The sequence below is a fragment of the Streptomyces sp. PA03-5A genome, from assembly GCF_033792725.1.
Taxonomy (GTDB): Bacteria; Actinomycetota; Actinomycetes; order Streptomycetales; family Streptomycetaceae; genus Actinacidiphila.
Map to the genome: position 1 here is coordinate 1 of NZ_JARAVL010000014.1, position 56898 is coordinate 56898.

Annotated in this window: 51 protein-coding genes and 4 pseudogenes (1 of these 55 only partly in view); 19 read left to right on the forward strand and 36 right to left on the reverse strand. The window is 72.5% G+C overall.

Going from position 1 to position 56898, the window contains the following annotated elements:
* The 4 genes and pseudogenes from PV410_RS18650 to PV410_RS18665 all read right to left on the reverse strand — a co-directional run.
* Window positions 1-153: pseudogene (locus PV410_RS18650) on the reverse strand (ketol-acid reductoisomerase); the annotation flags it as partial.
* A gap of 356 nt (window positions 154-509) precedes the next feature.
* On the reverse strand, window positions 510-1199 hold the full coding sequence (locus PV410_RS18655) for a type 1 glutamine amidotransferase domain-containing protein (RefSeq protein ID WP_500325870.1): 690 nt from the start codon (window positions 1197-1199) through the stop codon (window positions 510-512).
* A gap of 153 nt (window positions 1200-1352) precedes the next feature.
* The gene (locus tag PV410_RS18660) at window positions 1353-2141 is read right to left on the reverse strand and encodes an alpha/beta fold hydrolase (RefSeq protein ID WP_500325872.1); all 789 of its coding nucleotides are present in this window, start codon (window positions 2139-2141) and stop codon (window positions 1353-1355) included.
* An 80-nt stretch (window positions 2142-2221) separates the two neighbouring features.
* The gene (locus PV410_RS18665; RefSeq protein ID WP_500325874.1) at window positions 2222-4498 is read right to left on the reverse strand and encodes an AAA family ATPase; all 2277 of its coding nucleotides are present in this window, start codon (window positions 4496-4498) and stop codon (window positions 2222-2224) included.
* Between the two features lie 135 nt (window positions 4499-4633).
* Between PV410_RS18665 and PV410_RS18670 the strand changes: the two genes are divergently transcribed.
* Entirely contained in the window at window positions 4634-4801 is a 168-nt protein-coding gene (locus PV410_RS18670; protein WP_500325876.1) for a hypothetical protein, read from the forward strand.
* A gap of 31 nt (window positions 4802-4832) precedes the next feature.
* Here the strand turns inward: PV410_RS18670 and PV410_RS18675 are convergent, their stop codons facing one another.
* The 4 genes from PV410_RS18675 to PV410_RS18690 all read right to left on the reverse strand — a co-directional run bounded on the left by PV410_RS18675 (window position 4833) and on the right by PV410_RS18690 (window position 10657).
* Window positions 4833-6734, reverse strand: a complete 1902-nt coding sequence (locus tag PV410_RS18675; protein WP_500325878.1) for an alkyl/aryl-sulfatase — start codon at window positions 6732-6734, stop codon at window positions 4833-4835.
* Between the two features lie 118 nt (window positions 6735-6852).
* Entirely contained in the window at window positions 6853-8169 is a 1317-nt protein-coding gene (gene nhaA, locus PV410_RS18680; protein WP_500325880.1) for a Na+/H+ antiporter NhaA, read from the reverse strand.
* A gap of 206 nt (window positions 8170-8375) precedes the next feature.
* On the reverse strand, window positions 8376-9140 hold the full coding sequence (locus PV410_RS18685) for an SDR family NAD(P)-dependent oxidoreductase (RefSeq protein ID WP_500325882.1): 765 nt from the start codon (window positions 9138-9140) through the stop codon (window positions 8376-8378).
* 218 nt (window positions 9141-9358) lie between these two features.
* Window positions 9359-10657 carry an epoxide hydrolase family protein gene (locus PV410_RS18690; RefSeq protein WP_500325884.1) on the reverse strand — a complete coding sequence of 433 codons (1299 nt, stop codon included), beginning with the start codon at window positions 10655-10657 and terminating at the stop codon, window positions 9359-9361.
* A gap of 588 nt (window positions 10658-11245) precedes the next feature.
* On the opposite strand from PV410_RS18690, the gene PV410_RS18695 reads away from it, so the two are divergent.
* Window positions 11246-11671, forward strand: a complete 426-nt coding sequence (locus PV410_RS18695; RefSeq protein ID WP_500325886.1) for a hypothetical protein — start codon at window positions 11246-11248, stop codon at window positions 11669-11671.
* A 167-nt stretch (window positions 11672-11838) separates the two neighbouring features.
* The gene (gene gnd / locus PV410_RS18700; protein ID WP_500325888.1) at window positions 11839-13281 is read left to right on the forward strand and encodes an NADP-dependent phosphogluconate dehydrogenase; all 1443 of its coding nucleotides are present in this window, start codon (window positions 11839-11841) and stop codon (window positions 13279-13281) included.
* Window positions 13282-13314: 33 nt separating this feature from the next.
* On the opposite strand, the gene PV410_RS18705 is transcribed toward gnd, so the two are convergent.
* Genes PV410_RS18705 through PV410_RS18720 form a run of 4 tightly spaced genes read right to left on the reverse strand, consistent with a single transcriptional unit; the run spans window position 13315 to window position 17013 of the window.
* Window positions 13315-14769, reverse strand: a complete 1455-nt coding sequence (locus tag PV410_RS18705) for a glycosyltransferase 87 family protein (protein WP_500325890.1) — start codon at window positions 14767-14769, stop codon at window positions 13315-13317.
* The gene (locus PV410_RS18710; protein WP_500325892.1) at window positions 14766-15635 is read right to left on the reverse strand and encodes a methyltransferase domain-containing protein; all 870 of its coding nucleotides are present in this window, start codon (window positions 15633-15635) and stop codon (window positions 14766-14768) included. Before PV410_RS18710 ends, PV410_RS18705 begins: the two co-directional genes overlap by 4 nt.
* Window positions 15632-16288 carry a TIGR04282 family arsenosugar biosynthesis glycosyltransferase gene (locus tag PV410_RS18715; RefSeq protein ID WP_500325894.1) on the reverse strand — a complete coding sequence of 219 codons (657 nt, stop codon included), beginning with the start codon at window positions 16286-16288 and terminating at the stop codon, window positions 15632-15634. Before PV410_RS18715 ends, PV410_RS18710 begins: the two co-directional genes overlap by 4 nt.
* Complete coding sequence (locus tag PV410_RS18720) at window positions 16285-17013, reverse strand: glycosyltransferase family 2 protein (protein WP_500325896.1); 729 nt, start codon at window positions 17011-17013, stop codon at window positions 16285-16287. The genes PV410_RS18715 and PV410_RS18720 overlap by 4 nt, the downstream gene beginning before the upstream one ends.
* Window positions 17014-17127: 114 nt before the next feature.
* Here PV410_RS18720 and PV410_RS18725 point away from each other — a divergent pair, with 114 nt between their 5' ends.
* Window positions 17128-17847, forward strand: a complete 720-nt coding sequence (locus PV410_RS18725; RefSeq protein ID WP_500325898.1) for a response regulator transcription factor — start codon at window positions 17128-17130, stop codon at window positions 17845-17847.
* A complete protein-coding gene (locus PV410_RS18730) occupies window positions 17837-18949 on the forward strand; it encodes a sensor histidine kinase (protein ID WP_500325900.1) in 1113 nt (370 codons plus the stop codon). Before PV410_RS18725 ends, PV410_RS18730 begins: the two co-directional genes overlap by 11 nt.
* A 55-nt stretch (window positions 18950-19004) precedes the next feature.
* Here the strand turns inward: PV410_RS18730 and PV410_RS18735 are convergent, their stop codons facing one another.
* Genes PV410_RS18735 through PV410_RS18745 form a run of 3 tightly spaced genes read right to left on the reverse strand, consistent with a single transcriptional unit; the run spans window position 19005 to window position 21677 of the window.
* A complete protein-coding gene (locus PV410_RS18735) occupies window positions 19005-20060 on the reverse strand; it encodes an NAD-dependent epimerase/dehydratase family protein (RefSeq protein ID WP_500325902.1) in 1056 nt (351 codons plus the stop codon).
* Between the two features lie 52 nt (window positions 20061-20112).
* On the reverse strand, window positions 20113-20544 hold the full coding sequence (locus tag PV410_RS18740; protein WP_500325904.1) for a hypothetical protein: 432 nt from the start codon (window positions 20542-20544) through the stop codon (window positions 20113-20115).
* Complete coding sequence (locus PV410_RS18745; protein WP_500325906.1) at window positions 20541-21677, reverse strand: molybdopterin-dependent oxidoreductase; 1137 nt, start codon at window positions 21675-21677, stop codon at window positions 20541-20543. The genes PV410_RS18740 and PV410_RS18745 overlap by 4 nt, the downstream gene beginning before the upstream one ends.
* A gap of 257 nt (window positions 21678-21934) precedes the next feature.
* Between PV410_RS18745 and PV410_RS18750 the strand changes: the two genes are divergently transcribed.
* The 3 genes from PV410_RS18750 to PV410_RS18760 all read left to right on the forward strand — a co-directional run bounded on the left by PV410_RS18750 (window position 21935) and on the right by PV410_RS18760 (window position 26537).
* Window positions 21935-23350, forward strand: a complete 1416-nt coding sequence (locus tag PV410_RS18750) for a molybdopterin-dependent oxidoreductase (RefSeq protein WP_500325908.1) — start codon at window positions 21935-21937, stop codon at window positions 23348-23350.
* A 2-nt stretch (window positions 23351-23352) separates the two neighbouring features.
* Window positions 23353-23853, forward strand: a complete 501-nt coding sequence (locus PV410_RS18755; protein WP_500326212.1) for a hypothetical protein — start codon at window positions 23353-23355, stop codon at window positions 23851-23853.
* A gap of 233 nt (window positions 23854-24086) precedes the next feature.
* Window positions 24087-26537 carry a SpoIIE family protein phosphatase gene (locus PV410_RS18760; protein WP_500325910.1) on the forward strand — a complete coding sequence of 817 codons (2451 nt, stop codon included), beginning with the start codon at window positions 24087-24089 and terminating at the stop codon, window positions 26535-26537.
* Here PV410_RS18760 and PV410_RS18765 read toward each other — a convergent pair.
* The 9 genes from PV410_RS18765 to PV410_RS18805 form a co-directional block, all read right to left on the reverse strand.
* Window positions 26504-27361 (reverse strand): endonuclease/exonuclease/phosphatase family protein, encoded by an 858-nt coding sequence (locus PV410_RS18765; protein ID WP_500325911.1) that lies wholly within the window; start codon window positions 27359-27361, stop codon window positions 26504-26506. The genes PV410_RS18760 and PV410_RS18765 overlap by 34 nt on opposite strands.
* Window positions 27362-27503: 142 nt before the next feature.
* Window positions 27504-28577, reverse strand: a complete 1074-nt coding sequence (locus PV410_RS18770; RefSeq protein ID WP_500325913.1) for a D-alanyl-D-alanine carboxypeptidase family protein — start codon at window positions 28575-28577, stop codon at window positions 27504-27506.
* A 152-nt stretch (window positions 28578-28729) separates the two neighbouring features.
* Window positions 28730-30001 carry an ATP-binding protein gene (locus PV410_RS18775; RefSeq protein ID WP_500325914.1) on the reverse strand — a complete coding sequence of 424 codons (1272 nt, stop codon included), beginning with the start codon at window positions 29999-30001 and terminating at the stop codon, window positions 28730-28732.
* Between the two features lies 1 nt (window position 30002).
* Window positions 30003-30662, reverse strand: coding sequence for a two-component system response regulator CseB (gene cseB / locus PV410_RS18780; RefSeq protein WP_500326214.1), 660 nt, complete (start codon window positions 30660-30662; stop codon window positions 30003-30005).
* Between the two features lie 230 nt (window positions 30663-30892).
* The gene (locus PV410_RS18785) at window positions 30893-32155 is read right to left on the reverse strand and encodes an ABC transporter permease (protein WP_500325915.1); all 1263 of its coding nucleotides are present in this window, start codon (window positions 32153-32155) and stop codon (window positions 30893-30895) included.
* A complete protein-coding gene (locus tag PV410_RS18790) occupies window positions 32152-32874 on the reverse strand; it encodes an ABC transporter ATP-binding protein (protein ID WP_500325917.1) in 723 nt (240 codons plus the stop codon). Before PV410_RS18790 ends, PV410_RS18785 begins: the two co-directional genes overlap by 4 nt.
* The gene (locus PV410_RS18795) at window positions 32871-34235 is read right to left on the reverse strand and encodes a peptidoglycan-binding protein (protein ID WP_500325919.1); all 1365 of its coding nucleotides are present in this window, start codon (window positions 34233-34235) and stop codon (window positions 32871-32873) included. The genes PV410_RS18790 and PV410_RS18795 overlap by 4 nt, the downstream gene beginning before the upstream one ends.
* A gap of 14 nt (window positions 34236-34249) precedes the next feature.
* Complete coding sequence (locus tag PV410_RS18800) at window positions 34250-35191, reverse strand: hypothetical protein (RefSeq protein WP_500325921.1); 942 nt, start codon at window positions 35189-35191, stop codon at window positions 34250-34252.
* Between the two features lie 131 nt (window positions 35192-35322).
* A complete protein-coding gene (locus tag PV410_RS18805; RefSeq protein ID WP_500325923.1) occupies window positions 35323-36168 on the reverse strand; it encodes a DUF3152 domain-containing protein in 846 nt (281 codons plus the stop codon).
* A gap of 184 nt (window positions 36169-36352) precedes the next feature.
* On the opposite strand from PV410_RS18805, the gene PV410_RS18810 reads away from it, so the two are divergent.
* The 3 genes from PV410_RS18810 to PV410_RS18820 are packed head-to-tail and all read left to right on the forward strand — an operon-like array spanning window position 36353 to window position 39230.
* Window positions 36353-37042: a response regulator gene (locus PV410_RS18810; RefSeq protein ID WP_500325925.1), complete on the forward strand. Its 690-nt coding sequence runs from the start codon at window positions 36353-36355 to the stop codon at window positions 37040-37042.
* Complete coding sequence (locus PV410_RS18815) at window positions 37039-38646, forward strand: sensor histidine kinase (RefSeq protein ID WP_500325927.1); 1608 nt, start codon at window positions 37039-37041, stop codon at window positions 38644-38646. The genes PV410_RS18810 and PV410_RS18815 overlap by 4 nt, the downstream gene beginning before the upstream one ends.
* Entirely contained in the window at window positions 38643-39230 is a 588-nt protein-coding gene (locus tag PV410_RS18820) for a hypothetical protein (protein ID WP_500325929.1), read from the forward strand. The genes PV410_RS18815 and PV410_RS18820 overlap by 4 nt, the downstream gene beginning before the upstream one ends.
* A gap of 26 nt (window positions 39231-39256) precedes the next feature.
* Here PV410_RS18820 and PV410_RS18825 read toward each other — a convergent pair whose 3' ends face one another.
* Window positions 39257-40009: an SDR family NAD(P)-dependent oxidoreductase gene (locus PV410_RS18825; RefSeq protein ID WP_500325931.1), complete on the reverse strand. Its 753-nt coding sequence runs from the start codon at window positions 40007-40009 to the stop codon at window positions 39257-39259.
* Window positions 40010-40059: 50 nt separating this feature from the next.
* Window positions 40060-40488, reverse strand: coding sequence for a TIGR03618 family F420-dependent PPOX class oxidoreductase (locus tag PV410_RS18830; RefSeq protein WP_500325933.1), 429 nt, complete (start codon window positions 40486-40488; stop codon window positions 40060-40062).
* A 306-nt stretch (window positions 40489-40794) separates the two neighbouring features.
* Between PV410_RS18830 and PV410_RS18835 the strand changes: the two genes are divergently transcribed.
* Entirely contained in the window at window positions 40795-42117 is a 1323-nt protein-coding gene (locus PV410_RS18835; protein ID WP_500325935.1) for an epoxide hydrolase family protein, read from the forward strand.
* A 294-nt stretch (window positions 42118-42411) separates the two neighbouring features.
* On the opposite strand, the gene PV410_RS18840 is transcribed toward PV410_RS18835, so the two are convergent.
* Window positions 42412-43149: a GNAT family protein gene (locus tag PV410_RS18840; protein ID WP_500325937.1), complete on the reverse strand. Its 738-nt coding sequence runs from the start codon at window positions 43147-43149 to the stop codon at window positions 42412-42414.
* A 151-nt stretch (window positions 43150-43300) separates the two neighbouring features.
* Between PV410_RS18840 and PV410_RS18845 the strand changes: the two genes are divergently transcribed.
* The 3 genes from PV410_RS18845 to PV410_RS18855 all read left to right on the forward strand — a co-directional run bounded on the left by PV410_RS18845 (window position 43301) and on the right by PV410_RS18855 (window position 45750).
* Entirely contained in the window at window positions 43301-44176 is an 876-nt protein-coding gene (locus tag PV410_RS18845; RefSeq protein ID WP_500325939.1) for a glycosyltransferase family 2 protein, read from the forward strand.
* 61 nt (window positions 44177-44237) lie between these two features.
* Window positions 44238-45059 (forward strand): MBL fold metallo-hydrolase, encoded by an 822-nt coding sequence (locus tag PV410_RS18850; protein WP_500325941.1) that lies wholly within the window; start codon window positions 44238-44240, stop codon window positions 45057-45059.
* A gap of 289 nt (window positions 45060-45348) precedes the next feature.
* Window positions 45349-45750 (forward strand): YciI family protein, encoded by a 402-nt coding sequence (locus PV410_RS18855; RefSeq protein ID WP_500325943.1) that lies wholly within the window; start codon window positions 45349-45351, stop codon window positions 45748-45750.
* Between the two features lie 42 nt (window positions 45751-45792).
* On the opposite strand, the gene PV410_RS18860 is transcribed toward PV410_RS18855, so the two are convergent.
* Window positions 45793-46137, reverse strand: a complete 345-nt coding sequence (locus tag PV410_RS18860; RefSeq protein ID WP_500325945.1) for a DUF6188 family protein — start codon at window positions 46135-46137, stop codon at window positions 45793-45795.
* Window positions 46138-46403: 266 nt separating this feature from the next.
* Window positions 46404-47186 (reverse strand): DUF899 domain-containing protein, encoded by a 783-nt coding sequence (locus tag PV410_RS18865; protein ID WP_500325947.1) that lies wholly within the window; start codon window positions 47184-47186, stop codon window positions 46404-46406.
* A 370-nt stretch (window positions 47187-47556) separates the two neighbouring features.
* On the opposite strand from PV410_RS18865, the pseudogene PV410_RS18870 reads away from it, so the two are divergent.
* Both PV410_RS18870 and PV410_RS18875 read left to right on the forward strand, forming a co-directional pair.
* Window positions 47557-49066: pseudogene (locus PV410_RS18870) on the forward strand (CoA-acylating methylmalonate-semialdehyde dehydrogenase).
* A 74-nt stretch (window positions 49067-49140) separates the two neighbouring features.
* Window positions 49141-49274: pseudogene (locus PV410_RS18875) on the forward strand (LuxR C-terminal-related transcriptional regulator); the annotation flags it as partial.
* A gap of 53 nt (window positions 49275-49327) precedes the next feature.
* Here the strand turns inward: PV410_RS18875 and PV410_RS18880 are convergent.
* Entirely contained in the window at window positions 49328-50086 is a 759-nt protein-coding gene (locus PV410_RS18880) for a PIG-L family deacetylase (RefSeq protein ID WP_500325949.1), read from the reverse strand.
* A 73-nt stretch (window positions 50087-50159) separates the two neighbouring features.
* Window positions 50160-50378, reverse strand: a complete 219-nt coding sequence (locus PV410_RS18885; RefSeq protein WP_500325950.1) for a hypothetical protein — start codon at window positions 50376-50378, stop codon at window positions 50160-50162.
* Window positions 50379-50484: 106 nt separating this feature from the next.
* Between PV410_RS18885 and PV410_RS18890 the strand changes: the two are divergent.
* Window positions 50485-50592 (forward strand): annotated as a pseudogene (locus PV410_RS18890) (IS5/IS1182 family transposase); the annotation flags it as partial.
* Window positions 50593-50648: 56 nt separating this feature from the next.
* On the opposite strand, the gene PV410_RS18895 reads toward PV410_RS18890, so the two are convergent.
* On the reverse strand, window positions 50649-50906 hold the full coding sequence (locus PV410_RS18895) for an SMI1/KNR4 family protein (protein ID WP_500325952.1): 258 nt from the start codon (window positions 50904-50906) through the stop codon (window positions 50649-50651).
* Window positions 50907-51261: 355 nt separating this feature from the next.
* Here PV410_RS18895 and PV410_RS18900 point away from each other — a divergent pair, with 355 nt between their 5' ends.
* Window positions 51262-51651: a hypothetical protein gene (locus PV410_RS18900; protein ID WP_500325954.1), complete on the forward strand. Its 390-nt coding sequence runs from the start codon at window positions 51262-51264 to the stop codon at window positions 51649-51651.
* 75 nt (window positions 51652-51726) lie between these two features.
* On the opposite strand, the gene PV410_RS18905 is transcribed toward PV410_RS18900, so the two are convergent.
* The 4 genes from PV410_RS18905 to PV410_RS18920 all read right to left on the reverse strand — a co-directional run.
* A complete protein-coding gene (locus PV410_RS18905) occupies window positions 51727-52341 on the reverse strand; it encodes a hypothetical protein (RefSeq protein ID WP_500325956.1) in 615 nt (204 codons plus the stop codon).
* A 29-nt stretch (window positions 52342-52370) separates the two neighbouring features.
* Window positions 52371-55994, reverse strand: coding sequence for a S8 family serine peptidase (locus tag PV410_RS18910; RefSeq protein WP_500325958.1), 3624 nt, complete (start codon window positions 55992-55994; stop codon window positions 52371-52373).
* A gap of 131 nt (window positions 55995-56125) precedes the next feature.
* A complete protein-coding gene (locus PV410_RS18915; protein WP_500325960.1) occupies window positions 56126-56299 on the reverse strand; it encodes a hypothetical protein in 174 nt (57 codons plus the stop codon).
* 109 nt (window positions 56300-56408) lie between these two features.
* Window positions 56409-56898 carry the end of a helix-turn-helix transcriptional regulator gene (locus tag PV410_RS18920; RefSeq protein WP_500325962.1) on the reverse strand. The gene runs 2441 nt beyond the window's last position, so the window shows 490 of its 2931 coding nt (coding positions 2442-2931); the start codon falls outside the window, past its right edge — the gene reads right to left on this strand; its stop codon occupies window positions 56409-56411.

Here is a 56898-nt window from a genome sequence, read left to right on the forward strand (position 1 = left end):
GGAGCCCTCGTGCAGACCGACCCGCACGTCCACACCCGAGTCGCGCAGCGACAGCGCGTGCGCGTGCCCCTGGCTCCCGTAGCCGATGACCGCGACCTTACGGCCCTGGATGACGGACAGGTCGGCATCGTCGTCGTAGAACAGCTCAGCCACAGGTGAAGCCTTTCCATGCCGCAAGCCTCCGTGTCGCATCGAGGAGACCCGCTCGAAGGGTGTCGATGTTCGCCCGCTCGCAGCGGACTCGCATGTCGAATCTACGGGGAGAGCCTGCCGCCTTCCGTGACGGGGCGGCGGCCACGGGATGGCGGCAGGGCGGCGAGGCGGCAAAGGCGTGTCCGCCGACCGCTCCACGGCGACCCGCCCCCGGACGACCGGTCGCCTTCAATGCTTCGAGCGAGGGACCGGCGCTCCCGGATCACGGGGCCCGGACCGGCAACGATCACCGGTCCGGGCCCCGTTGGGCTCCGCCGCAATCAGAAGGCCCCCGGCAGGGGCCGGGCACGCACCCGCTAGAGCGCCTTGAGCAGGCGTTCCGCCAGGACGGCCGCGGAGGCGGGGTTCTGGCCGGTGAACAGGTTCCGGTCCACCACCGTGTAGGGCTTCCACATCTCGCCCTTGGTGAAGTCGACACCCATGTCGATGAGTTCGGACTCCGCCAGCCACCGCGCGCGCTTGGCGAGGCCGACCGCCTCCTCCTCCTCATTGGTGAACGCCGTGACCCGGTAGCCCGCGAACGGGGACTGGCCGTGGATCCTGGTCGCCAGCATCGCCGCGGGGGCGTGGCAGACGACCGCGAGGGGCTTGCCGGAGGCGAGCGCCGCGGTCAGCAGGCGGCCGGCGTCGGGGTCGACGCACAGGTCCTCCATGGGCCCGTGGCCGCCCGGGAAGTAGACGGCGTCGTAGTCCTCCACCCGGGCGTTCGCCAGGTGGATGGGCCGCCGCATCACCTCCGCGGAGCGGATGATCTCCTCCAGGTCGAGGGCGATCTGCGCGCTGCCGGCCATGTCGGGACGCAGGCTCATCATGTCCACGGTCGGGATCACCGCGCCCGGAGTGGCGACCGTGATCTCGTGGCCGGCCTCACTGAGCGCCTTGTACGGGGCCGCGAACTCCTCGGCCCAGTAACCCGTCGCGTGCCTGGTGCCGTCCTTGAGCGTCCAGTACGACGCCCCGGTCAGAACGAAGAGCAGCTTCGCCATCGGACCATCGCCTCCCTGTCGGTATCCGACACAGTTAGGGGCCATGTGTTACTTAAAGCATGATGCGCCCCCAGCAGGTCCGCCAGGCACGGCCTTCGCGCGGCGCCGGATGCCCGGCTGACCTGCGCCTTCGGTGAGCGGCGCACACCGCCCTCACTTCAGGAGCCGGGCGACCTCCGCAGGGTGGGCGAGGTGCGGGAAATGGCCACTGCCGGGGAGGACGGTGATCATGACGCCGGGCAGGGCCTTGCGGAGCCAGGTGAGGTAGTCCGGGTCGGGTTCGGCGCCGGTGACGTAGTGGTACGGCGTGTCCTGGGACGCGATGCGCTCCAGGCGGGCGGCGTTCCGCTCCTCCAGCAGCTCGGGCGGTGTGGTCAGCAACTCGTCCCAGTAGGCCAGCAGTAGGTCACGCGCGGGCGTCGCGTCGGGCCGGGCGAGAGCGCGGGCCTCCGGCGGCAGGCCGTCGATGCCCATGCGGCCGAGCAGGCCGTTCCAGATCGTGCCGTGGTCCGGGCCGCGCAGCACGTCCGCGTTGCGCTGCAGCAGGTCGGCGAAGCCGCCGACGCGCAGCGGCTGGTCGATGTTGACCACGCCCCGCACCGGGTGGGTCGCGGCGTAGGCGGTGGCGATGGCACCACCGATGGAGTGCCCCACCACGACCGGCCGGGTCAGGCCCGCCTCGGTGACCGCCTGGTGCACGACGGCTGCGACGTCGTCCAGCCCGTGCCGGTCCAGCGGCGGCGACTGCCCGTGTCCCGGCAGGTCGACGGCGAGGACGCTCCGCCCCGGGTCGGCGGCCTCCAGCTCCCGCAGGAGCGGGCCCCACCGGTGACGGTCGTAGCTCAGGCCGTGCAGCAGGACGAGCGGCGGTCGGCCGTCCGGCTCGCCCCGGCGCTCCGCCCGCAGACCCGCGTACGTCAGAGGGGCTTCGCCGGTGCTCATGTGGTGCGTCCTTCCAGTGGTGCGTGCCGTGCACAACAGGAGGCGTAACCCCGCGGGGAACGATCCGTTCGTGACCGGCGTCACACCTGCCAGCGCCCGGGGCCGCCGGGGCCCGGCTGGTAACGCATGAGGCGGCCCGTCCGCAGGGACGCCCGCAGGTGGGCACCGGCGAGCGGCGCGGCGGCCTCGATGCGCCGGACGGTCCCCCACAGCGCCCGCGTGGCGCCGACCCGGGCCCGCTCCGCCGCGTCGCCGTGGGCACGGGGGCGGCCGCCGAGGCCGGTCGCACGCCGGAGTTCGGCGAGGAGAGCCCGGCGCTCGGCCTGCACGGCCGCGGCGGCGTCCACGTCACCGGCCCGGTCGGCGGCGTCGAGGCTGTCGTCGAGCACGGCGAGCCGTCGGCGGTAGGAGGCGCGTGCCGTGTCGTCCAGCAGCGGATCGGCCGCCGGAGCCGCGAGCCCGGCGCCGCCGGCCACGAGATCGAGCGCGGGGATCTCCTGGCCGGGCGCCGCCAGCAGTGTGCGCAGGTAACGGGGTCCGCGCCCGTCGGGCACCCGGGCCGTCTCGCCGCCGGCCTCCAGTCGCCAGTCGCGCCCGTCGAGCACCCAGCGCCACCGGCCGTCCGGCGGACCGGCTGCGCGGAGGGTGGAAAGGAGACCGTCCATGCCGAGCCGCTCCGCGATCGACCGGGCCTGCGCCACGTCCTGCGCCGCCCTTTCCCGGTCCCCCGGGCCGTCGCGCCGGGTGCGGACCTCCGCCCGTGCCGCCAGGATGTGCGCGAGCCAGGGGAGGGCGCCGGTACGGCGGGACAGCTCGGCTGCCGCGTCCAGGTGGCCGAGGGCGGCGTCCGGCCGGTCCAGGCGCGCCGCCAGGCGGCCCAGGTAGTCGTCGACGGGTCCGGTGACGGTGTTGGCGCCGCCCCACACCACCAGCCGTCCCTGGTAGGGCAGCAGGGCGTCGTAGAGTGCGGCGGCCGCCGCCGGGCTACCGGTCCGCGAGGCGACGACCGCGAGGTCGGCCAGCGCGCCGATCCACCGCGGGCCGGTGCCCTCGAGCACCGAGGGCAGCAGCCGTTCCAGTTCCAGACCGGCCTCGACCTCGCGTCCCGACCCCAGCATCGCCCGGGCCGCCGTGGCCTCGAAGAAGTGCCCGGGCAGTCGGCGCGCCATCCGCTGCCAGGGCTCGACCGGGGTCTCGGTGCCGCCCCGTACGACGGCCAGCTGGTGGCGCACCGAACCGGCCAGCCTCTCGGTGTCGCTCACCCCCGCCTTGGGCCCGGCTACGAGGATCCGGTCCGCGAGTTCCCCGGCCTCCTCGAACCGGCCCCTGACCGTGGCGAGCATCGCCCGCCGGGAGAGCGCCACCACGTGGGCGTCGGTGTGGCCGGCCTGTTCCGCGGCGCCGACGTACACGGCGAGCGCGGCCTCGGCGGCCGTCAGGTCCCCGGTCTCGGTGTACGCCACGAAGCGCCAGAACAGGCCGCGGCACTCGGCTGCCGCGTCACCCGCCTGGCGGGCCTGAGCGACGATCTCCCCGGCGGTGGCCAGGCGTTCGGCGGTGGCGGCTGGGTCCCACAGCGCGTGCAGCCGGCCGTCGAGGACCTCGGCGACCGTGCCCGGGTCGCCGGATGCGCGGGCCAGGCCGAGCGCCGTGTCCGCCAGGTCCCGGCGGCGCGCCAGGGCCGTGGTGTCGGCCAGCAGCTCGCGCGCGAGCCGGGCCAGCACCCGGGCGCGGACCGCAGGGGCGACCGGTCGCTCGGCGGCCTCCTCCAGCAACCGGACGAGTCCGAGGTCGAGTTCGAGGAACTGGGCCCGCGACGGGAAGACCAGCGCGAGGTGCACGGCCGGGTCGGCGTCCCCGGGCAGGTCCTTCAGCCGTTCGGCCTGGGAGAGTGCGGGACCGGGCAGCCCGCCGGAGACCAGCCACAGGGCGTGGACGGCGTCGGGCGGCAGCCCGGGCACGAGCGCGGCGAACCGCGCGCCCGACAGTCCGCCCAGCCTCAACTGGGTCCCGTCCCCGGAGTACTCCCGGGCGGCGGCCAGCAGTGCGCGCGGTCCCGGGGGCGCGCCGGACCCGGGCAGGTCCTCGGCCGTGCCCTCGTCGGCCAGCAGCAGAACGGGCTCCCCCGGCGACCCCGGTGGGTGCGGCGGAACGGCGGGCGCGGAAAGCGTGCGGTCCCTGGTGTGCTCGACCCGGATGCCGCGCTCGGCGGCCAGCTCCGCCGCGGCGGCCAGCAGCGCGGTCTTGCCCGCCCCCGGCGGCCCGGTGACGACCAGGCGTTCGCCGACGCCGGCACGCAGCCGGTCGAGGAGGGCCCCGATCGCGGAAAGCTCCTGGCCACGGCCGATGAGGGACACGCCCCAGCCTAACCGGCACCCGCCTGGAACCCCCGCGGTGCCCGCCCCGGCCCGGCCGGAGGCCCGGGGCCGCCGCGCGCACCCGCGATCGCCGCGGAGGCCGCGGTGTACGGTGCCTCGACAAGGGGGGCGAGGGTGGATCACGACTGGGACGACGACACCGAGTGCCGCCGTGCCGTCGGCCGCGCTTGGGTCATGGTGGCGATCGCCGGTGGCTGCTCCTTGGTGGTCGTGGGATTCGTTGCCGTCGTCGTACTCGGCCTGAACGTGTTCCTCTTCCTCGTGGACGCTCTCAGCGGGTAGGACCCGACCGGTCCCGTGCAGCCAGGGGCTGCTACGGAGTGACGATCGCGAAGTCCGGGTCGGGTTCGCCGAGGTACGCCAGGAGTTCGGCGAGCTTGCCGGGGTCGCCCGACACCTGGATGCCCGCTCGGGCCGCCAGGTCGGCCGCCGGCAGGGTTCCCAGGAGGACGGCCCGCAGATCGGCTTCGGGGAGGGTGACCGCCAGGTCGGGTTCGGTGGCGGCGGGGCCCTCGCCGGGCACGTGGGTGAGCACGCCGTTGTGCAGGCGCCAGGTGATGGGCTCCGAGCCGTGGACGTTCCAGCGGATGGTGATGTCCGCGTCCCAGCCGGCGGGGCCGTCGACGCGGATGGCGAGGGAGTCGAAGAGCTGGTCGAGGGAGAGCGCGGAGATCACGTCGGGCGACGCGGTGACGGTGGGCGTGCCGACCGGGCCGTGGCGCAGTTCGAGGGCGCCGGTGAGGAAGAAGTTGCGCCACGTCCCGTTCTCGCTGCCGTAGCCGAGCTGGGTGAGGGCGTCCGCCTGCAGCTCTCGTGCTTCGGTGTTGCCGGGGTCGGCGAACAGCACGTGGTTGACGACCTGGGCCACCCAGCGGAAGTCTCCTTCCGCGTAGGACCGGCGGGCGCGCCGCAGGACCTCGTCGGCGCCTCCCATGAAGTCCACGTAGCGGGTGGCGGCCTCGGTGGGCGGGCGTTCCCACAGGTGGGCGGGGTTGCCGTCGAACCAGCCGAGGTACCGCTGGTAGATCGCCTTGACGTTGTGGCTGACGGAGCCGTAGTAGCCGTGGGTGTGCCAGACGTGTTCCAGGGCCGGCGGCAGGTGCATCCGTTCGGCGATCTCCAGGGCCGTGAGTCCCTGGTTGATCAGGCGCAGGGTCTGGTCGTGCAGGTACGCGTACAGGTCGCGTTGGTCGGACAGGAAGGTCAGCACGCGTGCGCGGCCCCAGGTCGGCCAGTGGTGCGAGGCGAAGGCGACGTCGGAGGAGGCGCCGAAGAGCTGGATGGTCTGGGTGAGGTACTGCGCCCAGACGCGTGGGTCCCGGACCTCGGCGCCGCGCAGGGTGAGCAGGTTGTGGAGGTTGTGGGTGGCGTTCTCGGCCATGCAGAGCGCCGCGCGGCCGGGGAAGTGGATGTTCAGCTCGGCCGGCGCCTCGGTCTCGGGGGTGAGCTGGAAGACCATGCGGATGCCGTCGACGGTGTGCGTCTGGCCGGTGCGCATGATCTCGACGCTGGGCGGGATGAGGCTGACCGTGCCCGTGGAGGTCGTCTGCCCCAGACCTGCCCCGATCTGACCGTGCGTCCCCTTGGGCAGTGCGGCGCCGTACATGTAGGCGGCGCGGCGCGCCATCGCCGTGCCCGCGTACACGTTCTCGCTGACGGCGTGGGTCAGGAAACCCTGGGGGGCGATGACGGGCAGTCCGGCTCCGGCCTCTTCGGCGGTCACGACACCCTTGACGCCGCCGAAGTGGTCGACGTGGCTGTGGGTGTAGAGCACGCCGCTGACGGGGCGGTCCCCGCGGTGGTGCCGGTACAGGGCCAGGGCGGCCGCGGCGGTCTCGACGGACAGGAGGGGGTCGATGACCAGGATGCCCCGCTCGCCCTCGACGACCGTCATGTTGGACAGGTCGAAGCCGCGTACCTGGTAGATGCCCTCGGCCACCTCGAACAGCCCGTGCCGGGCGACGAGAGCGCTCTGCCGCCACAGGCTCGGGTGCACGGTGTCCGGGCAGTCGGCGTCGAGGAAGCCGTACGCGTCAAGGGACCACACCGTGCGACCGTCGCGGTCCGTGATCTCCCGCTGCTCGACGGTGCCGAGGAAACCACGGCCGGCGTCGTCCAGGTCGCGGCTGTCCTCGAACGGCAGAAGGCTTCGTGCGGCCTGGTTGGCGGCGACGATCGCCGGTTCGGGGCCCTTCAGCGCGGAATCGGCGGACATCGTGTTCTCCTTCGAGACCGGTACCGTCATCACGCCCACACGGGATGAACCCTCTGCCAGCCTCGGCAGGACGGCGTCCGCATGCCAGCGGGAGTACGCCGCCCGGACGAACCCGCGATCAGTCCGCCTGTTCGGCCGTCGCCGGGCTCGCGCCGCCGCGCTGGTAGATGTCGGGGACGCCGTCCCCGTCGGCGTCGGTGTCCTCCTCGGCGCACAGCCGCCGGTACAGCCGGTTGCGGCGGTGCAGGAGCAGCGCGGCCAGGCAGGCCGAGATCACCGATGCCACCAGGACCGCGGCCTTGACGTGCTCACCTTGCGCGGTCGCGGGGAAGGCGAGCTCGCCGATCAGCAGGGCCACGGTGAAGCCGATGCCACCCAGGGTGGCGAGGCCGAACACGTCGGCCCAGGCGAGGTCCGGATTCAACCGGGCCCGCGTGAAACGGGCGGCAAGGTAGGTTCCGCAGAAGATGCCGGCGATCTTGCCGAGCACCAAACCCACGACGACACCGAGCGGTTCGGGCCTGGTGAACACCTCCCCCAGGGCACCCGCGGAGACGCCGACCCCGGCGGCGAACAGGGCGAACAGCGGGACGACGACACCGGCGGACAAGGGGTGCAGCAGGTAGCCGGTGCGCTCGGCGGGCGAGGTCACCTCGTCCTCGTCGCGGGTGGTCCGCAGGATCAGGCCCATGGCCACCCCGGCCACGGTGGCGTGCACGCCGCCGTTGTACATCAGCGCCCAGATGACCAGGCCGAGCGGCACGTACCACCACCAGCCCGTGACCCGTAGCCGCTGCAGCGCGTAGAACACCGCGAGCCCGGCCGCAGCGCCGAGCAGCGCCCAGAGGTTGAGGTCGGAGGTGAAGAACACCGCGATGACCAGGATCGCGCCCAGGTCGTCGACCACCGCGAGGGTGAGGAGGAAGGCCCTCAGCGCCGCGGGGAGGTGGGTGGAGACGACGGCCAGGACCCCCAGCGCGAAGGCGATGTCGGTGGCCATCGGCACCGCCCAGCCGCTCGGGCTGCCGCCCCCGAACGCCGCGACCACGGCGTACAGCCCGGCGGGCACCACCATGCCGCACACCGCCGCGATGACCGGGAGCGCGGCGGTGGCCGGGGTGCGCAGTTCGCCGACGACGAGTTCGCGCTTCAGCTCGATCCCGGCGACCAGGAAGAACACCGCCAGCAATCCGTCCGCCGTCCAGTGCCCCACCGACAGGTCCAGCCCCAGCACGGGAAGGCCGAAGTGGAAGTCGCGTACCGCCTCGTACGCGCCGCTGAACGGACCGTTCGCCCACACCAGGGCCACCACCGCCGCGGCCAGCAGGACCAGGCCGCCGACCGTCTCCGTCCGCAGGGCTCGGGCGACGGCCCGCCGCTCCGGCCACGGGAGCACGCCGAGGAACGGGGGGCGGGAACGGGGGGCGGTGGCCATATGGGCGAACCTCCGGGGCGTCGGCGGCAACGGGCACGGGGCCCCTCACAACGCCGACCAGACTTCCCGGCACACCGGGCGCCTCTTCTTGACGCCTTGCTGACACCCTAACGGCGGCGCATCGGCGGCCCCAACCGTTCCCGGCACCTCCCGCACCTCCGCACCTCCCACGCCTGGCGCCCGCGTCAGCTGTGACGGCGGTGACGTCAGATGAGTTCCAGGCCGCCGTCGACGGTGATGACCTGCCCGGTGGCCTGGCGTCCAGCCGGCTCGGCCATGCGCAGGATCCAGTGGGCGATGTCCTCGACGTCCCCGATGCGGTGCGTGGGGATGCGGTCGCGCTCGTACGCGTACATGTCGTTGATCGCCTCGGGGGTCAGGCCTGCGGCGACCATGACGTCGGTCCGGGTGGGGCCGGGAGCGACGGAGTTGACGCGGATGCCCTCCGCCGCGAGCTCGAGGGCCCAGCTGCGGGTCATCTGCTCGATCGCGGCCTTGGTGGCCGCATAGTGGGATCCGCCGGACATCGGGCGGTGTCCGTAGGTGCTCGACACGTTGACGATGCTGCCGGAGGACGTGCGCAGATGGGGCAGGGCTTCGTGCGCCAGCATGCTCGGGGCCACCACGTTGAGGGCGAACAGGTCGGTGATGACCTGCTTGTCCGCCTCGGCCAGGGGCATGACGGCCGTGGCGCCTGCGTTGTTCACCAGCAGGTCGAGCCGTCCCCAACGCGCCACGGCGGTGTTGACGACCTGCGCGGGCGCGCCGTCGTCGACGAGGTTCACGGACAGGGCTTCGATGTTCGGGTGGGCCTTGGCTGTTTCCACGAGGGCATCCATCCGGCGACCGACGCCGAGCACGTTCGCCCCGGCCTGCGCCAAAGCGAGTGCCGTCGCACGGCCGATACCGGATCCCGCGCCGGTGACGATGGCGACGTGACCGGAGAAGGGCAGGTGGGATGTGGTGGTCATGGACTCTCTCTCCTTTGTTCGATGTTCGGCGAACTACGAACAAGGTACATCACGTGTGAAACGCTTTGATGGGAAAGGTGAGGCATGACACGCGCCGCAGGTCGCCCCGGCGGCTGCTGCGCGACGCCGCGCCGTGCCGTGCCGTGCCGTGCCGTGCCGGAGAAACGCAAGCGGCCCACCGCGTTCGGCGGTGGGCCGCCTGTGGGCGCAGCAGGATGTCAGCGGAAGAGCCGGCCGAATCGGCGCACCTCCTCCGCGAAGATCTTCGGCTGCTCGAACGCCGCGAAGTGCCCGCCCCTGCTGGCCCGATTCCAGTAGACGAGGTTGGGGAAGGCCTTCTCGGCCCATGCGCGCGGCGGCGTGTAGAACTCCTTGGGGAACAGTGTGACGCCCATGGGCACGTCGATCTTGACCGCGTTCATGGTGATGTCCGAGTTCTCCCAGTAGAAGCGTGCGGCGGACTCCGCCGTATTCGTCAGCCAGTACAGAGTGATGTCGTCCAGCATCTCGTCCAGGGTGAGGACCGACTCGGGGTTCTTGTCACTGTCGGTCCAGACACCGAATTTCTCGTAGATCCAGGCGGCCTGCCCGACCGGGGAGTCCGCCAGGGAGTAGGACACGGTCTGGGGCCTGGTCATCATCTGGAGCTGGTAGCCGATCTCGTTCTGCTGTTGTGCGTTCAGTTGGTTCATCGCGACCCGCTCCTCCGGAGTGAGGCGCTTCGGGTCGAGATCAGGGGGGACGATCTGAGGGAAATTCAGGTGGATGCCCAGCAATCCCTTGGGACGCAGGACCCCCAGCTGCACATTGACGGCAGCTCCCCAGTCCCCTCCCTGGGAGAGGTAGTGGTCGTACCCAAGGCGAGGCATGATCTTCGCCCAGGCCTTCGCCGTCCTCACGCGCCCCCATCCCACGGCGTCCGGCTGACCGGAGAAGCCGAATCCCGGGAGGGACGGTGTGACCACGTGGAATGCGTCACGCGCGGATCCACCGAACTCGGTCGGGTGGGTCAGGCGCCGGATCACCTTGCGGAACTCCAGGATCGAGCCCGGCCAGCCGTGGGTGAGCATGATGGGCATGGCGTCGCGGTGCGGTGACCTGGCATGCAGGAAATGGATGCTCACACCGTCGATCACGGTGCGGTACTGCCCGATTCCGTTGAGCAGCGCCTCCACCCTGCGCCAGTCGTAGTGTCGCTGCCAGTGCTCCACGAGTCGCTTGACCCGCCACAGCGGAGCCCCCTGGGACCAGTCGTCCACGAGTTCCTCGGTCGGCCACCGGGTCATGGCCAGGCGTCGCCGCAGATCGTCCAGCATGCGCTCCGGCACATGCAGCCTCATGGGCACGACCGCGCCGTTGCCCGGAGGCGGCGTGAACGAGCCCGCAGTCGTGGCGCCCGTTCCCGTGACGGCCTCGGCGACGCCGGACGCCATCGCCGCCGCGGCGGTTCCCGCGCCCAGCGCCCCCATGGCGTACAGCAACCGTCGACGGCTGAGATTGCTCGCTTGACTCGCCATGCGTTACTCACTCCAGTCGGTCATTTCGATTCAGCGGGATATGCCTGGCGTGGGCCTGAGAGGAGTTCGGCGGCCCATTTCGCGCAGGAAAACAGCGCCCCTGCGATGCGGTGGCCAATGTTGCGTTGATTTCGTGTGGGCACGGTGTCACGCCGCTCATTGGCGGGTGGGGGCCCCTTCGCGCACGACAACAGGCCGGGCGTACGCCATGTTTCGCCAGTCATCGAACGTCGCTTGCGACCGTACACCGGCCATTCGCCGACCGGGGATGTCGCGAAGGTGGCATAGCTCACGGACCTTGTTCCGACGCATGGGTGACACCGTGTGCACGTGCAATGAGAGAGCCGTCACGCCGGTCGCAACGTTCAGGGCGAACTCGGCCGTGTTAGGTTGTTCGGCATACGTCGAACGATCATTTCCCGGCGTACACGCAGGGCCAGATGCAGGTGTCGGCCAGAGTCCGAGTGAATCCTCGCCCTGCCATCCACAAAGTGTCGTTGAGGGCGCTCCTCGCGATGCCGCCGCCGGTCGGCCGTTGACCGGACTGACCGCCGGCGTACCTCAACACCCAGCAGAAGGAGAAAAGCCATGAGTGCCATCACCACTGAGATGCAGGAGTTCATCTCCCGCGTCGTGCACGACGGCAGCAACTACCGCATGGACGCCATGGAGAAGCTCTACACCGACGACATGGCGATCCTCTTCCCGACCCGGGAAGGAGCCATCGCGGCAGCTCCCCGCAAGGAGGTCTTCGCGGAGTTCGCGGCCCGGGGACAGGCGGGTGAGACGCCCCTGTCCACCGAGTACAAGGTCCTGCACGCCGAGGACCAGGGCGAGTACGCGACCGCGCTTCTCTACCGGCGCATGAGCGACACCACCGCCCCCTTCCTCTACGAGCTGCGCCTGAAGCGGGGAGGTGCCTACGGCTGGCTCGTCGCCGGGGAGACCGTCACACCGTGGCCCGACCCGGAGACCGCCGGTGCCTTCCTTCCGCCGCGACAGGCCGCCGCCTGAAAGCCGGCCGATGCACGGGACCCGTAGTGCGCGTGCACCAAGGGTCCCGGTCGTGGCCACTGCTGGCAAAGGGGCCTGAGCCAGCGGTGGCCTGCCCCCTCCCAGCGACGAGCAGCCCCAGGTTCCCGCAACCACTACGCCACCGCCAAAGACCCGAAGGAAGAACCGTGTTCCCCACCGCACAGATCGGCGTCACCGGCCTCGCCGTGATGGGCCGCAACCTCGCCCGCAACCTGGCCCGTCACGGCTACACCGTGGCCGTCCACAACCGCACCACCGCCCGCACCCAGGCCCTCGTCGACGACTTCGGCCACGAGGGCACCTTCATCGCCGCGGATTCCGCCAAGGAGATGGTCGCCGCCCTGCAACGGCCCCGGCGTCTGATCGTCATGGTGCAGGCCGGCAAGCCCACCGACGACGTGATCGACGAGTACGCGCCGCTGCTGGAACCCGGTGACGTCATCGTCGACGGCGGCAACGCCCACTTCGCCGACACCCGCCGCCGCGAAGCCACGCTGCACGAACGCGGCATCCACTTCCTGGGCACCGGCATCTCCGGCGGCGAGGACGGCGCGCTGAACGGCCCCAGCATCATGCCCGGCGGCTCCCAAGAGGCCTACCAGCTCCTGGCCCCCGTCCTGACCGACATCGCCGCCACCACCCCCGACGGCAGCCCAGCCGTCGCCCACCTCGGCCCCGACGGCGCCGGCCACTTCGTCAAAATGGTCCACAACGGCATCGAGTACGCCGACATGCAACTCATCGCCGAGGCCTACCACCTGCTGCGCCACACCACCGGTTGGAAGCCCGCGCGGATCGCCGAGGTCTTCCGCCAGTGGAACACCGGCCGCCTGAACTCCTACCTCATCGAGATCACCGCCGACGTCCTCGCCCACCGCGACGCCGACACCGGTCTCCCCTTCGTCGACGTCGTCGCCGACGCCGCCGAGCAGAAGGGCACCGGGCGCTGGACCGTGCAGACCGCCCTCGACCTGGGTGTCCCCGTCTCCGGCATCGCCGAGGCCGTCTTCGCCCGCTCCCTGTCCGGACACACCGCCCTGCGCGCCACCGGCGCCGCCCTGCCCGGCCCCTCGCGCACCGTCCTCGGTGAGCGCGACGCCGCCCGCTTCACCGACCAGGTCGAGCAGGCCCTGTACGCCTCCAAGGTCATCTCCTACACCCAGGGCCTCCACCAGATCCAGGCCGCCGGCAACACCTACGGCTGGAACACCGACCTCGCCGCCGTCGCCGCGGTGTGGCGATCCGGCTGCATCATCCGCGCCGCCTTCCTCGACCGCGTCCGCGACGCCTACACCACCGACCCCGCACTGCCCAGCCTCCTCGCCGACCCCGGCTTCGCCGGCGAAGTCGGCGAAGCCCAGCTCCCCTGGCGCCTGGTCGTGGCCCACGCCACCCGCGACGGCGTCCCCGCCCCCGCCTTCGCCGCCGCCCTCGCCCACTACGACACCCTGCGCACCCCGCGCCTGCCTGCGGCCCTCACCCAGGCCCAACGCGACTATTTCGGCGCCCACACCTACCGCCGCACCGACCGCCCCGGCAGCTACCACACCCGCTGGGACACCGACCGCACCGAGAACCCCGTCAGCTGACCGGGCGAGTCCGCGTGTCATGGGCGAGGTACGTCAGGTGCCCAACCGACGCCCGTCCAAGAGTCGCTGTGCCGGGGCGGCCCGCAGGCAGGCCCCGCACACGACGCACACGGCGGCCGTGCCGTAGGCCCACGCCTGGAGAGGGACGCCCGGCAGCAACCGGCCCCCGAGGTAGAGGACCGTGCCGGCGAGGGTGACGGCCAGCCACTCCCAGCGGCCGTCGAGCGCGACGAGGCCGACGACGAGCAGTGAGTACCAGGGGTAGTTGGGCGAGACCAGCAGCAGCGCCGTACCGGTCAGCAGCAGGGCGCCGCGCCAGGGGCGGGTGGGGTCGCCGCGCCACCATACGTACAGGGCCATGAGTGCGAGCAGCACGAGGACGACCATTCCCGCGGCGGCGTCAGGGAGCAGCAGACGCAGCAGGGCGAAGCGGTGCACGTCCCCGGGTTCGTATCCCTCCTCCTGCAGGTAGCCGGGCAGGTAGCCCAGGACGCCCGTGCCGGACGCGGCGACGTACGGCAGGTAGGCGAGGGCGACCACGGCGACCGTCGCCGACACCGTGCGCAGGATGCGGGCCGGACTGCGCTCCCCGGACAGCGCGCCGGGGAGCGTCAGAAGCGGCAGCAGTTTCACGGCGACGGCGGCGCCGAGCAGTCCTCCACGGCGGGCGCCCGCGGTGGCGGTACCGAGGGCCAGCACGGTCAGCAGGACACCGAGGGTGTCGACGTGGGCGTTGTCGACCGCCTCGAAGGGGACGGCCGGGCACCACGCCCACAGAGCGGTGCGGGCCGGGGCCCGGCGTGGGTCGCCGCGCCGGCGCAGCACCGCGAGCAGCGCGACGGTGGTGCCGAACGCCACGACGGCGCCGCCTGCTTGGAGCGGCTTGTGGCGGCTGCCCTGCGGGGAGAGGACGTGGACGGTGACGAACCAGCCTTCGGCGACGGGCGGGTAAATGGTCGGGACGGTGGGACGGTTGATGCGGGCGCACAGGCCGCTGTCCGTCCGGGCCAGTCCCCAGCCCCGGCAGGAACCCGTGGCGGGGAACAGCCAGTCGTCCCGCAGCGTGGCGAGTTCGGGTGCGGCGGGGGGATGGGCGTACGGGGAGATCCCCGCGGCCTGGACGCGGCCGTCCCAGGCGTAGCGGTACATGTCGGTGCTGGTGCGGGGTGGTGCGGCGAGCCCGGCCAGCGCCACCGCGGCCGCTCCGGTCAGGACCAGTGCGGTGGCGGCGCGTGCCGGGACCTTGCGAACGGCCCATGCCGAGGCGGCGAACAGCGTCCAGGCGACGGCGTATCCGGCCGACAGGCGGCCCGGGTCGCGCTGGCTGTCGCCCGCGCGGAGGGTGCCGATGACGACGACGGTCAGTGCGGCGAGGAGGACCGCGACGGCGATGGTGCGGACACGGGCCGGTGCGCGGTTGACGGGTGCCTCGGGCGGGCCGGTCGGCGGCTGCGGGGACTGGTGCTGTGCGGCGGTTGCGTCGCTCATGGTCGTCCGGTCCCTCCGGTGGCCGTGGGTGGCTCGTCACGGTGGCCGGACCGCGGGCGGCGCAGTTCCACGAACGAGCGGCCTTCGGCGGTCCACCGGCCTGCCGGGATCCACCCCGCGGCTTCGGCGGTGTGCAGCAGGACGGTGGTGCCGAGGCGGGCCCAGGGGAACGGGCGGCCGTGCCGGCCGTGGCCGTCCTCGACCCGGACGGTCAGGCGCTCGTCCTCGTCGTGCGGAGCGGCCTCTGCCAGGAGGCGTCCACCCGGCGAGACCAGGGTGCGCAGGCGGGTGAGGAGGGCCAACGGGTCGCCACCGATGCCGACGTTGCCGTCCATCAACAGGACGCTGCCCCAGCGCCCCTCCCCCGGCAGGCGGTCGAAGACGGACCGGCGGACGGCGGAACCGCCGTGTTGCCGGGTCCGGGCCACCGCGGCAGGGCTCACGTCCACGCCGAGTGCCCGAACCCCCCGGACGGCGAGGGCGGCGACCAGACGCCCCGGTCCGCAACCCACGTCGAGGACGGGGCCGGTGCAGCGGTTCAGGACGGCGGCGTCCGCTGCGTCGGGGGCGGCGCACCAGCGCTCGACGTCCAGCGGCAGCAGTTCCCCTTCCCCTCCGGCGCCGTCCGGTGGGGCCGGAGGCGACAGGCGGCGCAGGAAGAGCGGGCCGCGACCGGTGCGCAGGGCATGGACGTAGGGGTCGTCCGTCCACGGTTCCCCCGGCTGCGCCGGCCACTGCCGCGCGGCTGGCTGCGCCTGTGCGGGGAGACCGGCGGGGCGGGCCACCGTCCGGGTCTTCCAGCCGGCCGCGGTCCGCGGCGTCCGCTCGGCGAGGGCGGGTTCCGAACCGCCTGCGGTGCCGCTCACCGGCCGGTCTCCGCGAGCGAGTTCAGCGTGGTGGCGAAGCGCGAGCCGGGCGGGCAGCACGCGGCGACCGCGGCGGCGTCGGCGGCGGTGTCCACATCGCGCAGCACCGGCAGGTCGCCCACGCTGAGCCCTGCCTCGACGAGCCGTCGCCGCTGCGTCGCACCGGTGTGCCCGGTGGACATCGGGACGCCGTGTACGAGGGCCGCGGCGCGCCCCGGATCGGCGAGTCCCAGCGCCCAGAAGCCGCCGTCCTCGGCCGGGCCGAACCAGGCCTCGTGGCCGTCGCGTCCGGCCCCCGCGAGGTGTTCGACGGTCAGTTGCGGGGTGTCCATGCCGACCAGGAGGGCCGGTCCGCGGTCGCAGCGGGCGAAGGCGGACGCGATCCGCTCGTCCAGGCCGCCGGTTCCCTGGTGCACGACGTCGAAGCCGGGCGGGAGCCAGGGTCCGGGAGCGCCGTCGAGAACGAGGACGCGACGCCGAGCGGGGGTCTTGAGCACCGTGTGCAGCGTGTCGGCGAGGGCGGCCTCCGCGAGGGTGGCCGCCTCCAGGGGCGTGTAGGGCGGGGTGAGCCGTGTCTTGACCCGCCCCGGGACGGGCTCCTTGGCGATGACCAGCAGCGTGGCCGGGCTCCCGGCCGGGTGGCGGGGGCTCACCGTCCGGTTCCCCGGGCCGTTGCCGCGGGCGCCAGGTCGGCGGAGGGAGGTTCGGCGAGGACGGAACGCATGTCCCGTACCGCGTGCCAGGTACCGCGCCAGGTGCCGGTGACCTTGGAGCGGCCCCTGCGCGGGCGGTACGGCACGTCCGTCTCCTCCACCCGCCAGCCCGCGTCGGCGGCGCGGACCACCATCTGCAGCGGGTAGCCGGAGCGACGGTCGGTCAGGTCCAGGGCGAGCAGGGAATCGCGGCGGGCGGCGCGCATCGGTCCGAGGTCGTGAAGGCGCAGGCCGGTGCGCCGGCGGACCAGTCGCGCCAGCTCCAGGTTGGCCAGCCGTGCGTGCAGGGGCCAGGCGCCGCGCGTGACGGGCCTGCGCCGGCCGAGGACGAGGTCGGCCACGCCGTCGAGGACGGGCGCGGCGACGGCGGGCAGCAGCGCGGGGTCGAGGGAGGCGTCGCAGTCGCAGAAGCAGACGACGTCGGCCGTCGCGGCGGTGAGCCCCGCGTGGCAGGCGGCACCGAAACCGCGGCGCGGTTCGTGGACCACGTGCGCCCCGAGGGCGTGCGCGATGTCCGCCGAGCCGTCGGTGGACCCGTTGTCGACGACGATCGCGCGCCAGCGGGAGGGGATGCGGTCCAGCACCCACGGCAGGGCCTCGGCCTCGTCGAGGCAGGGCAGCACCACGTCCACCGGGGCGGAAGGAGGAGGGGATGTCTCGATCACCCCACTCACCCTACGGAGACAAAAAGCTCAAAAGGGATATGGGCACCTTACGGATCGCTGACGTCCGCCTCCGCTCCCACCGTCGGCCGAAGGCCGGGTGCCACACTCGGTGGCGTGAAACACGTACTCGTCGTGGACGACGACGCCACCGTCTCCGAGGTCGTCGTCGGCTACCTGAACCGGGCCGGCTTCGACGTCGACGTGGCCGCCGACGGCCCCACCGCCGTGGCCCTGGCCGCCGTCCGGGCCCCCGACCTGGTCGTCCTGGACCTGATGCTTCCCGGCATGGACGGCCTCGAGGTCTGTCGCCGCATCCGCGACGACGGCCCGATCCCCGTGATCATGCTGACGGCGCGCGGTGACGAGGAGGACCGCGTCCTCGGCCTGGAGGTCGGGGCCGACGACTACGTCACCAAGCCCTTCAGCCCCCGCGAGCTCGTGCTCAGGGTGGAGTCGGTGCTGCGCCGTACGGGAGACCAGGCCGCCCGTGCGACCCCGGCCGGATCGGAGCTGCGGGCCGGCCCCCTCGCCCTGGACCCCGGCGCACGCCGCGTCACTCGCCACGGCGTCGAACTCGCCCTGACGATCCGCGAGTTCGACCTGCTGGAGTTCTTCCTGCGGAATCCCGGGCGAGCTGCCGGCCGGGAGGAGCTGATGCGCCGCGTGTGGGGCTGGGAGTTCGGCGACCTGTCGACCGTCACCGTCCACGTCCGTCGCTTGCGCGAGAAGGTCGAGGAGGACCCGGCGCACCCCTGCCTGATCAGCACCGTGTGGGGCGTGGGCTACCGGTTCGACCCTCCGACCGCGGACGAGGGAGCCCCCGATGGTGCATGACACCCTCCTCATCGTGGCCTACGCGGCCATCGGTGCGGCCTGTGCCGGCCTGCTCGGCACGGGCGTTCTGCGGCTGCTGCGCAATCGCTCGGTCGCAGTGTCCCTGGCGGTGGTCGCCGCCGTCGCGGTCGCGGCGATGCTCGGCGGAACCATGCTGGTGTCCTGGGCCATGTTCCTGTCCGACCACGACCTGTGGGTCGTGACCATGGTCTGCTCCATCGCCGCGGTCGTCTCGCTCGGGGTGGCGCTCGCGCTCGGCCGCGGCGTGGTCCGCGGCAGCCGGGCCCTCGCCGAGGCCACCCGCGCCCTCGGCGACGGCGGCACTTTCACCCCGCCCGCCGCCGCACCCACCGCCGAACTCGCCGAACTCGGCCGTGAACTGGCCGCCACCAGCGCCAAGCTCGCCGCGTCCAGGGAGCGTGAGCGGGCCCTGGAGGAATCCCGCCGCGAGCTGGTCGCATGGATCTCCCACGACCTGCGCACCCCGCTCGCCGGACTGCAGGCCATGACCGAGGCCCTGGAGGACGGCGTGGTCGACGACCCGAGCCTGTACCACGCCCGCATCCGCGCGGAGGTCGAACGCATGAGCGGCATGGTCGGCGACCTCTTCGAACTCTCCCGCATCCAGGCCGGCGTGCTCGCCCTGAACACCACCCGCATGTCGGTCTACGACCTCGTCGGCGACGCGCTCGCGGGCGCGGCCACCCTCGCGATGGAGCACGGTGTGCGGATCGTCGGGGACGGGGTCGAGCCGGTCCCGGTCGAGGTCGACGGACGCGAGATGTCCCGCGTGCTGGCCAACCTGCTCGTCAACGCCATCCACCGGACTCCGGCCGACGGAACGATCGCGGTCTCCGCCCGCCGGGAGGCGAACAGCGTCGTCGTGTCGGTGACGGACGGCTGCGGCGGCATCCCCGCGGAGGACCTGCCCCGTGTCTTCGACACCGGCTGGCGCGGCACCGACGCACGGACCCCGCCCGCCGGAGCGGGTCTGGGCCTGGCGATCGTCCGGGGGATCGTGGAGGCCCACAGGGGCCGGGCGGCGGTGCGCAACGTCCCCGGCGGCTGCCGCTTCGAGGTCCGGCTGCCCGCCGCCGCCTGAGGCGCCCGGCGGGCAGGCGGACCCGACCCGCCCTGCGGCCGTCCGGGCGGACGGGTCAGCCGCTTCGCAGCGGGGCCGTCGCGAACTCCGTCATCCCCTCGGCGAAGGCGACCCGCGGCTTCCAGCCCAGTTCTTCACGCAGCCTGCGCGAGGAGGCGGTGATGTGGCGGACGTCGCCGAGCCGGTACTCGCCCGTGACCACCGGCACCATCTGCGTGCCGTGCGCCCCGGCCAGGGCGGCGGCCATCTCCCCCACCGTGTGGGGCTCACCGCTGCCGACGTTGTACGCCCTCGCGGACCCCTGCGGCAGACCGGGCAGTCCGTCCAGGGCCGCGAGGTTGGCCCCGGCCACGTCCCGTACGTGGACGAAGTCACGACGCTGGCCGCCGTCCTCGAACACGCGTGGCGCCTCACCGCGCTCCAGCGCGGACCGGAACAGCGACGCGACCCCGGCGTACGGGGTGTCACGCGGCATCCCCGGCCCGTACACGTTGTGGTACCGCAACGCGATCACCCGTCCGCCCACCGCGCGCGCCCAGGCGGAGGCGAGGTGCTCCTGAGTCAGCTTGGTGGCGGCGTAGACGTTGCGCGGGTCGAGCGGGGCGTCCTCGTCCACCAGCCCGGACGCCAGCGGTTCGCCGCACTGCGGACAGGGAGGTTCGAAGCGTCCCGCCCGCAAGTCGGCCACCTCGCGCGGTCCCGGCCCCACGACACCGTGCGACGGGCACTCGTACCGTCCCTCGCCGTAGACCACCATCGAACTCGCCAGCAGCAAGGACCTCACTCCGGCCGCGGCCATACAGGCCAGGAGCACCGCGGTGCCCAGGTCGTTGCAGCCCACGTAGGCGGGTGCGTCGGCGAAATCCTTGCCGAGGCCGACCATCGCCGCCTGATGGCAGACGGCATCGACGCCCCGCAGGGCCTCGGACACCTCCGCCGCGTCACGGACGTCCGCGTGCCTCCAGTCCACCCCGTCGGGAACCGGCGGGGGCGTGCGGTGCGCGGCGGGCAGCAGGGCGTCGAGCACGCGCACCTCGTGCCCGGCGCCGGTGAGGGCGGTGACGACGTGCGAGCCGATGAAGCCCGCACCTCCGGTGACCAGGATCAACATGTCCCGACCGTACGGCCACCGGCCCGGCCGGCGACCGTACGACGCCGACACGTCAGCGGTTCGTAAGCCTTCCCGCCGCGCGTCTTGGCCGACGGCCGCGGCGGGCACCCCGCACGACGAGCACGAGGACCGCGACCACCGCCACCGCCCCCAGCGTGACCAGCCAGTTGCGCGGGTAGTCCAGCGGCAGGACCGAGGAGTTGGCCGGCTTCCCCGGGCGCAGCATCACCGGCAGGGCGACCGCCGTCACAGCGCCCGCGACGATCAGCGCCCCGCGGACGGGGCCGCGCACGCCCCCGCGGACCAGCACCGACCCGATGAGCAGCACCAGCGGCGCGATGAGCACGTCGTGCAGCACCACCGCGCCGCCCAGCCAGATCAGAACGCCCGTCAGGTCGCCCACCCCCAGCAGCTGGTACGCGCCCACTCCCGCCAGCACCAGACCGGCCGCGCCCGTGAGCCGCCGCGTCACGCTCGTCCTCACGACAGCACTTCCAGCCGGCCTACCCACTTGGTCTGCAGCACACCGGGCCGGTTCGGGGCGATCAGGCGCACCGGGTAGCCGTGGTCGGGGGTGAGCTCCTCGTCGTTGAGGCGCAGCGCCAGCAGGGTCAGCGGGTCGCGGGCGTACTCGTGCCCCATCTCGGAGACCCGGTAGCCGCCCCGCGTCTGCAGCGACACCGCCCGTACCCGGGCGTCGGGCGGGGCCCCCACGAGGTCCAGGAGGTCCATGACCCGCACCCCCGTCCAGTGCGCCGTCTTGCTCCACCCCTCCACGCAGGCGATCGGCAGTTCCGCCCCGTACTGCGGGAGGCCCCTCAGCTCATCCAGTGTCAGCGTGCGGGGCCGCGGCCCGGCCACCGTCAGGCGATAGCGGTCGGCCACGATCAGCCCGACGCCGGCAGCGGCGGCGGTGCGGTTGACCGGCAGGCCGCTCGGGCCGTGGTCCGGATGGCGTGGCGCGAGCAGGATGAGGCCCTTGAGCGGGGTGAAGGACTGTCCCACCGTGGTCACGGTGACCATGCCGGCCGCTGCCGCCAGGGCGGCGAGCAGCGAGCGCCGGTCGGCCCCGTCCTCCTGGGGCAGCGCCAGGGTTCCCGGCGACCGCCGCCTCCAGTGGGCGCGGATCTCCGGGGCCTTGACGGCGACGTGCAGCACGAGCGATCCGGTGAGCAGCCAGGCCACTGCGTAGTGCACCGGCACGAACGAGAACGGCCACGGGTACCACTGCGCGGTGTTGAGCAGGCCGGTGGCGACCTCGAACACGGCCGCCGCCACCAGCGCCGCGACCGACAACCGCTCCAGGGCGTGCCGCACCGACCGAACCGGCGGCCAGGAGAACAGCCGCGGGTAGACCGTCCACAACTTCGCCGACAGCAGCGGAACCGCCGCGACACCCGAGGCGACGTGCAGCCCCTGCGTCAGCCGGTAGCCCCACACCGGGCGGGTCGGCAGACCACCGGCCAGCCACATGGGCGGATGCTGCAGCACGTGGCTGATCAGGCCGGTGACGAAGCACACGACGAAGGCGAGTCCGAGCCAGCGTCCGATCGAGGTCGCCGTGCGGGGATCATGGAGCCTGCCGGTGAACACCGGCGGAGACAAGCGCGATCTCATGCCTCCATCACAGCCGCCGCAAGGCCGCCGCGGAACGCCCCGACCCCTTACGGAACAGGGACGTCCACTCCCGGTGGCCGGGCCCGCCGACGCGAGGCGCCCGGACGCCCCCCTACCCCGAGCGCACGCCTCTTCGGCTGGAATCTCGCGGTCCCCGGTGGTGGCGGGACGACAGACGGCCGAGGTCGGGCTATGTGTGGGGGCGAGATCACGGCCGTTGCCCTCCGGCACGCGCCCTGGCAGCGGAGGGTCAGTCGATGCGCGATCACGATCAGCCGTCACAGGCCGGTTCGGGCGGACCTCCGGGTCGCCCGAAGGAGCCCCAGGCGCCTCCACGACGGCCGCTGAGGGAGTTCACCGCAACGGCGGTCGAGCGCGCGAGGGAGAGCGCACGACGCGCGGCGGCGGCCGCCGGAACGACCGGTCCCTTCCGTCCGGAGTTCTGGCGCAGCCCGATCCGGGGGCCGTGGCTGACGTCGGTCTTCGGTCTGGTGCTGCTGTTCGGCATCCCGGTGGTGTTCGTGACCGGCGCGCTCTCGTACGCCGCGTACAACCCGGATCTGGGCCCGCTCAACGACCAGACCCCGGACAAGGGGCTGCTGGGCTTCTACCTCTTCGACTGGCCCACCCACCCCGCCTGGCTCTACCGGCTGACCCAGGGCGTTCACGTGACGCTCGGCGTCGCTCTCGTGCCGGTGGTGCTGGCCAAGCTGTGGTCGGTCATCCCCAAGCTCTTCGCATGGCCGCCGCTGCGATCGGCCGCCCAGGCGCTGGAACGGCTGTCGCTGCTCCTCCTGGTGGGCGGCGTCGTCTTCGAGTTCGTGACCGGGATCTTCAACGTCCAGCTGTTCTACGTCTTCCCCGGCTCCTTCTACACCCTGCACTTCTACGGCGCCTGGGTGTTCATCGCCGCGTTCGCCGTCCACGTCAGCCTGAGGCTCCGCCGGATGACGCGCGCCCTGCGCAGTCGCAATCCCCTCCGGGAACTGCGCATCGGCGTCCCTGGCACCCGGCCCGAACCTCCCGATGCGGACGGCCTGGTGCCGGTCGCACCAGCGGCCGCCACCATGAGCCGGCGGGGCGCCGTGGGTATGGTCGGCGCCGGATCGCTCCTGCTCCTGGCGGTCACGGCAGGGCAGAGCATCGGTGGGCGGCTGCGCGGCACGGCGCTGCTCGCCCCGCACGATCGCGATCCGGGCGGCGGACCCGACGCCTTCCAGATCAACAAGACCGCCGCGTCCGTCGGCGTGACCCCGGAGCTCGTCGGCCCCTCCTGGCGGCTCGAGGTGCACGGCGTCGGACGGCCCCTGGTCCTCTCCCGCGAGCAGTTGAGCGCGATGCCACGGCATCGCGCGGCCCTGCCGATCGCCTGCGTGGAGGGCTGGTCCACCACCGACCAGCGCTGGGAGGGCCTGCGGCTCGCCGACCTCGCGGCGTTGAGCGGTCTGCCCGGCGCCGGGAGCGTGCTGGTCGAGTCCGTCCAGCCCTCGGGGCCGTACCGCTCGGTGATGCTCCGCGGGAACCAGATCCACGACCCGAGGGCCCTGCTCGCCCTGCGGGTCAACGGTGCGTACCTGTCCATGGACCACGGCTACCCGGCGCGCGTCATCGTGCCGGCCAACCCCGGGGTCAACAACACCAAGTGGGTGCACCGACTCACCTTCCGGGCCTGACCATGGCCCGCTACCTGCGCTGGTACGGCGCCAACCCCCTGCACCTGCTCCGCCTGGTCTGCTCCCTGGCCGTCACCGGCTACGCCTGCGTACGCCTGTTCGCCGTCCGGCCCGTGGAGGTCGCGATCTGGCTGGTGGGTGCGGCGGTCCTGCACGACCTGATCCTGCTGCCGCTGTACTCCCTCGCCGACCTCTCGGCCCGCTCGGTACTGCGGCACCGGACCCGGGCCGTGCCGGGACGGGCTTGGACCAACCACCTCCGCGTGCCCGCCTTCCTGTCCGGCGTGCTCCTCCTGGTCTGGTTCCCCCTGATCCTCCGCCTGCCCGCCCCTTACCCGGGCGCCACAGGACTCACCGACGCCGTCTACCTCGGCCGGTGGCTGGCCGTCACCGCCGTCCTGTTCGGCGTTTCGGCCCTGATCCTCGCCCTCCGGCTGCGCGGGATGCGCCGGTCACGCGACAAGCAGCGACGGCGCCCACGGAGGGACGCGCAGGACCCGTGACCAGAGCCAGAGGGGGCACACCGGCGTGGATCCACCATCCGGGAGAACACGTTGCCTCAAGCACCCTTCTGCGGAAGAACCGCAGGTCACGACGCTACGCACGCCGGTTGTCACAAAACGGATGGTTGCCCGGTCAACATTTCAAAAGGGGGCAAACAAAGCTCCGCGCCCCTGTCGCACCCATCCCCCATCCATCCGAGGGCAGCCACTTGGCGACCACATTCAGCCCCGACTTGTCTCTTGGCAAACAGCTGAACACGGCCGAGATATCCGACACCGCCATCGCCCTGCTCGACGAGCAGGGGACCGTGGTCGGATGGACGCAGGCCGCCCGGCAGCTCGTCGGACTCTCCGCGGGCGACATGGTGGGCCGGTCAGCCGCCCACGTGCTGCCGTCGTACGGGGCGGCGCTGTCGATGTCGGCCTTCGTCGAGCAGTGCCGCGCCCGGAACGGCTGGCCTGGCGTGACGGCGGTGCGCCACCGGGACGGCCGCATGGTCGACACCACGCTGCGGATCTCGATGGTGCAGGGGCATGACGGCGAGACGCAGTGGCTCGCCTCCCTGATCAATGCCGGCACGTCGTCCGCCGGCTCCATCAACGGCTCGGTGCGGGGATCGCTGCTGACCCGCGCGCCGATCGGCGTCATCATCCGTGATCGGCAACTGCGGTGCACCGGCGTGAACGCAACGATGGCGAGCCACGACGGCCTTCCCCGTGACCGGCGCCTCGGGCGCCGGTTCCCCGACATCCGCTCCGGCGCCGAGGCGCGGGCCATCGAGGCGCTGATGCGGCAGGTGCTGCGGAGCGGCACCTCCAGGGTCCACGAGTACCGCACCTGGCTCCCGACGGCTCCGGGCCGGGAGCGGCCGTTCGCGGTGTCCTGTCAATGCCTCCTGGACGCGGACGACCAGGCACTGGGCGTGTGCGTCATCAGCGCGGACGTCGTCGAGGGCCGGCGGGCTCACGAGCGCCTCGCCGTCCTCGGCGAGGCCGGTGCGCGGCTCGGGAGCACCCTGGACGTGATGCAGGCCGGCCAGGAGCTGGCCGACCTCGCCGTGCCCCTGCTCGCCGACTACGTCGCCGTGGACCTGGAGCTGTCGGTCTCGTTCGGTGAGGGCCCTCCGGTCCGTGTCGGCGCCGAGGGCAGGCGCCTGCCCGGTTTCCGGCGTGCCGGGCTCGCATCGATCCACCCCGGGGTCCCCGAATCCCCGTGGCTGCGCGGCGAACCGATCGGTGTGCCCCTGGTCTCGCCCCTCACCGACGTGCTGCGTACCGGCAGGTCCCGCCTTGAGCCGACGCTCGACACCGCTCCCGGCACGTGGCTCGACACCGTGCCGGAGCTGGCGCACCGGCTCCGCGGCAACGGCGCGCACTCGATCATGATCGTTCCCATCCGGGCGCGGCGCACGCTGCTGGGAACGGCGTTGTTCGTCCGCACCGACAACGAGTCGCCGTTCCAGGACGTCGACCTGCTGCTGGCCGAAGAGCTCGTCGGCCGCGCCGCCCTGTCGCTGGACAACGCCCGCCAGTACGCCCGCGAGCACACCGCGGCCCTCACCCTGCAACGCACCCTGCTCCCCCGCCAGTTGAAGGGCGGAGCAGCGGTCGAGACGGCATCGCGCTACCTGCCCGCCGACGTGGACCACTGTGTCGGCGGCGACTGGTTCGACGTGATCCCGCTGTCGGGCGCCCGGGTCGCCCTCGTCGTCGGCGACGTCGTCGGGCACGGCCTGCACGCTGCAGCGACCATGGGAAGGCTCCGCACCGCCGTCCACACCCTCGCCGACATGGAGCTGCCCCCCGACGAACTGCTGACCCGCCTCGACGACACCCTCCAGCGGCTGGCCGAGGGTGACGACCACGCGACCCCCGCCGTCATGGGCGCCACCTGTCTGTACGCCGTCTACGACCCCGCGACCCGCCGCTGCACCATGGCGGGGGCCGGTCACCCCCCGCCCGTCATCGTCGACCCGCAGGGCCGGGTCACCTTCCCCGACCTGCCCACCGGGGCCCCGCTGGGCATCGGGCTGGGAGACCCGTTCGAGGCCGTGGAGGTGGAGCTGCCCGAGGGGAGCCTCATCGCCCTGTACACCGACGGCCTGGTCGAGAACCGGGACCACGACATCGAGGAGGGCATGCGCCGCCTGGGCACCGCCCTCGCCCGGCCGGGCCGGTCCCTGGAGGACCTGTGCGGTCTCGCGACGGAGGCCCTCCGCGGCCGGACCGCGTCCGACGACATCTCCCTGCTCCTGGTCCGGACCCGCTCCCTCGCCCCGGACCAGGTCGCCTCCTTCGCTCTGCCCGGTGACCGGACCGCCGCCCGCCAGGCCCGGGACGTGACGACCCGTCAACTGACCGCCTGGGGCCTGGACGGGCTCGAGGACCCGGCGAGGCTCATCGTCAGCGAACTGGTCACCAACGCGCTGTGCCACGGCGCCGGCCCGGTCGTGCTGCGCCTGATCCGGCATCAGGTCCTCACCTGCGAGGTGTCCGACGCGGACGGGTGCTTCCCACGGCGGCGTCGCGCACGGTCCCTGGACGACCACGGCCGTGGCCTCTACCTGGTGGCCCAGTTGTCCCGCCGATGGGGCTGCCGGCCGGTGCCGGGCGGCGGCAAGGTCGTGTGGGCGGAGGTGGACCTGCCCGCCTACAGACGGACCGATGCCGCCACCGGCAGGTGATCGCTGCCCGTGGCCGGGAGGGTCCAGGCCGACCGCGGTTCCATACCGCGCACCAGGATGTGGTCGATCCGGGCCACGGGGAAGGACGCGGGCCAGGTCAGGCCGAACCCTGCACCCGACTCGGCCTGAGCCGAACGCAGTTGGGACGTGACCGCCGACAGGGCCCGGTCGTCCGTGGTGCCGTTGAAGTCGCCCATGAGCAGGGTGCGGGGCAGGGGTTCGGCGCGAAGGGCGCCGGCCAGAACGCGCGCGGCGGCGTCGCGTCCGGCCGTACCGAACCCGTACACAGGGGTGAACCGGACGGACAGCAGGTGGGCGACGTAGACGGCGACGGGCCCCTTGGGGGTGCGGACGGTGGCACGCAGGGCACGCGGCCAGGGCGCGATGTCGACCGCCCGGGTGTCGGTGAGCGGGTAGCGGCTCCACAGGCCGACCGTGCCCTGCACCGAGTGGAAGGGGTACGCGGCGCCCAGTGCGCTGCCGTACGCCGGCGCGTTGTTGCCCACTTCCTCGATGGCCACCAGGTCGGCGCCGGAGGCCGCCAGGGCACGGGCGGTGCGCGCCGGGTCCGGGTTCTGCTCGTTGGCGTTGTGCGTGACGACGGTCAGGTCCCCGCCGGCCGCCCGTTTGTCGGCCAGTGCCCCGCCGAAGAGCGAGCACCAGACGACGGCGGGCAGCAGGACGGCCACGGCGGCGGTCGCGGAGCGCCGCAGCAGTGCGCACAGCAGCAGGAGCGGTACGGCCAGGCCGGTCCACGGCAGGAAGGTCTCGACGAGACTGCCGAGGTGGCCGGGCCCGTTGGGGACGTGGGCGTGGCCCGTCATGACGAGTGCGGCCGACGCCGCGAGGGCGGCGGCGACGCGTCCTCGTCGCCACGTGCCCGGGCATCCGCCCGGCCGTCGTCCGCGAGCGGGTTCGGGTTCCGGCGGGGCGCCGGGTGCGCGGAGGAGAGTGGTCACGGCCGGCTCACCGGTCCCCGGACCGGGCGCCGGCCGCGGACGCGGGGTCCGTCCCGGCGACCCATCGCCGTACGCCCTCCACCAGGGTGTGGCTCACGCCCAGGACGGCGTTCAGGCCCTCCTGCGGGCTGGTGCCGGGACGCTGGTGGAGGACGACGCCGAGGGCGAGATGGCCACGTCCGCGGCGGTCGGGTGCGGTGGCCGCCCACATCAGGGCGCCGCCCGCGGGGGTGCTGGAGCCGGTCTTGAGCCCGATCACGCCGGACGTGCCGAGCAGGGTGTTGGTGTTCAGGACGGTGCCGGGCACTCCGGGGACGGTGGTGCCGGGCAGGGCGACGACGGCTGCGAACACCGGATCGCGCATGACCTGCCGGGCCAGCTTCAGCTGGTCGCCGGAGGTGCTGGTGGTGGTGGCCTCGATGCCGCTGGCCCCGGTGTAGGTGGTCCGGTCCATGCCGAGGTGGTCGGCGGCCCGGTTCATCTTGACGACGAAGGCCTCCTGCGTTCCCGCGTCCCAACGGGCCAGCAGCCGGGCGACGTTGTTGCCGGAGGGGACCAGCATCAGCTCCAGCAGCTGCCGTTCGCCCAGCCGCTGCCCCTGCCTGAGCGGCACGCTGGACTCGACGCCGGACACGGACTCGTCCGCGGCCTGCTGGTCGACGGTGACCCGGGGGCCGGTCGCGCCCTCGCGCAGCGGATGGTCGCGCAGGATCACGTACGCGGTCATCACCTTGGCGACACTGGCGATGGGCACCGGGTTCTGCGCGCCACGGTCCCCCAGGTCGCCTCCGTCGCCGAGCCCCTCGACCAGCACGCTCGTCTGCCCCTCGTGCGGCCAGGGCAACGACACCGTGGGGCGGTGCTCCGGCCGCCGGCCGAGGAGACCGCCCGTCCGGGACCCGTCGCCTCCGTCGCCGTCGTCGCCCGTGGCGACGACCAGCGCGCCCAGTGCGATCAGGGTGACCAGGGCGGCCGCGCCGGCCGCGACCGGCACGGGGATGCGCCGTGCACGGAGCGACCGGGCCGCCGCGGACCGCGGTCCACCGGTGTCACGTTCGCGGGGTTCGGGGACTGGGCGCATGGACGGGGCACCTCCACGGGATCACGGCGTGGCTCTCACGCACACCGCCCACCGTGGAACGCGCTGGTGTCGGCCCGGCCGTGACCGTGCCTCGGCCACCGCTCGGCCGCTCATCCGTCGTGTATCAACGCCGTCCGGCGCTGCGCCGCGCCTCAGTCGGCCGCGGGCAACCGGAGCGTGGCGACGGCCCCGCCGTCGGGCGCGTTGGCGAAGGACAGCGACGCGCCGATGACCCGGGCCTGGCCGAGCGCGATCGTCAGCCCGAGGCCGTGGCCCCGACCGCGCTCCGAGGCCCCGGTGCGGAACCGCTGGGGCCCGTCCGCGAGCAGCGCGCGCGGGAATCCGGGGCCGTGGTCCCGTACCGTCACCGTCGTCCCCGCCACCGCGACCTCGACGGGCGCGCCGCCGTGCCGGTGGGCGTTGACGACGAGGTTGGCCACGATCCGGTCGACCCGGCGCGGGTCGGTCCGTGCGTACACGGTGCCGTCGGTGGCGAACCGTGTACGCAGCCCGGTGCGGCCCAGCGCGTCCTCGACGACCTCGGCGAGCGGGACGGGTCTGAGTTCGGCCCGCTCGGCGCCGGCGTCCAGCCGGGAGATCTCCAGCAGGTCCTCCACCAGGTCGCGCAACACCCCCACCCGGTCCCGGACCAGGTCGGTGGCCTCCCCGTCGGGCAGCAGCCCGCTCGCGGTGACCAGGCCCATCAGCGGGGTGCGCAGTTCGTGGGCGACGTCGGCGGTGAAGCGCTGCTCGGCCGTCAGCCGCCCGAGCAGGCTGTCGGCCATCGAGTCGACGGTGGCCGAGATCTCGGTGATCTCGTCGCCGCTGCGGCAGCCGCGGCCGCCGCGGCCGTCCGTGGTCCTCGCGGCCAGGTCACCGGCCGCGATCCGGCGCGCGGTCCGTGCCACGCGCCGCAGCCTGCGGTTGGGCAGCTCGGCCGCGAGCGCCGTGAGCGGTACGACGACGGCCAGCGCGGCCAGGGAGTACTTCCACATGTGCCGGTCCAGGGCGCGCCGGGTCAGCAGGTCGGACGTCATGTCGGTGCTCATCGCCACCGGGCCGCCCCCGTACATCCGCGCCGCCCACATCTCCGGATGGTCCCCGGGGCTGTCACCGTCGTACCAGGTGGCGTGCCCGGTGCTCGGCCCCTGCCCGTGCCGCAGCCGGTCCAGCAGTCCGGCGGGCATCGCGGCGGGCGACGTCTCCAGCCCTTCGGGCGGCACTCCGTCGCGCGCGTAGTCCTCCAGGGCCCGGTCCAGCTGGGCGGTGGCCTTCGCGCCGCCGTCGTTCATCGACCGCTCCAGGGTGCTGCGGTGGACCAGCACCCCGACGGTCAGCGCGATCGCGCAGCAGGCGACAGCCACGAGGAGGGCGATCCTCCAGCGCAGCGAACGCCAGTTGAGCAGGTCCCGTACGGTGTCCACCTCAGCGCCGCAGCTTGTAGCCGAAGCCGCGGACCGTCTCGATCCGGTCGGCCCCGATCTTCTTCCGCAGCCGCTGGACGCAGAGGTCCACCACACGGCTGTCGCCGTCCCAGCCGTAGTCCCACACGTTGCGCAGCAGGGTGTTCCGGTCCAGCACGACGCCGGGGTTCGCGGCGAACTCCAGGAGCAGCCGCAGTTCGGTGGGGGCGAGCGCGACGGGTGCGCCCGCCCGGAACACCTCAAGACCGGCGGTGTCGATCGTCAGGTCACCGAAGACGAGCCGGGCGGGGTCCTCCGGCCGCCCCACCGGGTCCGCCGGGGGCGGGACGGCTGCGGGGGCAGGGACGGGGGTGAAGGTCGCCCGGCGCAGCAGCGAGCGGATCCGGGCCACCAGCACCGCGGTGTCCACGGGTTTGACCACGTAGTCGTCGGCGCCCGCCTCCAGGCCGGAGACGACGTCCAGGGCGTCGCCGCGCGCGGACATCATCAGGATCGGGTCCATGCTGGTCTCCCTGACCCTGCGGCACAGCCCGATCCCGTCCAGGCCCGGCAGCATCACGTCGAGCAGCAGCAGGTCGTGGCGGCCCTCCCGGAACAGTTCGAGCCCGGTCAGGCCGTCACCCGCCGACGTCACGCGGTAGCCGTAGCGCTCCAGCGCCATGGTGACCGATCTGCGGATCACCTCGTCGTCCTCGACGAGCAGGACCGCCACGGACGCCGGGACGGACCCCTCTGTCACCAGAACCGACACTCTCTTCCCATCGGACGCAGGTACGGGGACTCCCATCATGCGCCAGGCGGATGCCCCGCCGGGTGTCCGGTGGTGCTCGGCCACGCATCAACCGTGTATCAGCACGCGCTCATGCCACGGCCGCCCCACCACCACCCGCCTCAGGACCGCAGGGCGTCGACGGGCTCCATGCGGGAGGCCCGCAGGGAGGGGTAGAGACCGGCCAGGAGTCCGACGAGGGCTCCGGCGACCGGGGCGCCGAAGGCGAGCCGGACGTCGAGGACCGGGGTCCAGTCCCTGACGGCGGAGACGCCCACCACGACGACCATGCCCAGGGCGGCGCCGACGACGCCGCCGAGGAGTCCGATGGTCGTCGACTCCAGCAGGAACTGGCCGGCGACCTGGCGTCGCGAGGCACCGAGGGCGCGGCGCAGTCCGATCTCCCCGATCCGTTCGATGACCGTCACCAGCGTCACGTTGGCGATGCCGATGGCCCCGACCACCAGCGAGACCAGTCCGAGGACCAGGAACAGGCCGTTGACGTCGCCCTGTACGCCCTTGCGTGCCTTGGCCGGGTCGGGCGGTGCCGTGACGGCGAGGGCGCCCTCGGCTCCGGGGGCCAGCGCGATGGGTGCCTGGTGGGCCACCTGGTTCGCCGCGCCGAGCGCGGTGTTGATCAGTACCCGGGTGACCACTCCGAGGCCGAGCTGGTCCTGCGCGGTCGTGGGCGGCAGGATCACGGCGGTGGCGAGCTGCTGTTCCCGTTCGGCTCCGCCGAGGATCCCGATGACGGTGTAGGCCTGCCCCTTGAGGAAGACGGCGGGCGCGTCCTTGACCGAGCCGATGCCGAGCAGCCGTGCGGCCTGGTCGCCGATCACCGCCACCCGGCCGTGCCGGGCGACGTCCCCGTCGTCGAAGAAGCGTCCGGCGGTCATCGTGCCGCGCACCGCGGCGGGCAGCGTCGCGGACGCAGCGACGACCGCCATGGTCTGCCCGGTGACCTCCCCGGGCGCCACCACGTCGTTCGCCCGTACCTGGACGCTCGCGGTCGCCTGGGATTCGGCGATGGCCGCCGCCGAGTCGACCCCGGCCAGCCGCCGGACGGCGTCGACGCCCGGCCAGTCCACGAGAGGGACGGGGTCGGCCGACGGCGGCGGCGCGGGCACGACCACGGTGACGGAGGTGGCGGTCAGCGCGTCGAACCGGCCGACGATCTGGTTGCCCGCCGTGGACGAGACCCCGATGGTGATGACCAGGGTGGTGATGCCGAGGACGGTGCCCAGGGTGGTCAGCGCGGAGCGCATGGGACGGGCCAGCACCCCCGCCAGCGCCTCGGTCCACAGGTCCCGGAAGTCCATCCAGGGACGCTCGATGCCCCTGGCCCTGCCGCCGCCCCTGCCGCGTCGCCGGGCGCGAGTCCTCATCGGTCCTCCTCGGTGAGGCGTCCGTCGCTGATCCTCACCCGGCGGTCGGCCCGGGCGCTGACCGTCTCCTCGTGGGTGATCACGACCAGGGTCATGCCCTGCGCGCTCAGCTGATCGAAGAGGTCCAGCACGGACGCGGTGTTCTCACTGTCGAGGTTGCCGGTGGGTTCGTCGCAGAGCAGCAGCGCGGGCTCGCTCATCAGCGCCCGGGCGATCGCCACGCGCTGCCTCTCACCACCGGAGAGCCGGTCCGGCCGGAAGCCGGTGCGGTGTGCCAGGCCCACCCGTCCCAGTGCCTCCTCGGCCCTCGCGCGGCGGCCGGCCCGGCCGCGCCCGGGGCGCGGCCGGCGGTAGGCCTCGGCGAGCATGACGTTCTCGTCCACCGTCCGGTAGGGCAGCAGGTGGAAGGACTGGAAGACGAATCCGATCCGGCTGCCGCGCAGCGAGGTGCGCTGCGGGTCGCCGAGCGTGTTGGTCTCCACGCCGTCGAGCCAGTACGCGCCCGAGGTGGGGCGGTCCAGCAGCCCCAGGGTGTTGAGCAGCGTCGACTTGCCGGAGCCGGACGGGCCGACGATCGACAGGTGCTCGCCGCGCCGGACGGCCAGGTTCACGTCCCGCAGGGCGTGCACCGGCGGTTCGGAGTCGAAGGTCCGGTCGACGGAGACCAGCTGGATGACGGTGTCCGCGTCGGGCACCGCCGACAGTGCCGGGCCGGTCATCGTCCGACCACCACGGGATCGCCCGCCGTGAGGTCGTCACCGGACGGGGTGACCTCCACCTGGCCGTCCGCGGACAGGCCCGCCTTCACGGGGACGTCCACGACCTTGCCGCCCCGCACGACCTGCACCCTGGCCTGCCCGCCGGCCGATGTGTGCAGCGCGGCGATGGGCACCGTCAGCACGTCGCCGTCCGAGGAGCCCACCTCGATGGTGACCATCGCGGACCCGTTGGCGTTCTTGGCCAGCTTCCCCGACGGGACGGAGATCTGCACCGGTACGGGAGCCGCCGCGTCGCCGCCGCCGCCGACCGACGTCCCCGGCGCGTCCTTGCCGTCGCCCGCGTCGTGCTTCGGTACCTCGTCGCCGAGCGCCACCAGCCGCCCCCGCACCTTCGTGCCGTCGGGGGTCTCCACCTGGGCCGTCATGCCCTTGTGGAGCAGCTTGGCGTCGCTGCCCGGGACCACGGCCTGCACCACGACCTTGGAGCTGGTCACGGTGCCGATCGTTCCGGACGGGGTGTCGCCGGTCTTCAAGGACACCTTGTCCAGCCGGGCCGGCAGGTCCGGCAGGAAGACCACCTCGCCCGCCGGGATCTTGGTGCCGTAGCCGGCCTGGAAGGCGGAGAGCGCGGCGTTGGCCGCGTCCAGCTGCTGCTGCGCCGCCTTGAGCCGCAGCTTTCCGGACTCCCCACCGGAGCCGGATCCGCTGCCGGGGTCCTGCGCGTCCAGGAGCGCCTGCTGTGCGGTGGTCACGGCCGCTTCCAACGTCCCCAGCTGCTGCTTGTCCGCGAATCCGGGCTCCTCCGCGTGGAAGCCCTTGCTCTTGTACCAGCGGCTCACCGCCGCGGCGTCGGAGGATCCGTACGTCCCGGTGGTTCCGCCCGGGTTGAACCCGAGGCGGGCCAGGGCGCGTTCGAGCTGCTCGACGTCGTCGCCGGAGGCGCCGGGACCGAGCGTGCGGTACATCGGGACGGATCCCTTGAGCACCAGCACCGGCCGGCCGCTCACCTGCATCAGCACGTCGCCCTCCTTCACCTCCGATCCGGCGACCGGTGCCTTGGTGACGCGCTGGACGGCGGCGTCGCCGGCCCCGGAGTCCCCGGTGCCGGAGTCCGGGGACCCGACCGGCCCGGCCAGCGCCAGGCTCTGCGGTGAGGCGAACTCCACCGAGCCCTGGGCCACCACGCTCGCGGTCAGCGACCGCCGTTCCACGGCGACGGTGACCGGTCCGGCCTTCGGCGGACGGTGGGCGGCGGCCGCGTCGGCCGGCGACTGCATCTGCGATCCGGCGAACCAGCCGCCCGCGCCCACCAGTCCCACCCCGGCGACGATGGCGCCGAGCTGCCTGGGCCGGCTGCTCACCTTGCGGCGCTGCCTCACCCGGCACCGCCACCGCTGGTCGGGGCCTTGAAGAACTTCGGGAAGTAGGCGGCCCGGAAAGCCTTGCCGCACTCCAGGTCCTGCATCGCCAGGTCGATGTCCTTGGCGAGCAGGGGCATGGCCTCGTCCTTGCCCATGGGCTTGGTGGAGCTGCCGTCGGGGTTCGCCTCGGCGGCGCCGGCCCCGGCGCCGGGGGCGGCGGAGGTCATCGCCTGCAGCTTCACCATCTCCCCGATGCCGGTCGGCTGCGTCGTCGTGACGGGGATGCCGTGGTCCTTCAGGCACGAGGCGTACGACTGCGCCAGGGTCACCAGCCGGGAATCGCCGTTGAGCGCCTGCGCGTTCGCCTGGTTCCGCTGCGCGGTCGTGACGCTGCGTTCCTGGGCCGACGCGTTGCCGTAGACCTCCTTGTTGGCCTCCCCGTCGCATCCGGTCCACTGCTTGCCACCGGTCTTCGGGTCCGGGGGGCCGCCCATGGCCTTGTCCCAGGCGGCCTTCTGCGCGGCGGTGAGCGTGGCGACGTAGCCCGCGTTGGGCGAGACGTTCGCGTCGTCCCGGGCGGCCTCGCTGCCCGGCGCCTGGGGATCGTCGGGATAGACGACGCCCGCGTAGACGCCGAAGCCGTACTTCTGGCGGTACTTCTTCGTCAGCCCGTAGTCCGCCCCGTCGGCGGCCCAGGATGCCGCGGGGTCCTCGGGGGCGATGGGGGTGTAGGGGAAGCCCTTCTTCTTCATGCAGGCCGCGATCGCGTTCTGCAGCTGGTACTCCTTCTTGAGCTCCCCGCCGGCGTTCGCGGGGACGTCGAGCTGTCCCCGCGCTCCGGTCGGGGCCTTGCCACCGCCCGCCGTCTGCGATGCCGTCTCGGCGCCGCAGGCCGCCAGCAGCGGCAGCAGGCTCACCGCCACGGCCAGTATCCGAACAGTGCGGGATCCAGACATGCTCTTCCATCCGATCGAGGAGAAGTGAGGTCGCCGCCCTGAGGCGGGGCGTCACCGGGTTCGTGCGTCCCAGGCTGGCGCCCGCAGGTGATGGCCCCTGGCCCGGATCATGACCGAGCTGTAACGCCGGTTCACTGCACGTGCGGGCCGGTGACGAAGCGACCGTTCCTGTCGTAGGGCCAGGCGTTGGCGACGCATCCGCGCAGGCCCTTGATCTGCTGCATCATCACCGGGGCCAGTTGTCCGGGACCCGCGCAGGTGGTGTGCGTGTAGTTCAGGAAGTGCCCCATCTCGTGGTTGATGATCAGCGCCCGGTAGTCGTGGATCGGGCCGTCGAACGTCGGCGAGCCCTCGACCCAGCGCTTGAGGTTCACCACGACCCCGCCGGGGACCTCGCAGTTGTACTCGCCCTGGGTGTCCTGCTTGATGCCCGTCCAGCACAGGGCGTCCGCCGTGCCCGGCGTCGCGATCCGCACCGTGAGGTCGTGGGGTTGCCCCGCGCTCACCAGCTGGAACGCGAAGGCGGGGTTGTGGGTCCAGCCCCGGGGGGCGGCGAGGATGTCGGCGATCTCGTTGGCCGCCTGGTCCGGCGAGATGTCGAGGCCGGTCTCGACCTTCACCACGTAGCGGAGCGGACGGGGACCGCGACCGACCTTCTCGCCGCCGGCCTGCGCGGTGACGAAGGTGCCACTGCCCGTCGCGGGGACGTCGATTTTGGTGGGGGTCGGCGTCGGCGTCGGGGTGGGGGTCGGTGTGGGCGTGGGCGTCGGAGTGGGCGTGGGGGTGACGTGCACCACGCTCCGCGGGCGTGGGGCGCCGCTCGACGCGTCACTTCGCCCGTCGTCCAGGAAGAACGCGACGGAGCCGAGCAGCCCTGCGACCACCAGCGTGGCGACCAGATAACCCCGGCCCCGGCGGCGCGGACGGCGCCTGCGACGGGAGGCCCGGTGGCGTCCGGCACGGTGGGATGAATGCATGGCAGCTCAAACTGGTCATTTCAGATGATCGCCATGAGCTCACGCCATCACGAAACGATAACGAGCGGCCTTCCGGTGACCCACCGGCCGGCCCCACGCCCCACGTATGACCCTTCTGTAACAGCTCCCGGGCGGGCCCCTTCCGCCGCCCGGTCACCGATCGCGATCTGCTTAGACTGTCGGCGTGCCACGAGTCCTTATTGTCGAAGACGACCCGGATGTCCGGAAGGCCGTCCAGCTGGGGCTGCGCCACCAGGGACACGAGGTCTTCGCCGCCGGAACGGGTGAAGAGGGATTGGAACAGCTCCGCCCCTTCCACCCGGACGTCGTCGTGCTCGACCTCATGCTGCCCGGGATGTCCGGTCTCGACGTGTGCCGCCGCATACGCGACCGCGACCAGGTGCCGATCATCATGGTCACCGCCAAGGGCGACGACATCGACGTGGTCGTGGGGCTCGAGGCCGGCGCGGACGACTACGTCGTCAAGCCCGTGCAGGCCCGGGTGCTCGACGCACGCATACGGGCCGTGCTGCGCCGGCAGGACGCGTCGTTCTCCGACGCCGTCCGCCCCAGGGCGGAGTCCCACGGCGAGCTGGCCATCGACCGGGCCGGACTCGTGGTGACGCACCGAGGTGAACCCGTCGCACTCGCCCCCTCGGAGCTCCGGCTGCTGCTGACCCTGTCGGCCTCGCCCGGGCAGGTCTTCAGCCGCCAGCAACTGCTGGAAGCGGTCTGGGAGCACAGCTACTACGGCGACATACGGCTCGTGGACGCCTGCGTGAAACGACTGCGCGGCAAGCTCGGCGAGCTCGGCGGCGCTCCCCGGTACATCCAGACCGTGCGCGGCTTCGGTTACCGCTTCGGTACCGCGTGAGCCGCCGGAGATCGGCACGGCCGCGCAAGGCCGTGCGGCAGCGCGAAGCCGCGGCGACCGGGCAGGGCCCCAGGTGGACGCGCCTCCACCGCGCGGCACTGGCGAAGGTCCCGCTCCCCCTGCGGGGCCTGCGCTCCCGCCTCGTCGTGGCCTTCGTCCTGGTGACCATGGCCGGAGCACTGAGCACCGGAGCCGTCACCTTCCGGGAGGCGCGCACCGGCGTGCTGCAGCAGAGCCAGGACGCCGTCATCCAGCAGTTCCGGGACAGCGTCGACGCCGTGGCCGAATACACCCCCACGAATCCGGACCAGTCGGACCTGCAGACGGCGGTGAACCAGGTGTTCCGCGCCAACCAGTCCCAGGGCTGGCGGGTCATGGCCACGTACGGCGACCTCCGCGCCTGGGTGGTGGGCGCCGAGTTCGACATGCTCAGCCCGGAACTGCGCCGGAGCGTGGCGACCAAACGCGCCGCGGTGTTCCAGCGGGTGACCACCGACGGGCGTCCCTGGCTCGTCGTCGGGTTGCCGGTCACGTACACCAGCGGCGAGGGCAAGGAGCCCCAACTGTCGGGGCTCGTGATGTACCTGGTGGTGCCGCAGGACACCGAGCAGGCCTACGTCAGTGCGATGGTCAGCGCCATCGAGCACGCCTCCCTGGTCGCGCTGGGCCTCGCCGTCGTCCTGGCGCTGCTGGCCGCGCGAGGTGTCCTCCGTCCGGTACGGGCGTTGCGCGGGGCGACGCGCCGGATGGCCGAAGGCCACCTCGACGTCCGCCTGGCCGTCAACGGCTCCGACGAACTGGCCGACCTCTCGGAGTCCTTCAACCACACGGCGGCCGAACTGGAGCGTTCGGTGGCGGAGTTGCGCCGCCTGGAGGCCCAGGCGCGCCGCTTCGTCGCGGACGTCTCCCACGAACTGCGGACGCCGCTGGCGGCGATGACGGCGGTCACCGACGTGCTCGACGAGAACGCCCTGCGGCTGGACGTGGAGACCGGCGAGGCACTGCGGCTGATCAGCGAGGGGACCAGCCGGCTGAGCGGGCTGGTGAACGACCTGATGGAGATCTCCCGCTTCGACGCGGGCGCGGCCGAACTCAACGTGGACGAGATCGATCTGGCCGACTTCGTGCACCACTCCCTCGCCGCCCGCGGCTGGCAGGGCCAGGTGGAGACCCATCTGCCCCCGCCCGGTGTGCTCCGGACCCGCGTGGATCCGCGCCGGCTCGACGTGGTGCTGGCCAACCTGGTCGGCAACGCGCTGCGGCACGGGGCGCCGCCGGTACGGCTGACCATGAGCGTGCGGGAGGAACGGCCGGACGTGGCGTGGGCCGTCATCGAGGTGACCGACAACGGGAAGGGCATCACCGAGGACGCCATGCCGCACATCTTCGAACGCTTCTACAAGGCGAACAGCACACGGACCAGGAGCGAGAGCAGCGGTCTGGGCCTCGCCATCACGGCGGAGAACGTGCACCTGCACGGAGGGCGCATCACCGCGGCCAACCTGCCCTGGGGCGGCGCGGCGTTCACCGTCGAACTCCCCCTGCACCGCGACTCGGCCGCCGACGGCGACGGCACCGACGACGTGATCGAAGGTGCCCGGTGAAGGGGGCGCGCGTCGCGGCGCTGACGGCCGGGCTCGCCGCCGGGCTCACGCTGGCGGGCTGCGGAGTCCCGCCGTCCGGCGTCATCGAGGCCGGCGCGCCGGCGAGCGGCATGTTCTACGCCCCCGAGCCCGCGGTGACGGCCCCCGTGTCCCTGTATTTCCTGCTCAACGGCGATCCGACGCCCGTCGGCCGCAAGCTCGCCGATCCTTCGGACGTTGCAGCCGCCGTGCGCTTGCTGTTCGACGGACCGGCCGGAGGCGAGGCCGACAAGGTCACCACGGAGCTGCCGCACCTCGCGGTCGCACCGGAGGTGACGGTCGGCAAGACCGGCCTCGTCTCCGTCCGGCTCCCCGAAGGCATCCCTCCCCTCAGCCACCCGGCCATGCTGCAGCTGGCGTGCACGGTGTCCCACGTGGGTGGGTCCTCCGCCACGCTGCCCTCGGTCTCGGGCGGAGGCGGCGCCGCCGCGTCTCCTTCCGTCGCCGTGCGGGACTCCCTGTTGTACAAGGGCGTCGATGTGCGCGGGGACGGATGGACGATGACGCAGTCGGCCGACGCCTGCCCCGACGCCGGCCGCTCGTAGGCAAGGCCTCCGCTCCCCGGCCCTGGTCAGACCTGGACGGTGCCGCCGTCGACGAACAGCTCCGTACCCGTGACGAAGCGGCTCTGGTCGGACGCGAGGAAGAGGACCACGTCGGCGACGTCGTCCGGAACGCCGATGCGGCCGAGCGGGATCCGGGAGACCAGGAACTCCTTCATGCGTCGCCCCTCCTCCGTGCCCGCCCCGAGCGCCTGGTCGAGCTGGGGCGTGTCGATCGTGCCCGGACTGATGGCGTTGACGCGGATGGACCGGTCCTTGAGCTCGTTGGCCCAGGTGCGCGCGAAGGACCGGATCGCCGCCTTCGTGGCCGAGTAGACGCCGAAGCCCTCGGGGCCCTCGACCGTCCAGATCGAGGCCGTGAGGATGACGGACGCACCCTCGTTCAGCAGCGGCAGGACCTTCTGCACGGTGAAGACCGTGCCCTTCACGTTCACACCGAGGAGGAGGTCGAGGTGCTCCTCGGTGACCTCCGCGAGCGGAGCCCGCTCCCCCACCCCGGCGTTCGCGTGCAGCACGTCGACCCGGCGGCCGTCCGCGGCGATGCGCTCGCAGAGGCGGTCGAGGTCGGCGGGGACGGCGACGTCGCCATGGACGCCGGTCGCCGCGGGCCCGATGCGCGCCACGGCCGCGTCCAGCTCCACCTGCCGCCGGCCCATGACGTAGACGTGGGCCCCCTCCTCGGCGAAGCGACGGGCGCTTGCGAGGCCGATCCCCGTCGAGGCGCCGGTCACCACGGCCGTCTTCCCCTCGAGTCGTCCCATCAGGTCCTCCTCAGCCGGCCCGAGGTGTCACCGCTCCTCGCGGCCCGCGTTCAGACGCCGTAGATCCGTTCGGGCCGCACCAGCACGGCCGCCCGGCCTTCGGCGGCCATGACCTCGTCGTAGGCGTCCCAGTCGTCATGGGTGCCGCCCGCCGCGGTGAAGATCTCCCGCAGCAGCAGGCGCCTGCCGTCCGCGTCGACCGCCGGATGCGGGTCGTCGGGACCGATGACCTCGGCGTCCCCTTCCACCGTCAGCCAGTGCCATCCGGAGCGCACGCACGCGGCGAGCCGGGGACGCCCCCTGAGGTTGGCGAGCTTGACCTTGCCGTAGGTCACGAACGCCACCGCCTCCAGGCCGGACACCGGATGCCTCATGACCCCGAGGTTGACCACGGAGGACTGGATGCTCCGGTCGGCGCGCAGCGTCGACACCACACCGAGGCCCTGCTCGGCGCGGGCCAGCTCCGCGAAGTCGTTCAACGTCGCCACTGTCGTCCCCTGCCTGTTGCGGTGCGCTCCGGAACAACGATGACACGCGATCGCGACGCGGACCTGCCGGCCTCCATGCCACCCCGGGCCGGGCCCGACCCTGAGTTGCGGAGCAACAGAGCGCCACATAGCGTCTCGCTTCATCGCACTACCCTCATATCGGATACCGGCCCGGCCCTCCTGCCCCGCACCCCGTGGCGATCGCGCATTCCGTGCGGCATCTCCCGCCGTCTCCGACGAGGTACGTGCACGCCCACGACGCTTCCCTCCCGGGAATCGGACGACCGGAGACCTGCCATGCCCGACATTGCCCGTCTGATTTCCCGGCGAAAGCTCCTGCTCACCTCCGCCGGCGCGATGACCGCGGCGACCACGGGGGCCGTCGGCATGGCCTCACGGACGCCGGACGCGGTGCACGAGCGGGCGGCGGAGGGCACGGGCATCCGGCCCTTCCACGTCGACATCCCGGAGGCGGCTCTCGCCGAGCTCCGCCGACGGGTGAACGGGACGCGGTGGCCCGACCGCGAGACCGTCCCCGACCAGTCGCAGGGCGTCCGGCTGGCGACGATGCGCGACCTCACGCGCTACTGGGGAAGCGACTACGACTGGCGGAAGATCGAGGCGAAGCTCAATTCCCTGCCGCAGTTCAAGACCAGGATCGACGGGCTCGACATCCACTTCATCCACGTCCGGTCCCGCCACCAGGACGCGCTCCCGATGATCCTGACCCACGGCTGGCCGGGCTCGGTCCTGGAGTTCCTCAAGGTCATCGACCCCCTGACCAACCCCACCGCCCACGGCGGCCGCGCGCAGGACGCGTTCCACGTCGTCATCCCCTCGATGCCCGGGTACGGCTTCTCCGAGCGACCCACCACCCCCGGCTGGAACCCCAGCCGCATCGCCCGCGCCTGGGCCGTGCTGATGCAGCGTCTGGGGTACACGCGCTATGTCTCCCAGGGCGGCGACTGGGGCGCGGTGGTGTCGGACAAGATGGCGGCGCAGAAGCCCCCCGGGCTGATCGGCATCCACGTCAACATGCCGGCCACCGTGCCGCCGGCCATCGCGAAGAAGCTCGCCTGCGGCGACCCGGCCCCGTCAGGCCTGTCCGCCGACGAGAAGGCCGCCTACGACAAGCTCAACGCCTTCTACAAGACCGGCTCGGGCTACTCCGCGATGATGGTCACCCGCCCGCAGACCGAGGGGTACGGACTGACGGACTCGCCCGCCGGACTGGCCGCCTGGATGTACGACAAGATCGCCGCCTGGACCGACAGCGACGGCGACCCGCAGCGGGTGCTCACCAAGGACGAGATCCTCAACGACATCAGCCTGTACTGGCTCACCAACACCGCGGTCTCCTCCTCCCGCCTCTACTGGGAGAACAACGCCAACAACTTCAACGCCGTGTCGATCTCGATCCCCGCCGCCATCACCGTGTTCCCCGGCGAGATCTACCAGGCACCGCTCAGCTGGGCGGAAGACGCGTACCACGACCTCATCTACTACAACAAGGCTCCGCGGGGCGGCCACTTCGCGGCCTGGGAGGTCCCGGACATCTTCACCAGGGAGCTCCGCGCCGCGTTCTCGGCACTGCGCAACCCCGGAACGCCGGGCAAGTAGCCGTCACGGCCTCGCGGTGGCTCATCACCGCGAGGCCGCATCCCCATGGTCCGAGCAAGGGGGTCCCCACCCGCAATGCTTGCTCGGTCAAATAATTGAACAGCACGGCATAAATACGTTCAAGTAGCTTGACCCGCCATCAACTCGTGCGGCTCACGCCGGAGGCTCGGCCGCCAGGAAGGCGCGCAGCCCGTCACCCCCCCCCAACCATGACCGCAGGCTACGGGCATCCGGTCCAGTGATGCCGTGGGGGGCGTCGGCTGCCCCGACCGAACGGCGCGGCAAGCCGGCGGGTCAGCGGTGCCGCACCCACACGTTCGGCTCCACCAGCGTGCCTCGATCAGCGCCGTGATCGATCACCAGTGGCGCGAGGGCCCCGGGGACGACATAGCTGCCCGACGCGGGGAGGGGGAATCCCACCCACTCCTCCCACTGCGCGACGGAGCCCTCCATCGTCATGGAATGCTCCGCCGCAGCCAGCACCCGCGCGCCCGAACGATGGTGCGTCCTCAGCCACGGGTCCAAGGGAGCACCGTCCGCCCGCGCCCAGTTCATGAACTCACCCATCGGGGTGAGCGGATAGCGCGCCTTCAGCGGCGGCCGCACCGGGGCGATCACGCGCGCCAGACCGGCGCGCTCCGCCGCCGACGCGAGTCGCGCCAGCACCTCCGCTGCCAGACCACGCCCCTGCAGATCCCGGCGGACCTGTGCGGCCGCGATCACCAGCGTGTCAGCCCTGCCACCCGCCTCGTACAGCGCGACGGCCCGCACCAGCGAGCCGTCGTAGCCGGCGGGCAGGTCGTCGCGCGACCCGTCCCACCGCACCGGCACGCCCCACCCGCCTGCCACGATCCGGTCCTCGCCGTCGACGAGGAGGAGGTTCAGTTCGCCGAACCACCGCCGCACCCGGTCCATGTGCTCATCCGCGACCGGGTCGTGGAAGATGAACTCCGGCCACTCCTCGCCGAAGATCCCCTCCGCCTGCCCGTGCAGATCGGGACGGTCATCGAAGAGATACGTCTGCAGATCCACAGCGCTGGAGCGTACGCCGCACCGAACGCCGGGTGCCGGGATTTTCGGCGCCGCCTGTGGCGCCGGTGGTGGCCGGTACCGCACGAGGGGTGTGCGGAGCGCGGGGCGGTTAGCATCGCGAGGACCACTTCCGGACGAACGGAGTTCACCCGTGGGCCACCTGCGCATCGGGGTTGCCGTCCTCACCATGGGCAACCGGCCCGCCGAACTCGATGCGTTGCTGGCCTCGGTCGGCGCGCAGGATCTGCCGCCGGCGCGGGTCGTCGTGGTGGGCAACGGGTCCCCGCTGCCGGCGCTGCCGGACGGGGTGACCGGGGTGGTCCTCCCGGAGAACCTGGGGGTGGCGGGTGGTCGCAACGTTGCCCTGCAACGGCTGCGGCAGTTCGGGGATGTCGACGTGGTGGTCGACCTGGACGACGACGGGCTGCTGATCACGGCCGACGTCTTCCGCCGTTTGGCGGAGCTGTACCGCCGGGACGCACGGCTGGGCATCGTGTCGTTCCGGATCGCGGACGAACTCGGCCGCACCCAGCGGCGGCACGTGCCGCGGCTACGGGCTTCGGACCCCATGCGCGGCGGCCTGGTGACGACGTTCCTCGGCGGAGGACACGCGTTGTCGATGCGGATGCTGGAGGAGGTCGGCGGCTGGCCGGACGCGTTCTTCTACGCCCACGAGGAGACGGACCTGGCGTGGCGGGCGCTGGATGCGGGCTGGCGGATCCGGTACGCGCCGGAGCTGGTGCTGCAGCACCCATGGACGTCCCCGACACGGCATGCGGTGTTCTACCGGATGGTGGCCCGGAACCGGGTGTGGCTGGCCAGGCGGCGTCTCCCGACCCCCTTGGTGCCGGCGTACCTGGGGGTGTGGGCGGTGCTCACGGTGCTCAAACGGCCGTCACCGGAGGGGCTTCGGGCCTGGTGGGGCGGCTTCATGGAGGGTGTTCGCACGCCGTGCGGGGCGCGGAGGCCCATGCGGTGGCGCACCGTCGCGCGGATGACCGCCCTGGGCCGCCCCCCGGTGGTGTGATGTGATCACCCAGGGCCCGGCGACGGGCTCCGGTGACAAGCACGACACGAAAGGTGCCGCGATGAACGATCAGGTCAGCCCCGCCCGCCTCCCCGGCGCGGTGAGCGTCCTCGGAGGGCCCACCACGGTGATCGACATCGGCGGGCTCCGCCTGGTGTCGGACCCCACCTTCGACGACCCGGGCGACCACGGGTACCTCACCAAGACGGCGGGGCCCGCCGTCGGCGAGGACGCCCTGGGGCCGGTGGACGCGGTCCTCGTCAGCCACGACCTCCACCCCGACAACCTGGACACCCGCGGCCGTGCCTTCGCCCTGGGTTCGCCGCTGGTGCTGACCGGGCCCGCCGCCGCGCGGCGGCTGGGCGCCCCGGCCCAGGGGCTGTCGGCCTGGGACCGCGTGGAGCTCCCCCGCCCGTCCGGAGGCACCGTCACCGTGCACGCCGTCCCCGCCCAGCACGGTCCCGACGACGGCGAACGCGACGAGCAGGGTCATGTGAACTGCGAGGTCACCGGCTTCGTCCTGACCGGTGACGAGCTGCCCACCGTCTACGTCAGCGGCGACAACGCCTCGCTCGCGGTGGTGGCCGAGATCGCCCGCCGCATGCCGCCCGTCGACGTGGCCGTCCTGTTCGTGGGTGCGGCGCGCGTCCCGTCGAAGATGCGCGGCCGGCCTCTGACGCTGACCGCGCAGCGGGCCGGCGCCGCCGCCTCCGTACTGGGGTCCCCGATCGTCGTCGCCGCCCACTGCGACGGATGGGCGCACTTCAGTGAGACCCGCGCCGACATCGAGCGGGCCTTCGACGACGCCGGGCTCGCCGCGCGGCTGCGCACCGCGGGCAACGGCGAGTGGATCGACCTGGGTCAGGCGGTCGCCCAGCGCTGACCGGTCGGCACTCGCACCGACCATGGCGACCTGGCTTTAATTTGTGCATTTAGCCGTGGTAGCTTCTGGTCCGGCAGGGGGGCGGGTCGACCGATTGAGATGACCGGTCACTTTCATCCTGGGTGACCGCGTTTTCAGCCGCTACGGGCAACGCGGCGGTCGGCGGCCCGTTCCACTGTCGACGGGCATCGGAGAAATCTCGGGCGGTGATGTCGAGAACCCGTGGCCGGCTCCGTCCCCGGGGTGAAGGCGGCCACAATGGGTCGCACCGGCACCAGGGAGAACCACCATGGCCAAGTACCTGCTCCTCAAGCACTACCGCGGCGCACCGGCCGCGGTGAACGACGTGTGCATGGACCAGTGGACGCCCCAGGAGATCTCCGACCACGTCCAGTACATGCAGGACTTCGCCGCCCGCCTGGAGAAGACCGGCGAGTTCGTCGACGGCCAGGCCCTCGCCCCCGAAGGCACCTGGGTCCGCTACGACGGCGAAGGCCGCCCGCCCGTCACCGACGGCCCCTTCGCCGAGACCAAGGACCTCATCGCCGGCTGGATGATCATCGACGTCGACACCTACGACCGCGCCCTCGAACTCGCCGGAGAACTCTCCGCCGCACCCGGCGCCGGCGGCAGGCCCATCCACGAATGGCTCGAACTCCGCCCCTTCCACGCCGCCCCGCCGGCCCCGTAGCCCGACGACCCACGCCGGGCAGGCCCGCCGAGGGGATCCGTTTCACGCGCCGGGCACGTGCCGCACGTCGAACCTCGCGTCCGCGACGATCCACAGGAGCGCACCGGCGTCGAAGGCGATGAGGAACGAACCGTCGGCGACCACCTCGACGTCCGTGACGGACTGACCGAACAGGTCGAGCACCGGGGCGAGGGCAGAGCCCGTTCCGGGGTGCATGTCGTGGTACTGGCCGTCGTCGTCCCGCAGGCGGAACCCCGTTTCCAGGACCAGCTCCGTGGTGACGCCTGACGTCTCACCTCCCTCCGCAGGGGCGAGACGCAGGCGCACCCGGTCGTCGCACGACGTGTCCTGCACCCGACTGCCGACCAGCGCTTTGAGGCTCTTCACCGCATGACTTCCACATCGCTCTGATGGCCCGGCAGGTGCTCCTGTCGAGCAGGGCACCCCCGCCGTATGCCGCTCGGACAGGCCGCCGGGCTCGGGGAACCGCCACAGATCCGGGGCTGGTACCGCCACCCAGGGCTGACAACGTTGTCCACCCTACCTCCAACCCTCAGCCCGCTCGTAGATGATAACGATCATCCAGCTGTCCCATCAAGCTCACGTTCCGTGGCGGTCCGGCCACACCTCCGACGCCCCTCGAGGATGGCGCGTCAGTGGTGGTGGCCGTGCCGGCCGAGGGTCTCCACGGGGGTCGCGCCCGGGCGGGTCCACTGCGGCACGGGGCGGCTCGTCGGGCCCCAGGTGGCGTTCCCGTCCGCGTCCGAACGCCAGGACCAGCAGGCGTCGCCGCCCTTCGGCCAACCCTCGGGCTTGTCCTCCCACGCCTCGCCGCGACCGTAGGGCGTCATGTCGAGCAGGCCCATGGACCCGTTGACCGCTTCGTTGCCGCGCCCCGTCGTGGAGTAGGTGAGGAACACCCGGTCGCCGTCGCGCAGGAAGCAGGTGAGGTACCCCATGCTGCCGCCGGCCGGCCCGTCCACGTCGCGCACCGAGTACCAGGGCTGGGTGTAGCCCATGAACTCGACGTACGGGGCCACCTCCTCCCACCTGCCCGTGGTCAGGACGGCGAACGAGACGCCGCGGGCGTTGAGGTAGACGGCGTCCCTCAGGTGCCAGGCCGTGGTCGTGCAGCCCTCGCACTGCCCCTGGTGCGGCGCGCCGTCGTGCCACATGTGCTTGTAGACCACGAGCTCGTCGCGGCCATGGAACAGGTCCAGGAACGGGACCGGGCCGTCGGGTCCGACGACCTCGACCGTCCCGTCGAACTCCACCATCGGCAGCCGGCGGCGCGCCGCGGCGAGGGCGTCGCCCTCGCGGGTGTGCGCCTTCTCGCGGAGCAGGAGCTCGTCACGGGCGGCCTGCCAGGTGGACAGGTCCACGACCGGCGGGCGGCCGGGCAGCGCGGTGGTCGGGTCGTCCGATGTGGTCGTCATGGTGTCCTCCGTGGTGTCTGGTGCCGGGCAGCGTCGTACGGCCGTCGACGGCGTCCTGCGACGGTCACCGGAACAGACTCCCGCCGCGGCCGGAACTCATCGCGCCGGGCGCGAACACGGCGGCTCCCGGCATCCGGGTGATCCAGCCCACGACGATTCGGGACACGCGGCAGGCACTTCGGGCCGCCGGGCTCCCAAGCGCCTGTTCGTGCGGATCGGAACCGTAACTTCGATATCAGCAGCCGCCCGCTCCCGGGCTGGGGGCGTGTCCGTGGACAGGACCGCGGACCTCCGGCTGCAGTCAGGGTCCGTGAGGTGGACGACAGGAACCTCACCGCCCGCCACCGTCACCTTTGGAGGAGTTCCGCCGATGAAGACCGTCACCCACTGGATCGGTGGCAAGCCCTACGGAGACGCCGCAGGCGCCTCCGGCACCTGGGGACCCGTGACCGACCCCGCGACCGGAACGGTCACCACCCGGGTCGCGATGGCCGGCGCCGACGAGGTCGACGCCGCGGTCGCGGCGGCGAAGGAGGCCTACGCCACCTGGCGCACGTCCCCGCTCGCGCGGCGGATCGCGATCCTCTTCCGCTACCGCGAACTGCTGGACGCGCGCCGCGACGACCTGGCCGCGCTGATCACCGCCGAGCAGGGCAAGGTCCACGCGGACGCGCTGGGCGAGGTGGCCCGGGGCCTGGAGATCGTCGAGCTGGCCTGCGGGCTGGGCATGGCGCTCAAGGGCGACACGTCCACCGAGGTGTCGGGCGACGTCGACGTGGCGTCGATACGGCAGCCGCTCGGCGTGGTCGCGGGCATCTCGCCGTTCAACTTCCCCGCGATGATCGGCATGTGGATGTTCCCCATGGCGATCGCCTGCGGGAACACCTTCGTCCACAAGCCCAGCAGCAAGGCCCCGTCCGCGTCCATGCTCCTCGCGGAGCTCGCGGCCGAGGCGGGCGTGCCCGACGGGGTGCTCAACATCGTGCACGGCGACGAGGTCGCGGTGAACGCGCTGCTCGACCACCCGGACGTGGCGGCCGTGTCGTTCGTGGGCTCCACGCCCGTCGCCCGCCACGTCTACCGCAGGGCCTCCGCGAGCGGCAAGCGCGTCCAGGCCCTCGGCGGCGCGAAGAACCACATGCTGGTCCTGCCGGACGCGGACCTCGACGCGGCCGCCGACGCCGCCGTGAACGCCGCCTACGGATCCGCGGGCCAGCGCTGCATGGCGGTCTCCGTGGTGGTCGCGGTCGGCTCGGCGGGCGACGCGCTGGTGCCGCGGATCGCCGAGCGTGCCACGAAGGTCAAGATCGGCCCGGGCGACGACCCGACGTCCGAGATGGGCCCGCTCGTCACCAAGGCACACCGTGACGAGGTCGCGGCGTACGTCGCGGGCGCGGCCGCCCAGGGCGCCGATGTGGTGCTCGACGGCCGGGGCTTCACCGTCGAGGGCCGCGAGAACGGGCATTGGATGGGCATCTCGCTCCTCGACAACGTCAGCACCGACTCGGACGTCTACCGGAACGAGATCTTCGGCCCCGTCCTGTGCGTGCTCCGCGCGGAGACCTACGAGGAGGCCATGCACATCATCAACGGCTCCCCGTTCGGCAACGCCAGCTCGGTCTTCACCCGCGACGGCGGTGCGGCCCGCCGGTTCCAGCTGGAGGTCGAGACCGGCATGGTCGGCGTGAACGTGCCGATGCCGGTGCCGGTGGGCTACCACTCCTTCGGTGGCTGGAAGGACTCGGCCTTCGGCGACCACCGCATGTACGGCAGCGAAGCCGTGCACTTCTACACGCGCGGCAAGGTCATCACGAGCCGCTGGCCGGGCCCGGCCGAGCTGACGGCCGGCTGACGACCTGGACTTCCCCTCGTCCCGCTGACCGCCCCCCACACGCGGCCGCGCCGGCTCCCCTTCCGTGCCGGTGCGGCCGTCGGCCCTTGCCCGCGGTGACCCGTCAGCCTCGTCGCCCGGGGACTGACCAATGCCGAGATCGCCGAGGCGCCCTCTCGGCCGGCACGGTGAAGACGCACCTCGCCAACGTGCAGACCAAGCCGGCCGCCCGCAATCGTGTGGAGATCGCCGCCTGGGGGAGTCCGGTCTCCTGGACCGGCGTTGACGAGCGAGGGCCCGGACGGCCTGGTCAGGTGGTCAGTTCCGTCTGGGCCGCCGCTGCGGAGAAGGGGGCGTGGCGGATGTACCACTCGGTGGCGAGCAGTCGCTCCCGGGCATGTGATGGAAGGCCTGCGATCACCCCCGGCACGGCTCCGCGTTCGACCTCGGAGCGGTGCGCCAGCACCGCCGCGACCTTCTGCGTCATCCAGGGACGGACGTCGACGGTCGCGGTGACCTGTTCGTCCGGGACGCTGTACATCGCCTTGCGCGCACCGACCAGATGGTGCAGCGCCGGCACGGCCGAGCTCGGGTGGGCGGCCAGGTACAGGGAACGCGGCTGCCAGGGGGCACCGGCATCCGGGTAGAGCTGCCCGAGCCCGGCCGCTTGTGCGGCGATCACGGTCACCCGATGGGTGTGCACGTGATCCGGGTGACCGGGAAGGCCGCCGTAGGCGTCATGGGTGACCATGACGTCGGGGCGGAACTCCCTGATGTGCGCGACCAGTCGGTGCACCACCTCGTCGAGCGGCGCGTCGCAGAACCTCGGGCGGCCCGGGGCCGACCGGGGCACCCGCGCATCGGCGTAGCCGAGCATCCGCGGCGCACCGGCGCCGAGGATCCGCAGCGCCTCGCCCAGTTCCGCGGCCCGCGCGCTGTCCGCGGCCCAGGTCGCCGTGACGACCGCGGTCCGGGCACCAGCGGCCGCGTGACGGGCCAGCACTCCGCCCGCCGACAACGACTCGTCGTCCGGGTGGGCGAAGACCCCGAGCAGGCTCGGCACGGACATGGGCGGACCGCCTTCCTCCGCGCTGCGACTCCCGACGTCGCTTACGAGGGGGCCACTTCACCACACCGCTCGGTCAGAGGAGGGCGTCGAGGACGAACACCTCCGCCAGGTGGAAAACGGCAGCGCCCACTGGCGCGAGCGCGGCGCACAGCCAGTAGCGGCGCACCCCGGCACGCGCCAGGTAGACGGTCAGGAGGCCGGTGAGCAGCGCGCCGACAGCCAGGAAGACAGCCGGCTCTCCCCAGTAGTGGAGGGCCAGGCCCAGCCAGAGCCCCTCCCCCGGCACCACCATGGCGATGACGGCCCCGGCCATACGCGGGCCGCCCGGTGACGAGTGAAACGATCTCGCGGTGTCTGGTGTGATCACGGCTTCGGAGCCCCGGGACCCCGCCGTCGTGGAGCTCCGCCGCGACCGCCGCCTCAAAGGCGACGGAGTCCCCTGCGCCATACGCGGCATCGCCCGGATGCACAACCTCACCCTCGCCGGATACGAGCGACCCGTATGACGGCCAAGGGCTCCCGAGGCAGCTCGCAGATCAATGACGGGACGGCTCTCGGCCCGTCACAGGCTTCCGGGCTCACGCGTCAGCCCCTCGATGAACGACCGGAAGTCCGGGGCAAGGTGCAACTCCGCTTCGAGTTCCGCGTCGAACCAGGTCACGGAAGGCTCCCCGTGCCGCCCGCAGGCCCGGTAGTCCAGCCCGATCCAGCAGGGGCCGTCGCCCGAGACCAGCACCACCGCGGTGGGGAGCCCCCATTCCCGGACCAGGTACGGACTGTCGAGCATGGAGAGTGCCGCCGCGCGGTGCCCGATGCCCATGAGGAGGTCGACCGGGACATGATCGGCACTCCACGAGGTCGGCTCGCTCGTGGGAAGGCGTTGCGGTCGGCCGCCACCGCGCCTCCGTTCTGCCGGCGCAGCAGATCGAGCAGGGAACCGGGGAGTGTGACGCCCAGCGAGCGCTCGGCCTCCACGATCAACGGGTCGGTCAGGGGCTCCTGAATTCCGTACTGGCCCTCGGTGTCCCAGAGGGAGCGGCGAAGGTCCTCGAAGCGTGCCATGGCCGGAATCGTAGGAGCTCTGATCCTGATGTGGCGCTTCGTCTCGTGGCCCGGGACGGGCGGCCCGGTCGGCGGTGGGAACACACGCGCGGAGCACCCAATAGAATCCTGGCATGCTGCTTTTCCACTTCACGCGGCCGGAGCTGTGGCCGCTGATCCTGGCAGACGCAGAGATCAAAGCGACCTGGCCGACGGCTCAGGAGGGCAGGCAGGAGCTGGCGGGGACCGTGCACCTCACGTCCGATCCCAGCCCCGCCTCGCTCCCCGGACCCTTCCGGGACTGCACGGTGCGGTTCACCGTGGAAGTGCCGGCCCCGGAGGCGCAGCGGTGGCACGCGTGGGCGGGCACCAGGCTGCCGGCCCAGACCGTCCACGTGCTGACGGCGACGCACTTCGGGGAGCGCCCCGACGAGTGGTTCGTCGTGGAGCGGGCCATCCCGTCGGCGGAGTGGGTGTCGGTCGTGGATCTGCAGATACAGAAACCTCTGTGGCCCCAGCCGTAGGCCTCCGCAGCCCGAACAGGGCGGGGCGAGACTCGGTCTCGCCCCGCCCTGTTCAGGTGTTCGCGGCCGTGCCCGTCAGCGCAGCGTGTACGCCGTGGGGAAGGTCTGCCTGACGGTGTTGCCCCCGGTATCGGTGGCGCTGATCCGGAGACCGACACCCTGGGCGGCCTGATCCTGCTTCGGATGCTTGATCTTCGCGGTGAAGGTGTTCGTACCGGCGGCCTTGCTGGTCACCGTGTGCCAGCTCCGGCCACCGTCGAAGGTGGCCTCGACCTGCAGTGAGTTCACCTCGGGCGGGGTGCTGAGGCGTTCCTGGTAGTAGCCGACGACCGTGATCTGGTGGATCTCCCCGGCCTTGGCCGTGTTGTCCAGGCCGAGACCGAGGTCGTAACGCAGGAAGATCAGCGGCTCCGGGCGGCAGGCCGCGCGGTTGTCGCCGACCACGTCGCCCATGCACGGTTGGAGCTGCGGGGCGTCGCCCTTGGTGGGCTTGTCGGAGGTGTACTCCCACACCGTCTTGACCCCGTTGGTCTCCGCCTCGAACGTGTACCGGGCCGATGTGGCCGGCAGGTCGTAGGCGACGAGGTCCCCGGAGCCCCCGGCGCAGCCGGAGAGCGCGAGCACCGCCGCGGCCGCGAGCGCCGCGAAGATCCCGTTCCGGCGCCGTGTGGACGGCAGGCTCGTGTTCATCGCGCTGGTCTCCTTAGCGGTTGCGGCCGTCATCGCCGGCTCTCGAAGATGCCGACGTGGAGTCGCTGCAGACGGCGTTCGACTTCGTCACCGGACTGGTTCAGCAGCTCGAATTCGCAGGTGGAACCGAGGGTCGGCAACGTGGGCGAGGCCGTCGCGGCACAGACCGGGGCGCCGAAGAGGAACTCCGCGAGGTTGTCGTTGTTGACGATGCCGACCACGGCCTGGCGGGCGCCTCCGCTGCTGGTCAGCTGGAAGGTCGGGTAGAAGGTGTCGCCCTGCCGGCAGCCCGAACACGGCGTCGCGGTGGCCAGCGTGAACCCTGACTTGGTCCGCACCTGCGGCACGGCGCCCGGTACGGCCGGACCCTCGTTCCAGTGGACGTCGTCCCTGCCCGTCAGGACCATCTCCCGCCTCTCGCCGCGGGCTTGGACGAGGACGGAGTCCGCTCCGTGGTCGGCCCAGGCGGCGTAGAACTGGTCGATGGCGTCGGGCTGCCGCTTGATGAAGGTGGTCATCGTCTGCTGCGTGCTCGTGTGCGGCAGGGCGTCGCCCATCGCACCCGGGGCGGACTCGGACTGCTGCCACCAGAGCATCCTGGTGACCACTCCGGGCCGGTCGGCGTGGAAGTAGTGGTCGACCCTGTCGAGCTCGCCCTTCCCGACGCGGTGCTCCAGGTCGGAGGGGATCCGGCCGTCGGAGTGGTACCTGGCCGCGTAGGTCCGCGGCGCAGCGCTGCCGCCGAGCTCGATCTTGACGTTCGACCGGTCGGCCTTGATCCGCTTGATCAGGCGGTCCGCCTCGGCGTACGGCACCTTCACGACCGGCAGCGCGGCGTACGGCTCGACCTTCGGACAGCTCTGCGGCCCGTCCGTGCACAGGGCGAGTTCCAAGGAGCCGCCCACCGAGTTGAGGTCCGGTGCCGAGACCAGCACGCCGACGGCGCCGGCAGCGGCGGCGGCCGCCACCCGTTCGTCGCGGAGCCTGGGGAAGTCACAGCTGGTGCCGCAGATGTCAGTCGGGGTCAGCAGCACCAGCTTGCCCCGGGCGTTGACGCCGGCGAGCTCGGGGGCGGAGCCCGTGCCCGCGTAGACCACCGGCACGCGTCCCTTGATCGGCAGTCGCGCGATCGGGGCCGAGACCTCGCGGACGACCGACTTCTCGCCGTCCTGCCACATCTGGGAGCCGACGAGCGAGGCGTCCGGGGTCCGGTAGCGGGCGGTCAAACTGAAGGGGGCACCGCCGCCCGTGGCCCGCATGGTGACGACCGGAGTCGTCCGCACGCTGTAGGTGTCCTGGGTGAGGGTACCCGTGTGCACCTTGCCGGTGGGCAGCGCCCACCAGTTGGGCTCGTCGCCGTATCCGGTCGTCAACGCCGTCAGGAACGACCGTGTGCCGGTCGCCGAGATCCGCCGGGTGTTGTCGCTCATCTCGTAGACCTCGGTGGATTCCGGGAACCGCACGGTCAGCGGCTTGAGCTTGCGCAGGTCCAACGTGACCGTGGTCGCCTTGGCGAGGTCCACCTCCGCCACGACCGGCGCGGCCTGCTGCCACTCCCCCGCCGCGTCCCGCCACTTGAGCGGGACGGTGGCCGAGTAGGGTCCGCGGAAGAGCGAGAGGGTGAAGGTGTCGGCACCGAGCGCGCTCGTCACGTCCTTGCCCAGGCCGGGGATGTCGTCGCCGTCGAGGGGAAGGAAGGAGGCGGATCCGTATTCGACGTCGGTGGCGCCCGGCGGGCGGATGACGTTCACGGTCAGCGGGAGCTTCTGGGGCTCGAGGAAGGCGGTGACCGGGACGGCCGACCGCAGTGCTCCCGAGGAGTCCCGGGCGTTGAGCAGTCCGGAGTAGCCGCCGAAGGCGCCGTCGGTGCCGAGCACCCGGCCGTCGAGCGTCATCGACACCTCGGCCGAACCGCCCGCGGGTACGACCACCTCGTCGGCGCTGAGGGTGATCAGGCCGGCGGGAGCGGCCTTGCCGGCGGACGACACCGAGGCCGTGAGGTGGAGCGTGCTCGGCTCGTCGGTGTGGTTGGTGTAGGTGATCTTCCGCGTCTGCGGCGCGTGCGGGTAGGCCAGGCGGCCGAAGCCGAGGTTGCCGTTCGCGGTGGTCCGCGGGTCGATCGCGGCGGCGACGTCCACCCGGCCGACGCCCTGGGCGTCCCGGTCGAACCCCAGGTCGGTGGCGGTGCTCATCAGCAGCGCCTTGATCTCCCGTCCGGTCAGGTCCGGGTGCTGCTGGGCGATGACGGCCGCGGCGCCGGCCACGTGCGGGGTGGCCATCGAGGTCCCGCTGGCGGTGGTGTAGTAGTCGTCGACCGTCGTGCCCATGGCCGTGCCCGCGGCGCGTGCCGCAACGATGTCGACGCCCGGGGCGGCGATGTCGGGCTTGGCGGCGCCGTCCCCGATCCGCGGTCCGCGGCTGGAGAAGTCGGCCATCTTGTCCTGCTTGTCGACCGCCGCCACGGTCAGTGCCTCGTCGGCGGCGCCCGGGCTCCCGACCGTTCCGTTGGCCGGGCCGGAGTTGCCCGCCGCGACCACGAACAGGGTCCCGGTGGCGCGGCTGAGCTCGTTGAGCGACTGGCTCAGCGGGTCGGTCCCGTCGGTCGGGTCACCGCCGAGGCTCATGTTGACGACCTTGGCCCCGGAGTGGGCGGCCCACTCCATGCCCGCGATGACGGCGTCGTCGGTGCACTGCCCCTGGTCGTCGCAGACCTTTCCGACCCGCAGTTCCGCGCCGGGTGCGACGCCCTTGCGCACCCCGCCGGACGCGGCTCCGGTGCCGAGGATCGTGGACGCCACGTGGGTGCCGTGCCCGTGGCCGTCTCGGGTACCGCTGGGACTGTCGGTGAAGTCGACCTTCTCCACGAGGTGTCCGGACACGTCCGGGTGTCCGGCGTCGATGCCGGTGTCGAGCACCGCCACGGACACGCCCTTGCCGTCGTACCCGCGGTCCCAGGCGACGGGCGCGCCGATCTGCGGTACGGAGGTGTCGAGACTGATCTTGGCCAGCCCGTTGAGCCACACCTTCTTGACCCCGGCCAGGGTCCCGGCGGACCGGGCGGCGGCGGTGCCGGAGTCCGTCTTGCCCCGCACCCCCTGCCACCAGCGGCCGCCGTCGGCTATCTCCATCGAGCGGCCGTTGATGCTGGCGAGCGTCCTGCCGGCGGTCGCACCGGCGACCTCGGGGGCTCGCTGGGCCCCGGTCTTCCCGGTGTAGGTGACCAGCACGGGCACCTCGCCGCCCTTGCCGGCCGCGGCGAGCGTCACCAGCTCGGTCAGGTCGAAGAGTCCCCAGTCGAGCAGTCCGCTGCCGACCAGCGCGAGGGCGTCGTTGGGGACGACGTACACCTTGCCCGTGCGGGTGATGGTGTGGAACACGACGGGGGATCCGTCGGGCCGTGCCGCGCTCTCGATGGCGCGGACGGTCGGCTTGCCGTGGGCGTCGACGGCGACGTCCACCTTGTCCCCGGTGATCAGCGTCACCGGCACGGTGGCTCCGGAAGCGGAGAACGTCCGCGCGAGGTCATCGTTGTCGATCACCGTCGTCTTCTTGGTCTGGACGACTCCTGGAAGCGTCACCTTCCGGGCAGGCTCGGCCGCGTGGGTCGCCGTGGTCGACGCGACCATCCCGAGGATGGTCAGACCGACGGTCACGGCGCCCAAGCGTCGTCTGGCTCGCCTGTTTTCCCTTCGCCTCATCTATTCGATCTCCTGTGAGAGTGATGACCGGGGGGAGAGCTGGTGCGATGTGCCCCGAGGCCGCACAGCGGCACCGGGCCTCCTGGCTAGAGCGGTTCGTACTCGCCCACGACGTCGGCATCAGCGCCCGCGTGCTGGGCGGCGGAGGCGTCCGCTGGTTCGGCCGGCGCTTCTGCCGGCGCCGGTGCGGGCCGGGAACGGAGTCCCGGCTCGAGCAGGTCGGCTGTCGGCTGGGGCGTCGGCGGTTCTGCGGGCAACATGGGGACGAGTGTGCAACCGGGCCCGACGCCGCCTCGATTGGTCAGATGCGGGATTTAACTGGTCGTTCGCCCGTGGGTCCTTTTTTCGTCCCGGGCGATGACGGTGAATTCACTCGTCGCCCTGCGGTGTCTGCCCCTGCTCGCCCACGAGTCGCAACTCCACGACCCTGAGGGCGAGTCCGGTCCGCGACGTCACCTGCAGTTTGCGCATGGCCGACTTCACCTGGCTGGCCACGGTCTGCGTCGACACCACCAGCACGTCGGCGATCTGCCGGTTCGTCCGGCCGTCGAGCAGCAGGCGGGCGACTTCCAGCTCGCGCGGGGAGAGGTGGTTGCCGTAGCTGGGCCGTCCCCGGCCGCGCGTCTCGCGGCTGTCCCCATTCCGCTCGTTCAGGGTCCGTGCCACCCGGTCGGCGTCGTGGTGGGCGCCGAGCTCCGACAATGCTCGCCGGACGTCGGCCAGCACCGGCAGAGCGGCCTCGTCCCGGCCGTCGGCGAGCAGGCAGCGGGCGTGGCGCTCCCGTGCGAGCAGGGCGTCGTAGGGGCGCGGCAGTGCCTGCCAGGCGTCGGCTGCCCGGGCGAACAGCGAGGCGGCGTCG

Coding starts and splice junctions, on each gene's coding strand:
- PV410_RS18655 (WP_500325870.1), bottom strand. CDS start 1,199: ATGGCGAAGCTGCTCTTCGTTCTGACCGGGGCGTCGTACTGGACGCTC.
- PV410_RS18660 (WP_500325872.1), bottom strand. CDS start 2,141: ATGAGCACCGGCGAAGCCCCTCTGACGTACGCGGGTCTGCGGGCGGAG.
- PV410_RS18675 (WP_500325878.1), bottom strand. CDS start 6,734: ATGTCCGCCGATTCCGCGCTGAAGGGCCCCGAACCGGCGATCGTCGCC.
- nhaA (WP_500325880.1), bottom strand. CDS start 8,169: ATGGCCACCGCCCCCCGTTCCCGCCCCCCGTTCCTCGGCGTGCTCCCG.
- PV410_RS18685 (WP_500325882.1), bottom strand. CDS start 9,140: ATGACCACCACATCCCACCTGCCCTTCTCCGGTCACGTCGCCATCGTC.
- PV410_RS18690 (WP_500325884.1), bottom strand. CDS start 10,657: ATGGCGAGTCAAGCGAGCAATCTCAGCCGTCGACGGTTGCTGTACGCC.
- PV410_RS18695 (WP_500325886.1), top strand. CDS start 11,246: ATGAGTGCCATCACCACTGAGATGCAGGAGTTCATCTCCCGCGTCGTG.
- PV410_RS18705 (WP_500325890.1), bottom strand. CDS start 14,769: ATGAGCGACGCAACCGCCGCACAGCACCAGTCCCCGCAGCCGCCGACC.
- PV410_RS18730 (WP_500325900.1), top strand. CDS start 17,837: ATGGTGCATGACACCCTCCTCATCGTGGCCTACGCGGCCATCGGTGCG.
- PV410_RS18735 (WP_500325902.1), bottom strand. CDS start 20,060: ATGTTGATCCTGGTCACCGGAGGTGCGGGCTTCATCGGCTCGCACGTC.
- PV410_RS18745 (WP_500325906.1), bottom strand. CDS start 21,677: ATGAGATCGCGCTTGTCTCCGCCGGTGTTCACCGGCAGGCTCCATGAT.
- PV410_RS18750 (WP_500325908.1), top strand. CDS start 21,935: ATGCGCGATCACGATCAGCCGTCACAGGCCGGTTCGGGCGGACCTCCG.
- PV410_RS18755 (WP_500326212.1), top strand. CDS start 23,353: ATGGCCCGCTACCTGCGCTGGTACGGCGCCAACCCCCTGCACCTGCTC.
- PV410_RS18765 (WP_500325911.1), bottom strand. CDS start 27,361: ATGACGGGCCACGCCCACGTCCCCAACGGGCCCGGCCACCTCGGCAGT.
- PV410_RS18770 (WP_500325913.1), bottom strand. CDS start 28,577: ATGCGCCCAGTCCCCGAACCCCGCGAACGTGACACCGGTGGACCGCGG.
- cseB (WP_500326214.1), bottom strand. CDS start 30,662: ATGGCGCTGGAGCGCTACGGCTACCGCGTGACGTCGGCGGGTGACGGC.
- PV410_RS18785 (WP_500325915.1), bottom strand. CDS start 32,155: ATGAGGACTCGCGCCCGGCGACGCGGCAGGGGCGGCGGCAGGGCCAGG.
- PV410_RS18790 (WP_500325917.1), bottom strand. CDS start 32,874: ATGACCGGCCCGGCACTGTCGGCGGTGCCCGACGCGGACACCGTCATC.
- PV410_RS18800 (WP_500325921.1), bottom strand. CDS start 35,191: ATGTCTGGATCCCGCACTGTTCGGATACTGGCCGTGGCGGTGAGCCTG.
- PV410_RS18805 (WP_500325923.1), bottom strand. CDS start 36,168: ATGCATTCATCCCACCGTGCCGGACGCCACCGGGCCTCCCGTCGCAGG.
- PV410_RS18825 (WP_500325931.1), bottom strand. CDS start 40,009: ATGGGACGACTCGAGGGGAAGACGGCCGTGGTGACCGGCGCCTCGACG.
- PV410_RS18835 (WP_500325935.1), top strand. CDS start 40,795: ATGCCCGACATTGCCCGTCTGATTTCCCGGCGAAAGCTCCTGCTCACC.
- PV410_RS18850 (WP_500325941.1), top strand. CDS start 44,238: ATGAACGATCAGGTCAGCCCCGCCCGCCTCCCCGGCGCGGTGAGCGTC.
- PV410_RS18855 (WP_500325943.1), top strand. CDS start 45,349: ATGGCCAAGTACCTGCTCCTCAAGCACTACCGCGGCGCACCGGCCGCG.
- PV410_RS18865 (WP_500325947.1), bottom strand. CDS start 47,186: ATGACGACCACATCGGACGACCCGACCACCGCGCTGCCCGGCCGCCCG.
- PV410_RS18880 (WP_500325949.1), bottom strand. CDS start 50,086: ATGTCCGTGCCGAGCCTGCTCGGGGTCTTCGCCCACCCGGACGACGAG.
- PV410_RS18885 (WP_500325950.1), bottom strand. CDS start 50,378: ATGGTGGTGCCGGGGGAGGGGCTCTGGCTGGGCCTGGCCCTCCACTAC.
- PV410_RS18895 (WP_500325952.1), bottom strand. CDS start 50,906: ATGGGCATCGGGCACCGCGCGGCGGCACTCTCCATGCTCGACAGTCCG.
- PV410_RS18900 (WP_500325954.1), top strand. CDS start 51,262: ATGCTGCTTTTCCACTTCACGCGGCCGGAGCTGTGGCCGCTGATCCTG.
- PV410_RS18905 (WP_500325956.1), bottom strand. CDS start 52,341: ATGAACACGAGCCTGCCGTCCACACGGCGCCGGAACGGGATCTTCGCG.
- PV410_RS18915 (WP_500325960.1), bottom strand. CDS start 56,299: ATGTTGCCCGCAGAACCGCCGACGCCCCAGCCGACAGCCGACCTGCTC.